This is a genomic window from Burkholderia oklahomensis C6786, from assembly GCF_000959365.1.
Classification (GTDB): Bacteria; Pseudomonadota; Gammaproteobacteria; order Burkholderiales; family Burkholderiaceae; genus Burkholderia; species Burkholderia oklahomensis.
This window is the reverse complement of sequence record NZ_CP009556.1, coordinates 57,672-115,342: the sequence shown is the minus strand read 5'-3', so window position 1 is coordinate 115,342 and position 57,671 is coordinate 57,672. Positions and strand designations below refer to the sequence as shown.

At 68.0% G+C, this 57,671-nt stretch carries 38 protein-coding genes (1 of these 38 only partly in view); 13 read left to right on the top strand and 25 right to left on the bottom strand.

The genetic code is table 11. The features are described 5' to 3' along the window. The first annotated feature begins 195 nt into the window (after positions 1–195). The 3 genes from pcaF to BG90_RS18700 all read left to right on the top strand — a co-directional run bounded on the left by pcaF (position 196) and on the right by BG90_RS18700 (position 3,599). Positions 196–1,398 carry a 3-oxoadipyl-CoA thiolase gene (pcaF, locus tag BG90_RS18705; RefSeq protein WP_045568350.1) on the top strand — a complete coding sequence of 401 codons (1,203 nt, stop codon included), beginning with the start codon at positions 196–198 and terminating at the stop codon, positions 1,396–1,398. A 36-nt stretch (positions 1,399–1,434) separates the two neighbouring features. Then, positions 1,435–1,737 carry a hypothetical protein gene (locus tag BG90_RS35315; RefSeq protein WP_124072378.1) on the top strand — a complete coding sequence of 101 codons (303 nt, stop codon included), beginning with the start codon at positions 1,435–1,437 and terminating at the stop codon, positions 1,735–1,737. A 317-nt stretch (positions 1,738–2,054) separates the two neighbouring features. Beyond that, positions 2,055–3,599, top strand: a complete 1,545-nt coding sequence (locus BG90_RS18700; protein WP_045568349.1) for a methyl-accepting chemotaxis protein — start codon at positions 2,055–2,057, stop codon at positions 3,597–3,599. Between the two features lie 269 nt (positions 3,600–3,868). Here the strand turns inward: BG90_RS18700 and BG90_RS18695 are convergent, their stop codons facing one another. From BG90_RS18695 to BG90_RS18660, 8 genes are all read right to left on the bottom strand, one after another. Next, complete coding sequence (locus BG90_RS18695) at positions 3,869–4,885, bottom strand: methyltransferase (RefSeq protein ID WP_025990123.1); 1,017 nt, start codon at positions 4,883–4,885, stop codon at positions 3,869–3,871. Positions 4,886–5,303: 418 nt separating this feature from the next. After that, the gene (locus BG90_RS18690; RefSeq protein WP_025990124.1) at positions 5,304–6,341 is read right to left on the bottom strand and encodes an aromatic ring-hydroxylating oxygenase subunit alpha; all 1,038 of its coding nucleotides are present in this window, start codon (positions 6,339–6,341) and stop codon (positions 5,304–5,306) included. Next, complete coding sequence (locus BG90_RS18685) at positions 6,341–7,333, bottom strand: Rieske 2Fe-2S domain-containing protein (protein WP_010117904.1); 993 nt, start codon at positions 7,331–7,333, stop codon at positions 6,341–6,343. The genes BG90_RS18690 and BG90_RS18685 overlap by 1 nt, the downstream gene beginning before the upstream one ends. 6 nt (positions 7,334–7,339) lie before the next feature. Continuing rightward, positions 7,340–8,674, bottom strand: a complete 1,335-nt coding sequence (locus tag BG90_RS18680; protein ID WP_045568348.1) for a cation:proton antiporter — start codon at positions 8,672–8,674, stop codon at positions 7,340–7,342. An 83-nt stretch (positions 8,675–8,757) separates the two neighbouring features. Then, positions 8,758–10,200 (bottom strand): NAD(P)/FAD-dependent oxidoreductase, encoded by a 1,443-nt coding sequence (locus BG90_RS18675; RefSeq protein ID WP_045568231.1) that lies wholly within the window; start codon positions 10,198–10,200, stop codon positions 8,758–8,760. A gap of 142 nt (positions 10,201–10,342) precedes the next feature. Further along, positions 10,343–11,041 carry a hypothetical protein gene (locus BG90_RS18670; RefSeq protein WP_010111491.1) on the bottom strand — a complete coding sequence of 233 codons (699 nt, stop codon included), beginning with the start codon at positions 11,039–11,041 and terminating at the stop codon, positions 10,343–10,345. A gap of 1,167 nt (positions 11,042–12,208) precedes the next feature. Beyond that, positions 12,209–13,678, bottom strand: coding sequence for an NADP-dependent succinate-semialdehyde dehydrogenase (gene gabD / locus BG90_RS18665; RefSeq protein ID WP_010117907.1), 1,470 nt, complete (start codon positions 13,676–13,678; stop codon positions 12,209–12,211). 90 nt (positions 13,679–13,768) lie between these two features. After that, entirely contained in the window at positions 13,769–15,052 is a 1,284-nt protein-coding gene (locus tag BG90_RS18660) for a 4-aminobutyrate--2-oxoglutarate transaminase (RefSeq protein ID WP_010117908.1), read from the bottom strand. A 142-nt stretch (positions 15,053–15,194) separates the two neighbouring features. Here BG90_RS18660 and pdxR point away from each other — a divergent pair, with 142 nt between their 5' ends. Further along, complete coding sequence (gene pdxR / locus BG90_RS18655) at positions 15,195–16,763, top strand: MocR-like pyridoxine biosynthesis transcription factor PdxR (RefSeq protein ID WP_045568347.1); 1,569 nt, start codon at positions 15,195–15,197, stop codon at positions 16,761–16,763. A gap of 13 nt (positions 16,764–16,776) precedes the next feature. On the opposite strand, the gene BG90_RS18650 is transcribed toward pdxR, so the two are convergent. From BG90_RS18650 to BG90_RS18640, 3 genes are read right to left on the bottom strand one after another with little or no spacing between them, the layout of a single operon-like run. Then, positions 16,777–18,282, bottom strand: a complete 1,506-nt coding sequence (locus tag BG90_RS18650; RefSeq protein WP_025990125.1) for a YfcC family protein — start codon at positions 18,280–18,282, stop codon at positions 16,777–16,779. Positions 18,283–18,302: 20 nt separating this feature from the next. Then, positions 18,303–19,070, bottom strand: coding sequence for an IclR family transcriptional regulator (locus BG90_RS18645; RefSeq protein WP_010117914.1), 768 nt, complete (start codon positions 19,068–19,070; stop codon positions 18,303–18,305). Further along, positions 19,067–19,975, bottom strand: a complete 909-nt coding sequence (locus BG90_RS18640; protein WP_010117915.1) for an N-formylglutamate amidohydrolase — start codon at positions 19,973–19,975, stop codon at positions 19,067–19,069. Before BG90_RS18640 ends, BG90_RS18645 begins: the two co-directional genes overlap by 4 nt. 342 nt (positions 19,976–20,317) lie before the next feature. Between BG90_RS18640 and BG90_RS18635 the strand changes: the two genes are divergently transcribed. Continuing rightward, positions 20,318–21,421 carry a porin gene (locus tag BG90_RS18635; RefSeq protein WP_010117916.1) on the top strand — a complete coding sequence of 368 codons (1,104 nt, stop codon included), beginning with the start codon at positions 20,318–20,320 and terminating at the stop codon, positions 21,419–21,421. A 28-nt stretch (positions 21,422–21,449) separates the two neighbouring features. Here BG90_RS18635 and BG90_RS18630 read toward each other — a convergent pair whose 3' ends face one another. Continuing rightward, complete coding sequence (locus BG90_RS18630; RefSeq protein ID WP_010117917.1) at positions 21,450–22,286, bottom strand: DMT family transporter; 837 nt, start codon at positions 22,284–22,286, stop codon at positions 21,450–21,452. A gap of 217 nt (positions 22,287–22,503) precedes the next feature. On the opposite strand from BG90_RS18630, the gene selD reads away from it, so the two are divergent. The 3 genes from selD to BG90_RS18615 all read left to right on the top strand — a co-directional run bounded on the left by selD (position 22,504) and on the right by BG90_RS18615 (position 25,135). Then, entirely contained in the window at positions 22,504–23,568 is a 1,065-nt protein-coding gene (gene selD, locus BG90_RS18625) for a selenide, water dikinase SelD (RefSeq protein WP_010107675.1), read from the top strand. Between the two features lie 148 nt (positions 23,569–23,716). Next, positions 23,717–23,998 carry a hypothetical protein gene (locus BG90_RS18620; protein ID WP_232288916.1) on the top strand — a complete coding sequence of 94 codons (282 nt, stop codon included), beginning with the start codon at positions 23,717–23,719 and terminating at the stop codon, positions 23,996–23,998. A 75-nt stretch (positions 23,999–24,073) separates the two neighbouring features. Continuing rightward, entirely contained in the window at positions 24,074–25,135 is a 1,062-nt protein-coding gene (locus BG90_RS18615; protein WP_010117920.1) for a purine-nucleoside phosphorylase, read from the top strand. Between the two features lie 196 nt (positions 25,136–25,331). Here the strand turns inward: BG90_RS18615 and BG90_RS18610 are convergent, their stop codons facing one another. Together BG90_RS18610 and BG90_RS18600 are read right to left on the bottom strand one after the other, a co-directional pair. Continuing rightward, a complete protein-coding gene (locus tag BG90_RS18610) occupies positions 25,332–25,625 on the bottom strand; it encodes a DUF4148 domain-containing protein (protein ID WP_010107682.1) in 294 nt (97 codons plus the stop codon). Positions 25,626–26,769: 1,144 nt separating this feature from the next. Then, positions 26,770–27,774: a LysR family transcriptional regulator gene (locus tag BG90_RS18600; protein WP_010107686.1), complete on the bottom strand. Its 1,005-nt coding sequence runs from the start codon at positions 27,772–27,774 to the stop codon at positions 26,770–26,772. A 189-nt stretch (positions 27,775–27,963) separates the two neighbouring features. Between BG90_RS18600 and BG90_RS18595 the strand changes: the two genes are divergently transcribed. The 4 genes from BG90_RS18595 to BG90_RS18580 all read left to right on the top strand — a co-directional run bounded on the left by BG90_RS18595 (position 27,964) and on the right by BG90_RS18580 (position 34,887). Further along, positions 27,964–28,818 carry an alpha/beta hydrolase gene (locus BG90_RS18595; protein WP_010117922.1) on the top strand — a complete coding sequence of 285 codons (855 nt, stop codon included), beginning with the start codon at positions 27,964–27,966 and terminating at the stop codon, positions 28,816–28,818. Between the two features lie 49 nt (positions 28,819–28,867). After that, on the top strand, positions 28,868–30,097 hold the full coding sequence (locus BG90_RS18590; protein WP_010117923.1) for an efflux RND transporter periplasmic adaptor subunit: 1,230 nt from the start codon (positions 28,868–28,870) through the stop codon (positions 30,095–30,097). A gap of 61 nt (positions 30,098–30,158) precedes the next feature. Then, the gene (ceoB, locus tag BG90_RS18585) at positions 30,159–33,344 is read left to right on the top strand and encodes a multidrug efflux RND transporter permease subunit CeoB (protein WP_010107694.1); all 3,186 of its coding nucleotides are present in this window, start codon (positions 30,159–30,161) and stop codon (positions 33,342–33,344) included. A 10-nt stretch (positions 33,345–33,354) separates the two neighbouring features. Next, on the top strand, positions 33,355–34,887 hold the full coding sequence (locus BG90_RS18580; RefSeq protein ID WP_010117924.1) for an efflux transporter outer membrane subunit: 1,533 nt from the start codon (positions 33,355–33,357) through the stop codon (positions 34,885–34,887). 732 nt (positions 34,888–35,619) lie between these two features. Here BG90_RS18580 and BG90_RS18575 read toward each other — a convergent pair. Next, positions 35,620–36,858, bottom strand: coding sequence for a dicarboxylate/amino acid:cation symporter (locus BG90_RS18575; protein ID WP_025990127.1), 1,239 nt, complete (start codon positions 36,856–36,858; stop codon positions 35,620–35,622). Further along, the gene (locus tag BG90_RS18570) at positions 36,842–37,501 is read right to left on the bottom strand and encodes a GntR family transcriptional regulator (RefSeq protein ID WP_010107697.1); all 660 of its coding nucleotides are present in this window, start codon (positions 37,499–37,501) and stop codon (positions 36,842–36,844) included. The genes BG90_RS18575 and BG90_RS18570 overlap by 17 nt, the downstream gene beginning before the upstream one ends. Before the next feature lie 154 nt (positions 37,502–37,655). Between BG90_RS18570 and BG90_RS18565 the strand changes: the two genes are divergently transcribed. Next, entirely contained in the window at positions 37,656–38,126 is a 471-nt protein-coding gene (locus BG90_RS18565) for a GNAT family N-acetyltransferase (RefSeq protein ID WP_010107698.1), read from the top strand. A gap of 198 nt (positions 38,127–38,324) precedes the next feature. Here BG90_RS18565 and BG90_RS18560 read toward each other — a convergent pair whose 3' ends face one another. The 9 genes from BG90_RS18560 to BG90_RS18520 form a co-directional block, all read right to left on the bottom strand. After that, complete coding sequence (locus BG90_RS18560) at positions 38,325–39,224, bottom strand: AEC family transporter (protein ID WP_010117926.1); 900 nt, start codon at positions 39,222–39,224, stop codon at positions 38,325–38,327. Positions 39,225–39,523: 299 nt separating this feature from the next. Beyond that, positions 39,524–41,383, bottom strand: coding sequence for a fatty acyl-AMP ligase (locus tag BG90_RS18555; protein ID WP_010117928.1), 1,860 nt, complete (start codon positions 41,381–41,383; stop codon positions 39,524–39,526). A 16-nt stretch (positions 41,384–41,399) separates the two neighbouring features. After that, entirely contained in the window at positions 41,400–42,281 is an 882-nt protein-coding gene (gene fabD / locus BG90_RS18550) for an ACP S-malonyltransferase (protein ID WP_010117930.1), read from the bottom strand. Continuing rightward, a complete protein-coding gene (locus tag BG90_RS18545; RefSeq protein WP_010107705.1) occupies positions 42,282–42,713 on the bottom strand; it encodes a hypothetical protein in 432 nt (143 codons plus the stop codon). A 64-nt stretch (positions 42,714–42,777) separates the two neighbouring features. Beyond that, complete coding sequence (locus tag BG90_RS18540; RefSeq protein WP_010117932.1) at positions 42,778–44,643, bottom strand: AMP-binding protein; 1,866 nt, start codon at positions 44,641–44,643, stop codon at positions 42,778–42,780. Between the two features lie 28 nt (positions 44,644–44,671). Beyond that, positions 44,672–45,928, bottom strand: coding sequence for a diaminopimelate decarboxylase (locus BG90_RS18535; RefSeq protein ID WP_010117933.1), 1,257 nt, complete (start codon positions 45,926–45,928; stop codon positions 44,672–44,674). Then, positions 45,925–47,406 carry a hypothetical protein gene (locus BG90_RS18530; protein WP_010117934.1) on the bottom strand — a complete coding sequence of 494 codons (1,482 nt, stop codon included), beginning with the start codon at positions 47,404–47,406 and terminating at the stop codon, positions 45,925–45,927. Before BG90_RS18530 ends, BG90_RS18535 begins: the two co-directional genes overlap by 4 nt. After that, positions 47,403–48,464 (bottom strand): NAD(P)-binding domain-containing protein, encoded by a 1,062-nt coding sequence (locus BG90_RS18525; RefSeq protein ID WP_010117935.1) that lies wholly within the window; start codon positions 48,462–48,464, stop codon positions 47,403–47,405. Before BG90_RS18525 ends, BG90_RS18530 begins: the two co-directional genes overlap by 4 nt. Before the next feature lie 5 nt (positions 48,465–48,469). Beyond that, a protein-coding gene (locus BG90_RS18520; protein WP_045568346.1) for a thioester reductase domain-containing protein crosses the window boundary here: on the bottom strand, positions 48,470–57,671 show its 3' portion. 3,245 nt of this gene lie beyond the right edge of the window; only the last 9,202 of its 12,447 coding nucleotides appear in the window; its start codon lies off the right edge, out of view — the gene reads right to left on this strand; its stop codon occupies positions 48,470–48,472.

Sequence of the window (57,671 nt, the reverse complement as noted above, 5' to 3'; positions counted from 1 at the left end):
GCGCATGGGGTCGGGTTGCGCCAACCCGCGTCCCGCATGGGCCCGGCGCTTGACGGGAGCCGGTGCGCTCCCTATGATCGCACGGAAACGTTCGATTAACGATCTTAAGTTCTTATATCGAACAAATTTCGAGGCGAGCGGCGACGGCGGTTTCCGTCGTGTCGGCTCGCGGGATCAGATTGACCGGAGACGACGATGACCGAAGCTTTCCTGTGCGACGCAATCCGCACGCCCATCGGCCGCTATGGCGGCGCCCTGGCCCCGGTACGGGCCGACGACCTCGGCGCGGTGCCGCTCAAGGCGCTCGTCGAGCGCAACCGCGACGTCGACTGGGCCGCCGTCGACGACGTGATCTATGGCTGCGCGAACCAGGCGGGCGAAGACAACCGCAACGTCGCGCGGATGTCGCTGCTGCTCGCCGGCCTGCCGCTCGGCCTGCCCGGCGCGACGATCAACCGCCTCTGCGGCTCCGGGATGGATGCGATCGGCGTCGCCGCGCGCGCGATCAAGGCGGGCGAGGCCGGCCTCATGATCGCGGGCGGCATCGAGAGCATGAGCCGCGCGCCGTTCGTGACGGGCAAGGCGACGAGCGCGTTTTCGCGTCAGGCCGAGATCTTCGACACGACGATCGGCTGGCGCTTCGTCAATCCGCTGATGAAACAGCAATACGGCGTCGATTCGATGCCGGAGACGGCCGAGAACGTCGCGACCGACTACCGCGTGAGCCGCGCCGACCAGGACGCGTTCGCACTGCGCAGCCAGCAGAAGGCGGCGCGCGCGCAGCAGGACGGCACGCTCGCGCAAGAGATCGTGCCGGTGACGATTGCGCAAAGGAAAGGCGAGCCGGTCGTCGTTTCGCGCGACGAGCATCCGCGCGAGACGTCGCTCGACGCGCTCGCGAAGCTGAAGGGCGTCGTGCGGCCGGACGGCACGGTGACGGCGGGCAACGCGTCGGGCGTGAACGACGGCGCGTGCGCACTGCTGCTCGCGAGCGAGGCGGATGCGCAGCGTCACGGGCTGGTGCCGCGGGCGCGCGTGCTCGGGATCGCGACGGCGGGCGTCGAGCCGCGGGTGATGGGGATCGGCCCGGCGCCGGCGACGCAGAAGCTGCTCGCGCGGCTCGGGATGACGATCGGCCAGTTCGACGTGATCGAGCTGAACGAGGCGTTCGCGTCGCAGGGGCTCGCGGTGCTGCGCCTGCTGGGCGTCGCGGACGACGATCCGCGCGTGAACCCGAACGGCGGCGCGATCGCGCTCGGGCACCCGCTCGGCGCGTCGGGCGCGCGGCTCGTGACGACCGCGATGTATCAGTTGCATCGCACGAACGGCCGCTATGCGCTGTGCACGATGTGCATCGGCGTCGGACAGGGCATCGCGATCGCGATCGAACGCGTCTGATCCGCGCCGCGCATCGTGCGGCAATCCATACGGCCCGTGCCCGCAGGCGCACGGGCCGTTTTTTCTTGCGCGCGCGGCGGCGCGCATCGCGAACGCCGCCGCATCGGATGCGCGGCGGCCCGCCATGCAGCCGGGGAGAATCGCGCCGCGCGCGTCCCGCTCACGATATCTTCCGCGTTTCCCGGCGAATTCCTCATTATTCGCATGGCGCCTTGCTTGAAAAAGGCAATTCCCATCGCCGGAGAAATTCTGACGAGCCTGCATTGGCGCACGCCATGTGCTTATCTCCGCATTCGAATCAAGCTCCGAATGTCGATCGATCTTATTTCCAATTCCTGAATATTCGATCGATAAAACTCTGAAATAATTCTTGTCGGATTATTTGATGTCGATCAGTGGAATCGGCATGGTTCGAGTAAACATTCAAGTGTTGCGGGACCGGCAACGTCGGCGAAAAGCAATGAAGAAAGCCCGTCCGAGAGGCTCCGATTTGAGATGTGTCAAGGCGAAATTCATCATCTCGTGCTTTCCCCGGCGCGCCGGTTTGACCGAACGGATGCCGACAACGAGGTGCGGGCCGATCGAACGCCATTCGATCGAATTTGCCCGGCCGATGAAATCAATTAAAGGACACAGATCCAGCAATCGGAGCGCTCATGCGTAACAACCAACCTGTCACCCAACGCGAATTCGATTTTCCCGACGATGCGACCTTGATGTCGACGACCGATCCGCATGGCCGCATCACGTATGCGAATGCGACGTTCGTGCACGTCAGCGGCTTTTCGAGCGACGAGATCGTCGGCGACGCGCACAACGTCGTCCGCCATCCCGACATGCCGCGCGAGGCGTTCGCCGACATGTGGGCGACGTTGAAGCGCGGCGAGCCGTGGACCGCGCTCGTCAAGAATCGCCGCAAGAACGGCGATCACTACTGGGTGCGCGCGAACGCGGTGCCCGTGATCCGCGGCGGGCAGACGCAAGGCTACATGTCGGTGCGCACGAAGGCCGCGCGCGGCGAGATCGCCGCCGCCGAAGCGCTCTATCGCGACTTCCGCGAAGGCCGCGCGGGTGGCCGGCGGTTCCACAAGGGCGTGATCGTGCGCAACGGGCTGCTGCGCGCCGCGTCGCTGCTGCAGACGATGTCGGTGCGCGCGCGCGTCCATTTGCCGATCGTCGCGCTGACGCCGGCGATCGTCGGCGCCGCGTGGGCGGCCGGCGTGACGGGCGCGCCGCTCGCGCAGCTCGCGGGCGCGACGCTCGGCGGCGCGGCGCTCGCCGCCTGGTGGCTCGACGCGCAGATCGCGCGGCCGCTGCGCACGCTGCGCCGGCAGGCGCTCGACGTCGCGACCGGATCGAGCCGCCAGGGCGTCAACATGAACCGCGTCGACGAGATCGGCATGACGCTGCGCACGATCAATCAGCTCGGGCTGATGTTCCGCTGGCTGATCGACGACGTCAGCGAGCAGGTGTTGACCGTGCAGCGCGCGATCAACGAGATCGCGCAGGGCAACAACGACCTGAGCGCGCGCACCGAGCAGGCGGCGACGAGTGTCCAGCAGACGGCCGCGTCGATGGCGCAGATGACGGCGACCGTGTCGAGCAATGCGGAGACGGCGACGCAGGCGAACCGGCTGTCGGAATCGGCGAGCCATGCGGCGGAGCGCGGCGGCCAGGCGGTGCGCGAGGTCGTCAGCACGATGGGCGAGATCACCGAGAGCTCGCGGCGGATCTCGGAGATCATCGGCGTGATCGACGGAATCGCGTTCCAGACGAACATCCTCGCGCTGAACGCGGCCGTCGAGGCCGCGCGCGCCGGCGAGCAGGGGCGGGGCTTCGCGGTCGTCGCGGGCGAGGTGCGCGCGCTCGCGCAGCGCAGCGCGAACGCGGCGAAGGAGATCAAGGCGCTGATCGGCGCGAGCGTCGAGCGGGTCGAGTCCGGCGCGCAGACCGTCGACTACGCGGGCAGGACGATGGGCGAGATCGTGTCGCAGGTGAAGCGCGTGTCCGATCTGATCGCCGAAATCAGCGCGTCGACGACCGAGCAGAGCGCGGGCGTCTCGCAGGTCGATCAAGCGGTCGTGCATCTCGACAACATCACGCAGCAGAACGCCGCGCTCGTCGAAGAGAGCGCGGCGGCGTCGGAGAGCCTGCGACAGCAGGCGACGATGCTCGTCAAGGCGGTGGGGGTGTTTCGCTGACGCGGTGGGGGCGCGTGCGAACATGTCCGGCTCGACAGGGCTGCGTCGCGCGGCGAACGCGCGACGCAACGGGGACGAAGCGGATACGGCGGGCAGGAACCCTGTCCGCACATCGGACCGTCCGGACGAGAAGACGCGCGCGGACGTTGGAATTCATCGGCCCGCGTCGATCGGCCCTACATCGTCCGGCTTGACACGAAACATCTTGCCGGGCTCGGCTCGTTTGCAAACACGGCGGGTACGTTCCTCGTTCATCGCCTCGCACGAGATCAATGCTTCACGCCCGTGACAAGGCTGTAATAGCCGGAGCTCGGGATGGTTTCGATCGACGAAAATCCCGCATCCGTCAATATCGCGGACAATTCATGGGACGAATATTGCTCGCCCTCGGTCCAGCTAATCATCATCAAGCTGGATGCAGCTGCCGCAAGCGGACCGCTCTTGTCGTCGCGATACAGAACCTCATGTAGCACGATGCGGCCGCCGGGCGGAAGCGCCTCGAAACTCTTGCGTGCGAGAAGGGCATCCTCTTCCCGAGGCCAGGCATGGAAGACGTTCGAATAGAAATGCAGATCCGCGTCAGGAAACGGATCATGCAACATATCTCCAGGATGAAGCGCGACACGTTCCCGCACCGACGATTTTTCGAAATACGGACGGCTCAATTCGCATACGTTCGGCAGCTCGAACAGTATCCCATGCAGCGCAGGCCACGCCGAAAGCGCACCTCTCGTGTGCACGCCGGAACCCCCGCCGATGTCGAGCATCACGCGATGCATCGAGAGATCAAGTTTCGTTGGCCACACGGGCGCATGTACGGCGCTCGCACTTTCCATCGCACGCGTGAAGCGCTTTGCAAGCTCGTCCTGTTGCTCGTGTGACTGGAAGACGTCGGGACTGCCGTAAGGGTGCGCTGCATCGTCGCGTATTGCAGTCTCGAGCGACTTGAGCGAGAACGTGTCGCTGGCTTCGTACATCAGATCAAAAAATGCCCCGAAATACGTCGGGCTGCGCTCGACCAGCAAATCTTCGCCGAGCGTGGTCAGAGCGTAACGATCCGCGTCGCGCCGGACAAAACCCAGCGCCACTGCGATATTGACCAGCGCTTCGGCAGGGCGGCGTGCAAGCCCAAGAGCCGCGCAGAGCTCCCCGAGCGTGGATGGCCTTCCGTCAAGCTGGCGAAAAAGTCCAGCGCGATGCGCGATCAGCATTGCCGGACTCACGAAGAGACCAAGCGTTATGTCGTATATGGCAATGTCGTCGCGACGGGGTAACGTGAGAGTCATGGTGTGGTACCGGATGAGGTTGAGTTCGTGGCGTTGTCGAAGAAGTGGAGCGAACACGGCAACGCCGACATTAATTGACTGATTTGCTGAACGACTTCATGGGACCATGCAGTGAACGTGTCGAAAACAGTGTCGCACCTGGTGCCACCATGTTTTCTTCAGGTGAAGAAACCGCGAGAACGACGGAAAGACCGAACGCATTTGCTGCTCTCGCTTCATACGTGTCGATATGGTTTTCATCGGATACCTCATCTTGACAAGAGACGGTTGCAAACGAATGATCGCCATGTCGGTTCCGTCGAAAAGCAATTCAATACCATGCGCAAATGATGATGTCGTCTGCGAGATTTCATGGCCGATATAGCCGACATACTCCAGGAAAGCAGATCCGCCCGATTGCCGATGGCGTACATGCGCGCTATCGGTTCGGCATCCCGAGAATATCGCACGCGTCCTGGCTCGGAAGTGCGTCATCCGCGTAAGTGAAATCCCCTTCGCGTTGCCGTTTCGCGAGTTGCTGCCACAGAATCCGATAGCGCAATCCGGCACGGTCGAAACGCGAAAACAGATCGCGGCGCTCGCCCGGGTCCAGATAGCGGCCGTTTTGCGATCTGACCATGCGATTGTCCTGAGGTCCGACGACATAGGGCACGAACGGCAATAGCAGGCGTAGCGGCCACGGCGCCGCCGTCGCGTTCAACGCAAAGTTGAGTCGACAATAGTTGCGCGATTCGGGCACGCATGGATGGAACAAAGGCAGATCGCTGCCCGGTGTGTGACGGCCATAGGCCAGCGCGACTGAGCTGCGCACGTGTACGTGGATCACCGCGTGAAGGTCTTGATATTTCGCACGCACGCCACCGAACCAGCGCATGATCGGCAGGACCGATTTGTTCTTGCAGCGGCGGATCATCGTCACCGTTTCGGATGTATAACGGACGTCGATTCGATCCTCATCGGACTGCTGATCACCAAACACGTTCGCATGCAGAAAGTCCGAGTGCGTCAAATCGAGCAGATTTTCGATGAGTAGCGGTGCGCAGCAATCGATTCGGATGTTGCCCTGCATATACTTCGGCAGGCCGCCATCGTGCGGCAGGAATGGCACGTCGGGCATGAAGGTGTCGCTCGCAGCTTCGGGGTCGCCGTACCAGACCCATACGTAACCGTATCGTTCGATTACCGGATAACATTCTGCGCCCTGGTCTCGCGGGTGCGATGCAGGACGCTTTGAAACCGGCTGGTCGGGATGCCATTGAGACGCATTGATGCGGCCGCCCGCACGCCATAGATAGCACGGCTCCGAATGAATATGCCAGCGCGACGCGCGCTCGCCGACTTCAAACGTGTGAGCGAGCGGAAGCCACGCGTTGCGCAGGCGAGTCCGGTTAGGTAACCAATCTTCCTCGTTGCGACGGCTCGTCAAGTCGACGTCCTCGTTGTCATCGGATAGCATCATTGACTCCTTGTGCGGTTATCGGTCGACATCACCTGCGTCGATACGCGCTGTCCCGAGATCGTGCAATGCCAAGCCCGCGAGTAGAGCGCATCGAGCGTCGACAGTGCGCGACCGTCGACGTGTGCGAGCATCGCGAACGGTGAGCGGTGCAGGCGGGCCCATATGCGAAACAGTTTCGCGCCGACACCTCTCGCGTCGGCGGCCACGCCACCGCGCCAAAGTACGTTCGTCGTGCCGCGGGCTGCCGGCGCGATCGCGATCGACGCCCACAGCATCGGCGCGCCGTCACTTGTCTCGAGCTCGACCGACGCGAGCGCGTCGTCTTGTGACGATGTAACGCGAAGCGTCCATGGATAGCGCACGCCGAAGTGCTGGTCGATGAAGCGCGTCGCCCACGTGACGCCGCGTTCTATCGAGATTTTGCCGTCACGTGGTGCCGTGTCTGCGATCACGTAGTCCGTGATATGCAAGCCGGCAATGCGCATCGTCAGATGCGGCCCATCCGCCAATGCCGCCACGTATTCGTCGCGCGTGATCGCGACTGTCACCGAGCTTGAGAACCGTTGCGCATCGCGGACGTCTTGAGTGATCGCTCCGACGGACTGTCGCGCATCGGTTGCGCATGCCCATACGAATCCGTCGCGCTCGAGCGTCTTGTACGCACGCGCGGCGAAGTGCGAAGGCACATGCTCGTTCGCCGACAAATTCGGAATCGCCACGCATGCGCCCGTCGCGCCTTCGTAGGTCCAGCCGTGATAGGCACACTGCAGCCGGCCGTCGGGCGTCATGCGTCCGAGCGATAGCGGCGCGCGGCGATGCGCGCAACGATCCTCCATCGCGCGCACGGCACCCGACGCGTCACGAAACAGTACGAGCGGCTGCTCCATGCAGACGACGCCGAGTGGCGTCTCGCTGCTCACCTGCTCGGACAGCGCGACCGGCATCCAGCGTGATGCGGAATTAAAAAGCAGTGGAGAGACCGCATTCATATGTGTTCATCGCGACGATCGCGATGCCTCCGGCAATCCAGGTACGCGCGCGTCGTGGCCCGCTTCGCGTGTCTGCGTCGATCGAATGCCCGCCGGCGAATCGTCGGCGGCCCTGTGCGATGGCTCCTGAGTTCGCCGTTTCGCGAGCCGGTGGGTTGCCATCGCGCTCAACCACGTCATCGTCAGCGTCGCGATCAGCAATACGGTATACAGCGACGCCGGGATGATCCGCAGTTGCAGTCCGATCGCGAGCACCATCAGCTCGACGGTCCCGCGGCAGTTCATCAGCACGCCGATCAAGGTCGCCTCCGCGCGATCGATGCCGCATAGTCGCGCGCCGGCGTAGCAGCCGCCGAACTTCGCCGCGACGCCGCCGATCAGGAAGACGACGAGCCAGCCCCACGCCGCGCCCGTATCGAGCGCCGAAAACGACGCCTGAAGCCCCATGCTGACGAAGAACAGCGGAATCAGGACGAGGTCTGCGAGTCCCGCGAAGCGCGCGTTCCACAACTGCCGCAGGTCGTCCCGGCCCGACAGGCAGGCGGCCGCGACGAGCGCGCCGAACGCGCTGTGAAAGCCGAGCCGCGATGCGGCCCACGACGACAGCAGCACGTAGCACAGCGCGCAGATCAACGTCGCGGAATCGCTGCCGGCCCGGCGCGCACGATCGAGCAGCCAGAAGACGATCTTGCGCACGAGCGTGATCGACACGACGAAGAACACGATGAGCAGACACACCGCGCGCACCGTCGACGCCGGCGACAGGCCCGATGTCGCGATCGCGCCGACGGCAGCGAGAATCAGCCAGCTGAGCGCGTCGGTCAAGGTCGCCGCGAGTATCGACAGCGTCGCCGCCGGGCGGCTGGCGATACGCGCGTCCGAGACGATGCGCATCATGACCGGCAACGCCGAAACGGAGAGTGCGATCCCGCAGAACAGCACGTAGGCGAGAGGCGATGCCTGCGGCTGGAACGCGCCGGACGACGCGACCGCGATCGCGCAGCCGGTCGCGAACGGCAACATCATTCCGAATCCCGCGACGACGCTCGCGACGAGCGCGGCCGAGCGCTTTTGCGGAATCTTCCAGGTAATGTGCATGCCCGTCTGGAACATCAGGAACACGAGCCCGAGTTCGCCGAGCCGCGTGAGAATCGCGGCCGAATCCTGGCCGAGCTGCATACCGAGTCCGCCCATGGTGAGCGCACCGAACGCGGACGGGCCGAGCAGCAGCCCGGCGAGCAGCTCGCCGACGACGCGGCCTTGCCCCAGCCGCTGCGCGAGCGCGCCGAGCACGGATGCCATGACGATCACGATGCACAGTTGCAGTATCCAGTCAGCCATCTTTCGTCGCTTCCTCGGCCTTGCCTTCTTGCGTTCGATGAGTGCCGGCCGCTCGACGCGAGCGCGGCGGCCGCGCTCGCGGGCTATGCCGCGGCGACCCGCTGCAGGCCGAGCCGCGGCCGGGTCGACACGTAAAGCCCGTCGAGCGCCATGTTCTGCGACAGGCAGGGCAGGCCCTCGATCGCATCGAAGAATCGCGCGTTGTCCTCGATTTCCGAGCTGCCGATCGCCGCGGCGAGCGCGCCCTTGTCCTTGCGAAGCGCGAGATTCTGATCGATGCGGCGGGACATTTCGCCCATCAGGTGCGACGTGGCCTGCTCGACGTCGGCGATGTCTTCGAGGCCGGACACGAGATTCAGGAACGCGCGCCGGATGTCGCCCGCCTCGATCATGTAGTGGCTCAGCTCGTCGGCCTTGCTGTAGTAGCCGAGCTTGCCGTGCGCTTCGTAGAACGTCTGCACGAACACGAGAAAGCGCAGGTAGGCCTGTTGATAGCTGTCGCGATAGTACGCGGCGGCCTCCCGCTCGGACACTTCGTCGCGCAGGATGCTGGCGAGCGATGCGGCGGCGAGCATCCCGCTGTACATCGCGAGGTGAACGCCCGTGGACAGCAGCGGGTCGAGAAAGCACGCGGCGTCGCCGGACAGGAAGTAGCCGTCGCCCGCGAAGGAATCGCAGGTGTACGAATAGTCCTGCTCGGTCTTGAGCGGCGTGACGAGGCGCGCGTGCTGCGTCAGCTTCGTCATCACCGGGCTCAGCGCGATCGCCCGCTCGTAGACCTGCTCGAGCGAGCCGGACCGCTTCGCCGCGACGAATGCGTCGCGGTGCATGACGACGCCGACGCTCGTCGGACGATCGGCGAGCGGTATCGCCCACCACCAGCCGTCCGGAATCGAGCTGACGAGAATCGAGCCCGGCGCGCAATCGTCGGGCCATGCGAGACCTTCCCAGTAGCCCCAGGCCGCGACATTGCGGAAGATCTCGTGGAATTTGCGGTTGTCCAGGTATCGGGTCGACATCAGCCCGTTGCGTCCCGACGCGTCGACGAGATAGTCGAATTCGACGACGGTCGTCTCGTCGGAGCCTTGCGCGACGCACAAGGCGGCGCACGGACGGCCGTCGTCGAACCGGATTTCGCGCACGCTCACGCCTTCGTGCACCTTCGCACCGACCGCTCGCGCATGCTGCAGGAGCAGGTGGTCGAATTCCTCGCGACGCACTTGGTAGCTGTAGTGATAGGTGCCGCCGAGCTCGCCGAAATCGAGTTTCCAGGTCTCGCCTTTCCAGTTGAAGTAGGCGCCCGGCTTGCGTTGGAAGCCGTGACGGTCGAACGTGTCGCGCGCGCCCATCAGCGTGAGGATTTCGAGGCACGACGGCAGCAGCGATTCGCCGATGTGATAGCGGGGGAACACCTCTTTGTCGACCAGCATGACATCGATGCCTTCTCGGGCGAGAAACGCCGCGCCGGTTGCCCCGGCCGGACCGCCGCCGATCACGAGGACTTTGGTGCGATTCGGAAGACGCATGCTTGCTTCTCCTTGTATTGGGGAACGTCAAGTTCGCGAGCGGATCCCGCCGCCCGGCGCGGCAATTCGGTTGGAATCACTTAATGATTGAGCCGGACTTCGGTCTCGCGAGAGTCATGCCCGGGCGGTGCCCGGATTCTTGTCAATTGGCGAGCGCGAGCTTGTTGACCTCGTACTTGTAGTCGAGGAAGGCAAGGAAGCTGCGGAAGTGATCGTCGACGATCGACAGCGCATCCGCTTGCTTGTCGGCGGACAGGCGCTGGTCGAAGAAGATCGATTCGTTGATCGCATGATCGAGCTCGCTGTCGATGTGCTCCGCGCCCAGATAGCGAAGCGTATGGCCCGTGTCCGCCTCGTAGGCCGCCGCGAGCTTGCGCGATGTGGTGAAGAAGACCTTCGACGTCGCTTCGCCGGCTTCCATCGACGCCATTTTGAGCAGCGGGCAGTCGCCGCACCGCCGCGCGCGCGACACGAGCGAATACATGTACTTCCGCACGGGCGCGCCGAGATCGTCCCAGATCACGTCGATTGCGCTTTCGCAATCGACGGCTCTACCGTTGACGCCGAGCGTCTTGATGTCCGAAACCATCATGCGCCAGTGCTCGCTGTCGACGTCGACATGATCGTTGATCGCGTTCTGCAAGTCGTTTTCCGGCTTTTCGTAGTGGTAATACATTCGATTGATATCGCGGAACGTCATCGCCAAATGAATCAGCAACGGCGACCAGACGCGCATCATTTCCTTGATTTGGGGGAGAGTGACTGCTTCGAGTTGCGGAAAGACCGGGTGGTCGAGGAGCGCTGCCTTTTTCTTACGAATTGTCGCGAGAATGTCCCTCATGACGAAAACTCCTGTTATGAATGAGTTGTATCGCTGCGGGTTTTTGATCGAGGCCGGGATTATGACCGAATTGTCGTGCCTCACGAGGAGTCTAGGTATATATCCGGAGATGTCAATAAGAATGGCGGCTAATTTTAAAGTTAGCTTATTGTTTTTCAATCAAAGTTTATTTTTACAAGGATGAAATTAATAATTTGTTTATATTGAAAATGCCTGATTGGTTCGAAAATTTAAAATGGATGTGATAAACGTCAGATGGATGCGGTGGCTGGTGAATGACTGATCGTTTTTCTCGATAAGATAAAGCAGGTGAGTTGTGTTTGGCGAAATCTCGTTTATTCGGAAATGGAGAGGCAATCAATCGGGCCGTTAATGGTAACGATTCGTTTGGATATGAGCTGCGCGGTGCTGGCTCGCGTGTCCACATCGTTTGCCCAGCGAGCCGTTCATATTCTTCAATTTGGGAGGCTGAAACTTCATAGCGCAAGATGCGCCAGGGGATGCGAGACGCGCTGCGCTATATTCGACGATAAAAGGTTCGGAGCAGTGAATGTCCGGCATGTAGTATCGCATTTGGCATTACTGTAAAATGCAAACCAAGTCTGGGTGCATGGCCAAATGCGCTGCGAGCAGGTTAATATATAAATCAATTGTTCGATTCTATATCATGAATGCAATCGAGCGTGCTAATCAGACTAGATATTACGATCTGGTCAATATCACGGGGCGGTCTCGAAAAAGTGCGCCGCGATATGTTTGAACTTTCGGCGGATTTTTGGAATTTTGAAGAAAGATGGAATTGAAGGGAGCTGTTTTTTCGCTAAAGCGACCACAACCTTATTGCGATGCGCCTGACCTTCATGATTGTCTGGCCATAGGTCAGGCCGATCTCGGGAACGGTCCCGGGCGCGACGGGTCGATTCGCCTTGATTGGCGATGGAGCGTACTCCGCGCCTTTCGGGTTTCCGGGGGCGAGTTTGGCCGTCAATATTGAACTGCACACGCGTTACGTGAGGAACTGGATCGACAGTTGTGCGCAAACCAATTGCGAACGCAATTGGACCCAAGAGGGATTGTGGAGGCGGATTGGTCGGTCTGTTCGGACGGGATGTCCGACCGCGTTTCGCGTGCGCGCGCCGCACAAGCGGCGCGCGCACGCGTCGGACGTCACACGGCGACGCACATGTACTTGATCACGACGTAGTCGTCGATCCCGTAGTGCGATCCTTCGCGGCCGAGGCCCGACTGCTTGACGCCGCCGAACGGCGCGACCTCGTTCGAAATGATCCCGGTGTTGATGCCGACCATCCCGTATTCGAGCGATTCCGCGACGCGCCACACGCGGCCGATGTCGCGGCTGTAGAAATACGCGGCGAGGCCGAACTCGGTGTCGTTTGCATGGCGGATCGCTTCGTCGTCGGTCGAGAACCTGAAGAGCGGCGCGAGCGGCCCGAACGTCTCTTCCTTCGCGACCTTCATGTCGGGCGTGACGCCCGTCAGCACGGTCGGCTCGAAGAAGCCGTGGCCGAGCGCGTGGCGCTTGCCGCCCGTCGTCACGCGCGCGCCCTTGTCGAGCGCGTCCGCGATGTGCGATTCGACCTTCGTCACGGCTGCTTCGTTGATGAGCGGCCCCTGCACGACGCCCGCCTCGGTGCCGAGCCCGACCTTCAGCTTCGCGACGGCCGCGGACAGCTTCTCGGCGAACGCGTCGTAGACCTTCTCGTGCACGTAGAAGCGGTTCGTGCATACGCACGTCTGCCCGCTGTTGCGGTACTTCGACGCGATCGCGCCGTCGACCGCCGCATCGAGATCCGCATCGTCGAACACGATGAACGGCGCATTGCCGCCGAGCTCGAGCGACACCTTCTTCACGGTCGGCGCGCATTGCGCCATCAGCAGGCGCCCGACGGGCGTCGAGCCGGTGAACGACAGCTTGCGCACGATCGGGTTCGACGTCAGCTCGCCGCCGATCGCCTTCGGGTCGCCGGTGACGACGCTGAACACGCCGGCCGGCACGCCCGCGCGCTCGGCGAGCACCGCCATCGCGAGCGCCGAGAACGGCGTCGCCTCGGCCGGCTTCACGACGATCGGGCAGCCCGCCGCGAGCGCCGGGCCGACCTTGCGCGTGATCATCGCCGCCGGAAAGTTCCAAGGCGTGATCGCCGCGCACACGCCGACCGGCTCCTTCGTCACGACGATCCGCTTGTCGGCGGCGTGCGTCGGGATCGTGTCGCCGTACACGCGCTTGCCTTCTTCCGCGAACCATTCGAGGAACGACGCCGCATAGCCGATCTCGCCCTTCGCTTCCGCGAGCGGCTTGCCCTGCTCGGTCGTGAGGATCAGCGCGAGGTCGTCCGCGTGCGCGATCATCAGATCGTGCCACTTGCGCAGGATCGCCGCGCGCTCCTTCGCGGTGCGCTTGCGCCACGCGGGCCACGCGGCGTTCGCCGCGTCGATCGCGCGGCGCGTCTCGGCCGCGCCCATCGCGGGCACCGTGCCGACCAGCGCGCCCGTCGCCGGATTGCGGACTTCGAACGTCGCGCCGCCGTCGGCGGCCTGCCATTCGCCCGCGACGAACGCGCGCCCGCGCAGCAGCGCGGGATCTTTCAGTGCAAGGGTTTCGTGATCTGTATTCATCGTGTGTCGACCGTATGCGGAAACGATTGATGCCGCCGGGCGCGACGCGGCGATGCCGTGACGCGCGCGCGGCGGCGAAGACTCAGGCGCTCAGGCGGGCACGCCCACCGCCTCCTTCAGCACGCTCTCGAGCATGCCGAGCGCTTCGTCGAACACGGCATCCGGAATGGTGAGCGGAAACAGGAAACGTATCACGTTCGCGTCGACGCCGCAGATGAGCAGCAGCAGGCCGCGCTCGAGCGCGAGCGCCTGCACGCGCTTCGTGAACGCGGCGTCGGATGCGCGCGTGTCCGGATCGACGAACTCGGCGGCGACCATCGCGCCCGGCCCGCGCACGTCGACGATCTGCGGCACGTCGGCGCGCAAGGCGGCGAGCTTCGCCTTCAGCCTGTCGCCGAGCACGGTCGCGCGGTCGGCGAGCTTTTCTTCGTCGATCACGTCGAGCACCGCATGCGCGGCGGCGACGGCGAGCGGATTGCCCGCGTACGTGCCGCCGAGGCCGCCCGGCGCGGCGGCGTCCATCACGTCCGCGCGGCCGACGACGCCCGACAGCGGCATCCCGCCCGCGAGGCTCTTCGCGATCGTCATCAGATCGGCGGACACGTCGTAGTGCTCCATCGCGAACAGCTTGCCCGTGCGCGCGAAGCCCGTCTGCACTTCATCGGCGATCAGCAGGATGCCGTGCGCGTCGCACAGCTTGCGCAGCGCGCGCACGAAGTCGGCGGGCGCCGGGTTGAAGCCGCCTTCGCCCTGCACCGGCTCGAAGATGATCGCGGCGACGCGCTTGGGATCGATGTCGGCCTTGAACAGCGTCTCGACGGCGGCGATCGAATCGGCGGTCGTCACGCCGCGCAGCGCGTTCGGGTACGGCGCGTGGAACACGTCGCCCGGGAACGGGCCGAAGCCGAGCTTGTACGGCGCGACCTTGCCCGTCAGCGCCATGCCCATCATCGTGCGGCCGTGGAAGCCGCCCGCGAACGCGATCACGCCCGGCCGGCCGGTGTACGCGCGCGCGATCTTCACGGCGTTCTCGACCGCTTCCGCGCCCGTCGTGAAGAACGCGGTCTTCTTCGGCTGCGCGATCGGCGCGCGCGCGTTGATCTTCTCGGCGAGCTCGACGTACGACGCGTACGGCACGATCTGGTACGCGGTGTGCGTGAAGTGCTCGAGCTGCTCGGCGATCGCCTTCACGATCTTCGGATGGCGGTGGCCCGTGTTCAGGACCGCGATGCCGGCCGCGAAATCGATGAAGCGGCGGCCCTCGACGTCCCACAGCTCGGCGTTCTCGGCGCGCGCGGCGTAGAAGTCGCACATCACGCCGACGCCACGCGGCGTCGCCGCGTTCTTGCGGGCGTGCAGATCGGCATTTTTCACAATCGTCTCTCCTCGTGGTTCGAATGCGCCGGCGGCGACGGCCGTCGGCGGGCACGTCGTCCCGGCGTGCGCGTTGAAACGACTATAATCAAACTTGGCTCTGAAAATCAGAGCCATTTTAATAAATATGTAGGAGCCAATTATGCGGGTGAGCGTGCTGTCGGACTGGCTGGCGCAGCGGATCGTGCGCGGCGGCGGCGCGCAGCCGATCTATCGGCAACTGCACCGCCTGCTGCAGCAGGCGATCCTGACCCGCGAGCTGCCGGCGGGCGCGCGCGTGCCGTCGTCGCGGCTCCTCGCGGCGGAGCTCGGGATCGCGCGCAACACCGTCACGCAGGTCTACGAGCAGCTCGCGCTCGAAGGCTACGTGACGTCGGCGACCGGGCGCGGCACGTTCGTCGCGGACAGCGCGCCCGACGAGATCGTCGGCGCGCCGGCCGAGCCGCAGCCGCGGGCCTCGGTTCCGGCGATCGACGCCGATTCCGGCCCCGCGGCGCCCCGCGCGCTGTCCGCGCGCGGCGCGCGCCTCGTCGGCGGCGCGGGCGTGTCGAAGCGGCAGGGCGGCGCGTTCATGCCGGGCGTGCCGGACGTGTCGCGCTTCCCGGCGCGCGTGTGGACGCGGCTGCACAACAAGTATTGGCGGCGCTTGCGCCCCGAATTGCTGACCTACGCGCCGGGCGGCGGGCTCGCGCTGCTGCGCGAGGCGCTCGCCGACTATCTGCGCACGTCGCGCTCGGTGCGCTGCGCGCCCGGGCAGATCATCGTGACGACGGGGATCCACCAGTCGATCGATCTCGCGGTGCGCCTGCTGACCGATCCGGGCGACGTGATCTGGACCGAGGACCCGTGCTACTGGGGCGTGCGCAGCGTGATGCACGTGTCGGGCCTGACGACGCGGCCGATTTCCGTCGACGAAGAGGGGATCGCGCCGACCGCCGCCGACTTCGCGGCGCCGCCGAAGCTGATGCTCGTCACGCCGTCGCACCAGTATCCGCTCGGGATGGTGATGAGCCTCGCGCGGCGGCGGATGCTGCTCGAATACGCGCGCCAGCACGGCGCATGGATCATCGAAGACGACTACGACAGCGAATTCCGCTACGGCAGCCGGCCGCTCGCGTCGCTGCAGGGGCTCGACACGGCGGAGCAGGTGATCTACGTCGGCAGCTTCAGCAAGACGCTGTTTCCGGGCTTGCGGGTCGGCTATCTGGTCGTGCCGGAGCCGCTCGCCGAGCGCTTCGCGACCGCGAGCGCCGAGCTGTACCGCGAAGGGCAATTGCTGCAGCAGGCGGTGCTCGCCGAGTTCATCGCCGAAGGGCACTTCGTGTCGCACATCCGCAAGATGCGCACGCTGTACGGGCAGCGCCGGCAGACGCTGCTCGACGCGCTCGCGCGCCGCTACGGCGACGCGTTGCCCGCGGTCGGCGGCGACGCCGGGCTGCATCTCGTGATGCGGCTGCCGGACGGCGCCGACGATCGGGCGGTCGCGTGCGCGGCGCTCGAGCGCGACATCGTGGTGCGCGCGCTGTCCGGGTATTACGCGGATGCGCGGCGCGCGTCGCCGGGGCTGCTGCTGGGATACGCTTGCGTGCCGGAGGACGAGATCGCGCGCGCGTTCGACACGCTGTCGCACGCGATCGACGACGTGGTGTTCGGGCACGCGGCGCCGACGGCGGCCGCGGTTCGGACGAGGGCCGCGGCGACCGCGCGCTGAGCGGCGCGCGCCGTCAGTAGCCGATCCACACGGCGAACGCGAGCACGCCGCACGACAGCGCGAGCAGCAAGCCGAAGAGCGGCAGCGCGAAGCGCAGCCACGCGCCGAAATCGACGCGCGCGGTCGCGAGATAAGCGAGCAGCATCCCGGACGTCGGCGTGACGAGGTTCGTGAGCCCGCCGCCCAGCACGAACGCGAGCACCGACGTCTGGCCGCTCACGCCCGAGAGCTGCGCGATCGGCCCGATGATCGGCATGCTGACGGCCGCCTTGCCCGATACCGACGGAATGAACACGTCGAGCACCATCTGCACGGCCATCAGGCCGTTTGCAACCCACACCGGCGACTGGCCGTTCGCGAGCCGCGTGAACAGATGGATCAGCGTGTCGAGCACGAGGCTGTTCTGCAGCAGCAGCTCGACCGATGCGGCGAGCCCCATCAGCAGCGACGCGAGCATCATGCTCTTCATTCCGTCGACGAACGCGTCGGCGGCGCTGCGCGTGTCGAGCCCGCCCACCACGGCGGTTGCGATCGCGACGAACGCGTAGAACGCCGACAGCTCGACGTTGCCCCACTTCAGCTCGCGCGTGCCGACGATGAGCATCGCGACCGCCGCCGCGAAGACCGCGAGCGTCGCCTTGTGGCGCACCGACAGCCGCGCGGCCGGATGCGCGTGCGCGAGCGCCTTCGCGGGCTCGCGCCGGTAGCCGCTCTTCTTCACGTGGCGCAGCAGATAGAGGATGCCGACCGTCAGATAGACGACGAACACCGCGGCGCGCAGCGCGACGCCGCTGAAGAGCGGCACGCCGACGAGCGGCTGCGCGACGGCGAGCGCGAGCGGATTGGTGACGGACGCGACGTAGCCGATCTTCGCGGCGATCGCGACGAGCGCGACCGCGAACAGGTTCGACAGCCCGAGCCGCCGCGCGATCACCATCACCATCGGAATGATCACGAGATATTCGGAGATGAAGCCGAGCAGCGTGCTGCCGAGCCCGATCAGGATCATCAGCAGCGGCGTGAGCAGATAGACGTCGTTGCCGGTGAGCTGCAGCAGCCGGTCGATGCCCGCGTCGACGACGCCCGTCCTGCGCATCACGCCGAACATCCCGCCGACGAACATCACCATGAAGATGAGCGGCGCGTTCTTGACGAGCCCGTTCGGCACCGCGACGAAAGCGGACACGAGGCTCGCGGGCATCGCGCGCTCCGGCGTGCTCTTGCTGACGACGGGCGCGACGAGCGTCGCGAGCGGCGTCGCCTTCGGCACGACCTGATAGGTGCCGGGCACGACGAGCTTGCCGCTGCGCGCGTAGCGGCCGGAATCGACGAACCAGGTCAGCGCGATCGCCGCCGCGAGCACCCAGATCATCATCACGACCGGATGCAGCATCTTGCCGTGCGGCTTGTGCCCGGGGCGCGGCGACGCGTCGTGCGCGGGCGTGTCGCGCGTGTCGCGCGTGTCGGGCATATCGGACGCTTGAGGCGTTTCGGCGGGAGGCGTGGACGAGGCGAGCATGGTCGTGGTCGGGCTGGCGTTCATGCGGGTTGCAGCGCGGCGCGCGCGGGGACGTAGCCGAGTTCGGCCGAGATTGCGTGGCTGCAGGCCTGCAGCCGTTCGAGATAGTCGGGGATCTCGGCGCGGCTCACCCGCATCTCCGGCCCCGTCACGCTGACGGAGGCGACCGCCGCGCCCGTCAGGTCGCGCACCGGCACCGCGATCGCGACGGCGCCCGCCGTCACTTCGCCGACGCTCACCGCATAGCCCTTGCGCGCGATCGCGTCGAGCTCCTCGACGAGCCTGAGCGGATCGCCCTGCGCGGTCTTGCGCACGCGTATGAAAAATTCGTCGCGCACCGCGTCGGGCGCGAACGCGAGCAGCACTTTGCCGGACGCGCCGAGGCTGATCGGCCGCCGGTTGCCGACCGAGCCGATCGTGCGGATCTCGTGCGTCGTCTCGCAACGCGCGACGCAGACCGTCTCGAGCCCTTCGCGCACGCGCAGCACGACGGTCTCGTTGATCGCCTGGCTGAGCGCGAGCATGTGCCGCTGCGCGGCGCGCACGAGCGCGTTCTGCTGCGACGCCGCGACGCCGATCACGAACGCCTGCGGCCCGAGTGCGTAGGTCGACGTGCGCTCGTCCTGCACGACGAAGCGATGCAGCTCGAGCGTGCACAGCATCCGGTACGTGCGCGACTTGTTGATGCCGAGCTTCGACGCGAGCTCGGTCACGCCGAGATGCGGATGCTCGGCCACGTAGCTCAGCAGCTTCAGCGCGCTGTCGACCGCGTCGACGATGTAGTTCATTGCGATTCCCCTTCGCCGGAGCACGCCGGCAGTTGCGCGCGCACATGGCCGGCGAGCGCGTCCAGGTAGGCGTCGACGGCGCGCTTGAGCGCGCCGAAGCCCGCGTGCTTGTCGAACGCGGCTTCGTCCATGTACAGCGCGCGGTTGAATTCGATCTGGATGCTGTGACGGCGCCGCGCGGGCGCGGCGAGCGCGGTCAGCAAATCGCCGCCCTGGTATGGCGTGTTGACCTGCACGCGGTAGCCCTCGCGCGCGAACCAGTCGGCCGTCCATCGCGTGAACGCCGGATCGGCCGTCGTGCCGAGCCGGTCGCTGACGACGACGTCGGGGCGCGCGGCGTTCGCGTCGACGTTCATCGCGTTGCCGCGCGACTTCATCGAATGGCAGTCGACGTGCCACAGCGCGCCGTGCTTCGCATAGAGCGGCTCGGCCGCGTCCGCGAGCGCGCGCCGGTACGGCAGGTAGTACGTGTCGATCCGGTGGCGCACCTCGGCGAGCGACAGCTTGCGGTCGTAGAGCGGCACGCCCGGCAGCGCGTAGCGGCGGATGAGGCCCATCCCGCGCTGCGTGTACGACTGCGGCGCGAGCGGCTCGGGCCACGGCTCGGCGAGGAGCGCGGCGTCGATGTCGGTGACGGCGCGGTTCGGATCGATGTACGCGCGCGGAAAGCGCGCGCCGATCAGCGCGCCGCCGCGCTCGGGGGCGCCTGCCCACAGCTCGTCGACGAAAGCGTCCCATGACGTGAGGATCGCGTCGCGCGGCGCGACGGCGCCGAAGTCGGGCGGATACGCGATCCCGCTGTGCGGCGAATCGACGACGATCGGCAGCGTGGCGGCGAGCGGTTGCGCGACGAAGCAGGCGAAGCGCTCGTCCAGCGCGACGGTGTTGCGATTAAACGTCACCATTTTTATCGGGTAATTCACCTAAGGTTCAGGGCGTATGTTTTATTGATCGAAACAGCGTATTGATATTGAATAATGACCAAAATCGCCGGTCAAGTCCTTTCGATCGTCTCGTCGAATCGTCTGGAATGTGGTCTAAGTATTTGACTGTATTGAAGTTGTTTTGCTTGTCGAAACGGCTCTCGATCGATCCTTCGTCGATGAAATATTCAGACGTTTCATGTCGATTGACGGCTGAATTTTGCGTTTTCAATAATAAATAAGACGATGTTTTATTCATTAAAACACGTCGCGGATGGAGCGAATCCGTCCGATCGACCAACGAAACGACGCAAGAGGTTTGAGATGAAGCGAAAGAGTCTGGCGACGGCAGTGGCGGGGATCGGGATCGGCGCGGCGGCGCTGCCGGCGGGCGCGCAATCGAGCGTGACGCTGTACGGCATCGTCGATTCCGGCATCACGTACACGAACAACCAGAAGGGGCACGCCGCGTGGCAGGCGACGGGCGGCAACGAGCAGGGCGCGCGCTGGGGGCTCGTCGGCCGGGAGGATCTCGGCGGCGGCACGAGCGCCGTGTTCCGCCTCGAGAACGGCTTCAACATCGAAAACGGCACCGCGGGCCAGGGCGGCCGGCTGTTCGGGCGCCGCGCGTACGTCGGGCTGTCGAACGATCGTTGGGGGGCCTTCACGATGGGGCGTCAGTACAACGCGGTGCAGGAAACCCTCGCGCCGCTGCAGATCGGCGCGAGCACCGCGCTCACGCAGTACGCGCTGCATCCGTTCGACACCGACGACCTGAACAACACGTTCCGCACGAACAATTCGGTGCAGTATCAGACGCCGGATTGGGGCGGCGTGCGCGCAATCGGCACGTACGGCTTCTCGAACTCGACGTCGTTCGCGCAGAACCGCACGTGGAGCATCGGCGCGAGCTACACGCACGGCCCGCTGCAACTGGGCGCCGCCTACGTGCGCGTCGATCATCCGGCGATCGACGCGACGGGCGCGATCGCGTCGGACAACTATTACACGTTCGTCAAGGGCGTCGCGCGCCAGCAGATCTGGGGCGCGGGCGGCGCGTACACATGGGGCGGCGCGACGTTCGGGCTGCTGTACACGAGTTCGCTGTTCAGCCTGCAGACGGGCGGCGCCGAGCGCTTCAACAACTTCGAGGGCAGCGTCCGCTACCGCGTGACGCCCGCCGTGCAGATCGCGTTCGGCGAGACGTACACGCAGGTGCTCGCGTCGCATGCGGCCACGCACGACGCGCACTATCTGCAGACGAACGCGGGGATCCAGTATTTCCTGTCGAAGCGGACCGACGTGTATCTGAACGCGTTCTACCAGCGCGCGTCGTCGAGCACGATGGCCGCGATCGAGGGGATCTCGAATCCGTCGAGCACGCGAACGCAGATCGTCGCGGTGACGGGCGTCCGGCACAAGTTCTGACGCGCCGCCCGCTCGCCGCCGCGCCGCGTCACAGCCGGATCAGCATCGCGCCCGCGACGACCATCGCGCATGCGGCGAGCCGCCGCGCGTTGGGACGCTCGCGCAGCGCGAACCAGCCGATCGCGACCGCGAAGATCGAGCTCGTCTCGCGCAGCGCGGACACGGTCGCGACGGGCAGATGCCGGTACGCGACGATCGCGATCGCATACGCGGCGAGCGACAGCGTGCCGGCGACGAGCCCGCGCGACACGGCGGCGCGCGTGCCGACGACCGCGCGCAAGCCGCCGCGCAGCCGGCAGATCAGCGCGAACTGCGGCGCGTTCCACAACAGGTACACCCATGCGACGTACGCGAGCGGGTCGCCGCCGAGCCGCACGCCGCGGCCGTCGACGACCGAGTATGCGGCGATGAAGAGGCCGGTCAGGATCGCGTACGGGACGCTGTCGCCGGAAAACCGGAAGCCGCGCTTGAACGCGAGCGACACGATCCCGAGCGACACGAGCGCGATGCCGGCGAGCGCGTACGGCGTCGGCTGCTCGCCGAGCACGACGAGCGCGAGCGCGCAGACGGCGAGCGGCGACAGCCCGCGCGCGATCGGGTAGATCTGGCTGAACTCGCCGCTGCGATACGCGCGCAGCAGCGCGACGCAATAGCCGAGCTCGAGGAGCGCCGACGCCGCGACGTACGGCCACGCGGGCGCGGGCGGCAGCGGTAGCGCGAGCGCGAGCGCCGCGCCGAACAGCAGATACGGCACCGACATCGTGCCGAGCTGCGCGACGCGGTCTTCGCTGACGTGCAGGAATGCGTTCCACACCGCGTGCAGCAGCGCGGAGAACAACACGAGCAGGACGAACAGTTGATCCATCGACGCGGGAACGTGCGGCCGACAGCGGCTGGCCGGGATGGCGAAGCGCACGATTATCGCCGTGTTTCCAATTTCGCGTCGGCTCGCGGGCGGGTGCGGGCATGCGCGGGCGCGCGCCGCGTGTAGCGGGAGCACAGTGCGGCGCACGGCGGGCTTGCGCGCAATCGCGCGCCGGATTGTCGATAATAGAGCGTTCTGTCTTTTACCGGATTCCGCGATGACCGAGACCAAGCAAACCGACGCGGCGCCGCCGCGCCTCACGAGCCTGTCGCACGGCGGCGGCTGCGGCTGCAAGATCGCGCCCGGCGTGCTGTCGGAGCTGCTCAAGCGCAATGCGCCGCCCGCGCTCTTTCCCGACCTGCTCGTCGGCACCGAGACGTCCGACGACGCCGCCGTCTATCGTCTGAACGACGAGCAGGCGATCGTCGCGACCACCGATTTCTTCATGCCGATCGTCGACGACCCGTTCGACTTCGGCCGGATCGCCGCGACGAACGCGCTGTCCGACGTCTACGCGATGGGCGGCAAGCCGATTCTCGCGCTCGCGCTCGTCGGCATGCCGATCAACGTGCTGCCGCACGAGACGATCGCCGCGGTGCTGCGCGGCGGCGAGGCGGTGTGCGCGGACGCGGGCATTCCGGTCGCGGGCGGCCATTCGATCGATTCGGTCGAGCCGATCTACGGGCTCGCGGCGCTCGGCATCGTCCATCCGGCGCGCGTGAAGCGCAATGCGGCCGCGCGCGCGGGCGACGTGCTCGTGCTCGGCAAGCCGCTCGGCGTCGGCGTGCTGTCCGCCGCGCTGAAGAAGGACCGGCTCGATGCCGGCGGCTACGCGCAGATGATCGCGACGACGACGAAGCTCAACCGGCCGGGCACGGCGCTCGCCGCGCTGCCGGGCGTCCATGCGCTGACCGACGTGACGGGCTTCGGCCTGCTCGGTCACACGCTCGAGCTCGCGCGCGGCGCGGGGCTGACCGCGCGCGTGCGCTACGGCGCGCTGCCTTGGCTCGCGGGCGTCGAGGCGTTCGCGGCCGACGGCGTGTTCACGGGCGCGTCCGGCCGCAATTGGGCGGCGTACGGCCACGACGTGCGTCTGCGCGACGGCCTGCCCGCCGTCGCGCAGACGCTGCTCACCGATCCGCAGACGTCGGGCGGGCTGCTCGTCGCGTGCGCGCCCGACGCGGTCGACGACGTGCTCGCATGCTTCCGCGACGACAGCTTCGATCGCGCCACGGTGATCGGCGAGATGGTCGACGGGCCGGCGCGCGTCGACGTGAGCTGACGCGCGCTTGCGTTCGCGACGCCGGACGATCGGCGTCGCGGCCTTCACATTTTTCATTTCGTATCGCGCGCGCAGTCGCATGCGTCGCGCGCTGCGCCGCGCATCCGGCCGCGCATGGCCTTCATCGTGCGAGCGCCCGTTCATATCGATGTTCTTCGTCACGCGCGCGAACCCGCTGACGATCCTGCTGTTCCATGGCGATGCGTCATCGTCATCATCGCCGGTCGCGTTCGCTCATGCGCATCGGCTGCCGCGCGCAATCGCGATGCTCATCGGCCGTCTCGCCGGACAGCGCCTGCTCGCGCTCGGCGGCAGCGCACGCGGGCGTTTCGTCCAATCTCCCCGCCGGCTCGCGGCCACCGCAGGCCGCGCGGCCGCCGCCGCCGCCGTCGTGCTCGCATACGGCGTCCCAAGTTTCGCTCACGTCTGAATATTGACCCTTTATACTTCACGCGCAGTCTCCGAACGCCGTTCTCATCGAACTCACTTTTAATAAGGAACGCTAATGCTGACTCGCTCGATACTTTCCGCCGCCGTGTTTTCGCTCGCCGCATGCGCGATGGCGCCGTCCGTCGCGCAGAACAACGGCGACGCATTCGCCGAAGCCGGTGCCCAGGGCCGCCCGGTCAAGGTGATGATCATTACGATGTTCGGCCCCGAAGGCCAGGCATGGCTCGATCGTCTCGGTCCGTGGAAGAACATCGCGGTGCCCGGCCTGTCGCCCGACTATCCGGACGTGCATTGCAACAAGCAGGACGTGTGCGTCGTCACGACCGGCATGGGCTACGCGAACGCCGCGTCGACGATGATGGCGCTCACGTTCTCGCGCCGCTTCGATCTGCGGCAGACGTATTTCCTGATCTCGGGCATCGCGGGCGTCGATCCGGCGAGCGGCACGCTCGGCACCGCCGCGTGGTCGAAGTACCTCGTCGACTTCGGCATTCAGTGGGAGCTCGACGCGCGCGAAATTCCGCCCGGCTGGAACGGCGGCTATCTCGGCATCAACACGAAGAGCCCGAACGACAAGCCGCCGCTCGACTATCGCACCGAAGTGTTCCAACTGAACGGCAAGCTCGCGGACGCCGCTTACGCCCTGTCGCGCCACGTGCAGCTCGCGGACAGCGCGCAAGCGCAGACGGCGCGCGCGAAGTTCAACTACGCGCCCGCGAACCAGCCGCCTGTCGTGACCCGCTGCGACACGTCGTCGGGCAACACGTGGTTCTCCGGCACGCTGCTCGGCGAGCGTGCGCGCCAGTGGACGAAGATCCTCACCGACAACAAGGGCACCTACTGCATGACCGCGCAGGAGGACAACGCGACGTTCGAGGCGCTCAAGCGCGCGTCGAGCGTGAATCGCGTGGATCTGAATCGCGTCGCGGTGCTGCGCACCGGCTCGGATTTCGATCGCCCGTATCAAGGCCAGACGAGCGTCGACAATCTGCTCAACTACGCGGAGCAGGGCGGCTTCCCGCTCGCGACCGAGAACCTGTATCGCGCGGGCAATCCGCTCGTGCAGGACATCGTCACGCACTGGGGCGAATGGAAGGACGGCGTGCCGCGCCGTTGATGCGCGCGATGCGCGTTGCCCGTCAGCGCGCGGGCGCGGTCGAGCGAAACGGCGTCCAGACAGGCGTGCTGTCGTCCCAGTGATCGAGCTGCGACGGAATCGGGCTGTTCATGATCGTGATCTCACGCTGACGAAAGACGTGGCTGCATGATGGATAGGGCGCCGCGCATCGGCTTCGATGCGCGGCGCGTTGCGTTTACCGGCCGGCGCCCGCGAGCTGGTTCGCGTCCGGGTCCGGGCGATACGGACGTTGCGCGACGAGCTCGGCGCCGGGCGGCGCGTACGACATCGACTTGCGCAATGCCGCGAGCGTGCCGTCGCGCTGCGCTTGTTCGAGTTCCGCGCGGACCTCGGCGCGCGTGCGGGTGCCGTTGCCGTGCCGCGACGCGTCGCCGTAGCTGCCCGCAGGGCCGATCCCGCCGTCCGCGAATGCCGGCGCGGAAACGGCGAGCGCGACGGCGGCGAGGGCGAGAAGACTGCTGCGTTTCATGATGTGACTCCTGTCGATTCGATGCGCATGCCGAAAGCGGTGCGCGACAGGCTGTACTGTAGGTGCGTGGGTGGCGGCGATAAATGGCGATGTCGCGAATTGAATTGTCGCGAGGATGGAACAATCGGAGTCCGTGACGTCGACAGGGCTTTGCTTCGGCGCTGGCGACGCGTGTCGTGGACAAGCGCGGCAACGTGCGGCCGCGGGGCGCGCGGCCGGGTGGATGCGTCGATTGCGTATGTGAATGCGTCGCGCGCTGGACGCGGCGCGTGGCGCGATGCGGATCGGCATGTCGCACGACGCTTCGCACGGACGTCTCGACATCGACGAGATGCGAAAACGGCGCGATGCAGGATGCGCTGCGTCGAATGGCGAGCGGCGCGAGCCGCGGCGGCCACGTCGAACGCGAAAATCGAATGCACATATGTCGATCGAACTCGACGCATCGCGTTCACGACGGATCGCGTCGCGTAACGCATGCGCATCAGCCGAGCGACCGCGCACGGGGTCTCATGCGCAGACCGCATCGACTAGCGGATATCGGATGCAACCGACGAGATGACGCAAGTCGTCGAGGCCGAGCGATTCGCGCGAAGCCGGACGACATGGCGCGGCAAACGGCATGCGGCTGCCGCGCATCGACGCCTGTCGTCGGCGCGCTCGCCGAACACGCTCATGCGGCGGCACGATCAAGTGCTGCGCAAGCGCGCAATCCGCCATGCGTTGGCCGTGAGCGCGCCGATGCGCGGCCGGCCGTGGCGCGCACGAACGTCGCGGCATCGGCGCATCGAACGCGATGACAGGAAGGCGCGATGCCCCGGCTCGCCGACAGGCGGGCAGACGATACGCGTCGTGCCGTGAGCGCGCCTGAAGATCGGCAGCGAACGCCGAAGAGCCGATTGAAGCAGCCGGTCGGGCCGCTTTTAATTGAACGCCTTCTTAAAACAGAAGACGGAGAAGCGAGTCGCGCACGCCACGATTTCGCGGCGCGCGCGTTCTTGAGCCGTACGCGCGCGGCGGCCGGGAAGCAAGCGCCGCGAACAGCCGGTGTGCGGCGCGCCCGCTCGTCCTCGAAACGCCAGGCATGCGACGACTGCGCGCCGCGCGCCGCGCCCGCGTGCGCCCGGAGCAAGTGACTAACCGATCAAGCCACCCACTCGTTCAACACCGGCGTGTCGAGCGAAGGCGCGCGCTCGGCATCCTCGAACGTGCGCTTGCTGCAGGTCGCGTCGAGCCCCTTGCGGCCGCTCAGCAGCGGGCAGCGCTCGAAGATCTCGGCGATCCAGTCGACGAATACGCGCACTTTCGGCGACAGATGCCGGCTGTGCGGATAGACGACCGAAATCGGCATCGGCAGCGGCTTGTAGCCCGGCAGCACTTCCTTCAGCGTTCCGTCGCGCAGTTGCGGCAGCACCATGAAGAGCGGCGGCTGGATCAGCCCGAAGCCTTCGATCCCGCAGGTCACGTACGCGTCCGCGTCGTTGACCGACACGAGGCCGTTCATCTTCACCTCGACTTCCTTGCCGTCGATCAGGAACGCCCAGTCGATCGTGCGCCCGGTGCGGCTCGAGAAGTAGTTGACCGCCTTGTGCTGCGCGAGCGCCTCGATCGTCTGCGGCTCGCCGTACTTGTCGAGATACGCGGGCGACGCGACCGTCGTGCCCTCGAACAGCCCGACCCGCCGCGCGACGAGCGACGAATCCTGCAGCGCGCCGACGCGGATCACGCAGTCGATGCCTTCCTGCAGCAGATCGACCGGCCGGTCCGACAGGCCGAGCTGCAGGTCGATGTCCGGGAAGCGCGAATGGAATTCGCACAGAGAAGGGATCACGATCAGGCGTCCGATCGAGCCCGGCATGTCGACCCGCAGCTTGCCGTGCGGCTTTCGGTTGTTGGTCTGGAAGCTCGCCTCGGTTTCCTCGACGTCCGCGAGGATCCGCACGCAGCGCTCGTAATACGCGGCGCCGTCGGGCGTGAGCGACAGGCGGCGAGTCGTCCGGTGCATCAGCCGCACGCCGAGGAATGCTTCGAGATTCTGGATGATCGTCGTCACCGACGCGCGCGGCAGGCCGAGCGTCTCGGCCGCTTTGGTAAAGCTGTTCGTATCGACGACGCGCGTAAACACCTGCATGGCCTGCAGTCGGTCCATTACTTTACCTCCGCGATATTTGAACGCTGAACAGATGCAGGCCGCGACACCGATGAAGGCGACGCAGCCGACGATTGTTCAGGGGGCGTGAATTGTGTTGCCGGATTATAGGCATTTATCCCGATGTCTGCCGGACCCAGAATGCGATCCATCTTGCAATGGATCGCGCGACGCCGCGCACGACACGCCATGGACGCATTCGATTTCCGCAGCCAAATTCCCCGCACGAGCGCAGACGCTGCTCGCGCGCGGCCGGCGCTCGCGGTGTCGGACGTCGTGATCGGCGGCTACGCGCAGGACATCGTGCTGCGCCTCTATCGGCGCCCCGACAAATCCGCGTTGCCTGTAGTGCTTTATTTCCACGGCGGCGGCTTCGTGCGCGGCTCGCTCGACGACGCCGACCGCGCCGCGCGCCATCTCGCCGAGCACGTGCCGGCGCTCGTCGTGTCGGTCGATTATTCGCTCGCGCCGCGGCATCCGTTTCCGGCCGCGCCGGAAGACGCGTACTGCGCGGCGCGCTGGGCCGAAGCCCGCGCGCGCGCGTTCGGCGGCAATCCGCGCAAGATCGGCGTCGCGGGGCACGACGCGGGCGGCCAGCTCGCGAACTGTCTCGCGTTCATCGCGCGCGACCGCGGCGAGATCCGTATCGCCGCGCAGGCGCTGATCGGCCCGATGCTCGACCCGAGCCTCACGCGTCTCGCCGACGCGGCGCGCCTTTCGTCGTCCGACATTACCGCGCAGGAGTGCGCCGCGTGCTATCGCGCGTACCTGCCGCAGCCGTCGCAGCGGATGCATCCGTACGCGGCGCCGCTCGAATCGGTGCGCCTCGCGGGGCTGCCGCCGACGCTCGTCGCGACCGCGCAGAACGACGTGCTGCACGTCGAGGCGGAAAAGTACGCGAGCTGCCTGATCGAGGCGGGCGTGCCGACGCAGGTGGTCCGCTATCGAGACATATCGCACGCGGCGCTCGCCGATCACGCGCCCGCGCTCGATGAGGCGACGCGGTTCTTTCAATGCCGCTTCAGCGCGGTTTCGCCGGGCTGACGCCGTTTCATCCGAATCCAGAACAACCGACAACTTGGGGGTTTTTTTCATGGCTATCTTGCGTACTTCCCGTTCGCGGATCGCGGCCGCGACGCTTGCGGTCGTCGTCATCGCGGGCCTCGGCGCGTTCGGCGCGATCCGCGTGAACGCGAGCGCTCCGGACAAGTCGGCGGCGCCGCTGCCGGAGGTCGACGTCGCGAACGTGCTGTCGAAGACGATCACCGACTGGCAGTCCTACTCGGGACGCCTCGAGGCGGTCGAGAAGGTCGACGTGCGTCCGCTCGTGTCGGGCACGATCGTGTCGGTGAACTTCAAGGACGGCGCGCTCGTGAAGAAGGGCGACGTGCTGTTCGTGATCGATCCGCGTCCGTATCAAGCCGAAGTCGATCGCGCGGCCGCGCAGCTCGCCGCCGCGCAGGCGCGCAACGGCTATGCGCAGAGCGACTGGCAGCGCGCGCAGCGCCTGATCGGCGACAACGCGATCGCGAAGCGCGACTACGACGAGAAGCAGAACGCCGCGCGCGAGGCGTTTGCGAACCTGAAGGCGGCCGATGCCGCGCTCGAGACCGCGCGGATCAACCTCGGCTATACGCGGATCACGGCGCCCGTGTCGGGCCGCGTGTCGCGCGCGGAGATCACGCTCGGCAACGTCGTGTCGGCGGGCGCGTCGGCCGCGCCGTTGACGACGCTGGTTTCGGTGTCGCCGATCTACGCGTCGTTCGACGCGGACGAGCAGACCTACCTGCAATACATCGGCGGCGCGAAGGACGGCCGCAAGGTGCCCGTCGAGCTCGGCCTCGCGAACGAGAGCGGCTATTCGCGGCAGGGCGTGATCGACTCGGTCGACAACCGGCTCGACACGTCGTCCGGCACGATCCGCGTGCGCGCGCGCTTCGACAATCAGGACGGCGCGCTCGTCCCCGGCCTCTACGCGCGCGTGAAGGTGGGCGGCAGCGCGCCGCATCCGGCGCTCCTCATCGACGACGCGGCGGTCAACACCGACCAGGACAAGAAGTTCGTGTTCGTCGTCGACCAGCAGGGCCGCGTGTCGTATCGCGAAGTGCAGCTCGGCTCGCAGCACGGCAATCAGCGCGTGATCGTCGGCGGCTTGTCGGCGGGCGACCGGATCGTCGTGAACGGCACGCAGCGCGTGCGTCCGGGCGAGCAGGTGAAGCCGCATCTCGTGCCGATGACGGGCGGCGACGACGCCGCCGCCGCGACGCCGGTCGCGGGCGGCGTGCAGCGTCCGCAGACCACGCAAGGCAACGCGCGCGCGTGACGGGCGGCCGCTTCCTGGGTCAGCCCGCCGCGCCAGCGCGCTCAATCAGACAGAGCCTTCCATGAACATATCGAAATTCTTCATCGATCGACCGATCTTTGCAGGGGTGCTGTCGGTCATCATCCTGCTCGCCGGGATGATCGCGATGTTCCTGCTGCCGATTTCCGAGTATCCGGAAGTCGTGCCGCCGTCCGTGATCGTCAAGGCGCAATACCCGGGCGCGAACCCGAAGGTGATCGCCGAGGCGGTCGCGTCGCCGCTCGAAGAGCAGATCAACGGCGTCGAGGACATGCTGTACATGCAGTCGCAGGCGAACAGCGACGGCAACATGACGATCACCGTCACGTTCAAGCTCGGCACCGATCCGGACAAGGCGACGCAGCTCGTGCAGAACCGCGTGAACCAGGCGCTGCCGCGCCTGCCGGAAGACGTGCAGCGGCTCGGGATCACGACGGTCAAGAGCTCGCCGACGCTGACGATGGTCGTGCACCTGATCTCGCCCGACAACCGCTACGACATGACGTATCTGCGCAACTACGCGCTCATCAACGTGAAGGACCGGCTGTCGCGCATTCAGGGCGTGGGCCAGGTCCAGCTGTGGGGCTCGGGCGACTACGCGATGCGCGTGTGGCTCGATCCGCAGAAGGTCGCGCAGCGCAATCTGACGGCCGACGACGTCGTGCGCGCGATCCGCGAGCAGAACGTGCAGGTCGCGGCGGGCGTGATCGGCGCGTCGCCGACGCTGCCCGGCACGCCGCTGCAGCTGTCGGTGAATGCGCGCGGCCGTCTGCAGAGCGAAGACGAGTTCGGCGACATCGTCGTGAAGACCGCGCCGGACGGCGGCGTCACGCATCTGCGCGACATCGCGCGGATCGAACTCGACGCGTCCGAGTACGGGCTGCGCTCGCTGCTCGACAACAAGCCGGCCGTCGCGATGGCGATCAACCAGTCGCCCGGCGCGAACTCGCTCGCGATTTCCGACGAAGTGCGCAAGACGATGGCCGAGCTGAAGCAGGACTTCCCGGCGGGCGTCGACTACAAGATCGTCTATGACCCGACGCAGTTCGTGCGCTCGTCGATCAAGGCGGTCGTCCATACGCTGCTCGAAGCGATCGCGCTCGTCGTGATCGTCGTGATCGTGTTTCTGCAGACCTGGCGCGCGTCGATCATTCCGCTGATCGCGGTGCCGGTGTCGATCGTCGGCACGTTCTCGCTCCTGCTGCTGTTCGGGTATTCGATCAACGCGCTGTCGCTGTTCGGGATGGTGCTCGCGATCGGGATCGTCGTCGACGATGCGATCGTCGTCGTCGAGAACGTCGAGCGGAACATCGAGAACGGGCTCACCGCGCGTGCGGCCACCTACAAGGCGATGCAGGAAGTGAGCGGGCCGATCATCGCGATCGCGCTGACGCTCGTCGCGGTGTTCGTGCCGCTCGCGTTCATGTCGGGTCTCACTGGCCAGTTCTACAAGCAGTTCGCGATGACGATCGCGATCTCGACGGTGATCTCGGCGTTCAACTCGCTGACGCTGTCGCCCGCGCTGTCGGCGATCCTGCTGAAGGGGCACGGCGAGAAGGAAGACTGGTTGACGCGCCTGATGAATCGCGTGCTCGGCGGCTTCTTCAGGGGCTTCAACAAGGTGTTCCATCGCGGCGCGGAGCGCTACGGACGCGGCGTGCGCGGCGTGCTGTCGAGAAAGGCGGTGATGCTCGGCGTGTATCTCGCGCTCGTCGGCGCGACCGTGATGATCTCGAAGATCGTGCCGGGCGGCTTCGTGCCCGCGCAGGACAAGGAGTATCTGATCGCGTTCGCGCAACTGCCGAACGGCGCGTCGCTCGACCGCACCGAGAAGGTGATCCGCGACATGGGCGCGATCGCGCTGAAGCAGCCGGGCGTCGAGAGCGCGGTCGCGTTTCCGGGGCTGTCGGTGAACGGCTTCACGAACAGCTCGAGCGCGGGCATCGTGTTCGTCACGCTCAAGCCGTTCGATCAGCGTCACGGCAAGGCATTGTCGGCGGGCGCGATCGCGGGTGCGCTGAACCAGCAGTATTCGGCGATGAAGGATTCGTTCGTCGCGGTGTTCCCGCCGCCGCCCGTGCTCGGCCTCGGCACGCTCGGCGGCTTCAAGATGCAGATCGAGGATCGCGGCGCGGTCGGCTACGCGCGGCTCTCCGATGCGACGAACGATTTCATCAAGCGCGCGCAGCAGGCGCCGGAACTGGGTCCGCTCTTCACGAGCTACCAGATCAACGTGCCGCAGCTGAACGTCGATCTCGACCGCGTGAAGGCGAAGCAGCTGGGCGTGAACGTGACCGACGTGTTCGACACGATGCAGATCTATCTCGGCTCGCTGTACGTGAACGACTTCAACCGTTTCGGCCGCGTCTATCAGGTGCGCGTGCAGGCCGATGCGCCGTTCCGCCAGCGCGCGGACGACATCCTGCAACTGAAGACGCGCAACGCGGCGGGCGAGATGGTGCCGTTGTCGTCGCTGGTGACGGTGTCGCCGACGTTCGGTCCGGAGATGGTGGTGCGCTACAACGCGTACACGGCGGCCGACGTGAACGGCGGGCCTGCGCCCGGCTACTCGTCGGGGCAGGCGCAGGCGGCGATCGAGCGGATCGCGGCGCAGACGCTGCCGCGCGGCGTGAAGTTCGAGTGGACGGACCTGACGTATCAGCAGATTCTGGCCGGCGACTCGGCGATCTGGGTGTTCCCGATCAGCGTGCTGCTCGTGTTCCTCGTGCTCGCCGCGCTGTACGAGAGCCTGACGCTGCCGCTCGCGGTGATCCTGATCGTGCCGATGAGCATTCTGTCGGCGCTGACGGGCGTGTGGCTCACGCAGGGCGACAACAACATCTTCACGCAGATCGGCCTGATGGTGCTGGTGGGGCTGTCCGCGAAGAACGCGATCCTGATCGTGGAGTTCGCACGCGAGCTCGAGCATGACGGCAAGACGCCGTTCGAGGCGGCGGTGCAGGCGAGCCGGCTGCGGCTGCGGCCGATCCTGATGACGTCGATCGCGTTCATCATGGGCGTGGTGCCGCTCGTGCTGTCGACGGGCGCGGGCGCGGAGATGCGGCATGCGATGGGCGTCGCGGTGTTCTTCGGGATGCTCGGCGTGACGCTGTTCGGCCTGATGCTGACGCCGGTGTTCTACGTGGTGCTGCGCACGCTCGCGGGCGGCAAGATTCACGTCGCGCAGAAGGACTCGGCGGGCTATGGTCTGCCGGCTCCGGACGCTTGAGGATAGAAAGATGAACAAGACCAAGATCAACGACGGCTTCACGCGTCTCGCGAAGATCGCGGCGGCGAGCGGCCTGCTCGTCACGCTGCTCGCCGCGTGCGCGGTCGGGCCCGACTACAAGCGGCCGGACGTCGCGACGCCCGCCGCGTTCAAGGAGGCGCCGGCGCTGTCGCCGGGCGAGCAGGCCGGCACGTGGAAGACGGCCGAGCCCGCCGACGCCGCGCATCGCGGCGAATGGTGGAGGGCGTTCGGCGACCCGGTGCTCGACGCGCTCGAAGAACAGGCGCTCGCCGCGAACCAGAACCTGAAGGCCGCGGCGGCGCGCGTCGAGCAGGCGCGTGCGGCGACCCGCGCCGCGCGCTCGCAGTGGTTCCCGCAAGTGGGCGTTGGTTTCGGGCCGACGCGCGAGGGGCTGTCGTCCGCGTCGCAGTTCCAGCCGCAGGGCGCGGGACCGACGAACGCGACGCTCTGGCGCGCGCAAGGCACGGTGTCGTACGAGGCGGACCTGTTCGGCCGCGTGAGCCGCAACGTCGAGGCGTCGCGCGCGGACGCCGCGCAGAGCGAGGCGCTGTTCCGCTCGGTGCAGCTCGCGCTGCAGGCGGACGTCGCGCAGAACTACTTCGAGCTGCGCCGGCTCGATTCCGATCAGGATCTGTACCGCCGCACGGTCGAGCTGCGCGAGCAAGCGCTGAAGCTCGTGCAGCGGCGCTTCAGCGAAGGCGACATCAGCGAGCTCGACGTGTCGCGCGCGAAGAACGAACTCGCGACCGCGCAGGCGGACGCGGTCGGCGTCGCGCGGCGGCGCGCGGTGTCCGAGCATGCGCTCGCGATCCTGCTCGGCAAGGCGCCCGCGGATTTCTCGTTCAAGGAAACGCCGATCGCGCCGGTCGCGGTGCGGGTGCCGGCGGGGCTGCCGTCGGCGCTGCTCGAGCGGCGGCCGGACATCGCGGCCGCCGAGCGCGCGATGATGGCCGCGAACGCGCGCGTCGGCCTCGCGAAGTCCGCGTACTTCCCGAAGCTCGACATCACGGGCGCGTTCGGCTTTGAAGCGGCGACGCTCGGCAACCTGTTCCTGTGGTCGAGCCGCACGTTCCTGCTCGGGCCGTTCGCGGGCACCGCGCTCACGCTGCCGATCTTCGACGGCGGGCGGCGCAGCGCGGGCGTCGCGCAGGCGCGCGCGAAGTACGACGAAGAAGTCGCGAACTACCGGCAGCAGGTGCTCGTCGCGTTCCGCGAAGTCGAGGACAACCTCGCCGATCTGCGTCTGCTCGACGATCAGATCCGCGCGCAGAACGATGCGGTCAACGCGTCGCGGCGCGCGGCGACGCTGTCGCGCACGCAGTATCAGGAAGGCGCGGTCAGCTATCTCGACGTGATCGACAGCGAGCGCTCGGTGCTCGAGTCGCAGTTGCAATCGAATCAGCTGACGGGCACGCAGGCGGCATCGACGGTCAACCTGATTCGCGCGCTCGGCGGCGGTTGGGGAGCGGACGTGGCCGCCGGCGCGCGCGAGCCGGCGCAGCAGGACGTGGCGGCGCGTTGATGGCGGCGGCGGCGCCGAGTCGCGAGCCGCCGTCGCGCTGATGCGCGAGCGTTGCGCGTTGCGGTGCGTGCGTTGCCTGAAAACCCGAGAGGTCGAGCGTCTGAACGTCGGGAATGCTGATGACGCTCGCGAATCCGAGCGTCCAAAAGCTCGAATGCCCGAGCGCCGGAACGTTTGAGAGCCGAAGAGCCTGAGAGCCGCGCGAACGCGACGGGCGTGCAATTCCGGCGCCCGTCGCGTGACGGGCGGCATTTGGAATGAACATCGGGAAGGGTGGCCGTCGCCATGCGCCGACGGCGCATGAAAGACGATCCGTGCCGAATCGATCCGGCCGCGTGCGGCATCGCGATTTCTGTTTCGTGCCGTGCAGTCTCGACTTACACTTGGCAGCGGCGCACGAAACACGTTGTCATCGTTTCGTTGCGCCGCCGGTCCGACAATAAAAAGCGCAGTCCCGGCGTGGGGCGACAGGGACTGCGTAACCGCCTGCATCCGAGGGCCAGAAATACTCGCAGACGGCACTACAATCGCGCGAGCGATGTCATGCGAGGCGGCTGCCGTGCGTGCCCATGCACGCACGGCGTGCTGCGCCCACCGAACCGCCGAGCATCACGCTCGCCAATACTTTCCTGCATCGGGCCGGCGTCTCGCGCCGACCGTCGAACCTCCGGCGGCCTTCGCCGTACCGATCCCATTCGGCGCGCCGGCGGATGCCGGCGCGCACGACAACCATCAGACGCGCGACACGTGCGCCGCAGTGTCCGCAAGCTCGGGCGCGACGCCGGACACGCGGCTCGCGAGCGTCGTCGCGACGGTGCTCGCGTAGACGTTCAGCGCGGTGCGGCCCATGTCGAAGAACGCATCGACGCCGAGAATCAGCAGGACGGCGTCGGCGGGCAGCCCGATCGCGGCGAGGATCACCGTGATCGCGACGACCGCGCCCGATGGCACGTTCGCGGCGCCGTCGATCGTGATGATCGTCAGGATCGCGATCGTGATCATCAGCGGCCAGCTCCATGCGAGCTGGTACGCGTCCGCGAGATAGCAGACCGCGAGCACCGTGTAGAGCACCGCGCCTTCGCGATTGAAGATGTACGACAGCGGCAGCACGGTCGACGCGACCGACGACGGCACGCCCATCTCCGTCAGCTTCTTCAGATGCACGGGGAACGTGATTTCGGACGAGCGCGTCGTGAAGCCGAGGATCAGCGGCTCGCTGACCTTGCGGACGACCGCGCGCGGCGAGTGGCCGGCGAGCTTGACGATCAGCGTGAGCCACACGGCGAGGATCGCCATGCCGAGATACGCGATGCCGAGCAGCTTCGCGAGCGGCGCCATCGCGGCGAGCCCTTTCGACGACAGCAGCACAGCGATCGCAGCAAAGATCGCAATCGGAGACAGCGACACCACCCATTCCGTCATCTTGAAGAACGCGGCGAGCATCGATTCGCAGACAGCGACGAACGGCGCCGCGCGATCCTGGACGGCCGCGAGCGCGCAGCCGAGCAGCACGCCGAACACGAGCACCGGCAGCGAATTGCCGGCCGCGAGCGCGCCGACGATGTTCGACGGGATCATGTCGGTCAGGAACTTCATCCAGTCGATGCCGCTCGCGAGGTTCGACGGCATCGACGCCGTCTGCGCATGGCTCGCGCCGATGCCGGGCCGGAACAGCCAGTTGAGCGCGAGGCCGAGCGACGCGGCGATCACCGTCATCAGCGCGAAGAACACGAGGCTGAACGCGGCCGTCTTGCCGAGCCGGCCGCGCTGCGTGCCCGCGCGGAACGCGCCGAGCGTCACCGACAGCAGGATCAGCGGCAGCACGACCATCTTGATCGCGTGACCGAACAGCGTCGAAATGAACGCCAGGTCGCGGCTCGCGGCGGGTGCGAACAGCCCGAAGACCACGCCGAGCGCGAGGCCCAGAATCATCTGCAGCGGTAAAGGGATTTTCTTATTGACCAGTGTCATATTGAGCTCGAATTAATCGAATTCTGTCCGGAGTGCCGTCGATCACGTGATTCCACATCAGGCGCCGCGCCGATTCCGCGTCCCGCGCATCGATGGCCGCGTAAATCTTCAAATGTTCGAGCGTGCCGCGCCTGACCGTCGCGAAATCGTTTCGCGGCAGTTCGTTCAGCGCATGGGTTTGCGCGCGCAGCAGCTTGTATGTCGTAAATAGCCGATCGTTGCGTGCGGCCCTGAATATTTCGTCATGAAAGACCCAGCCGACTTTCTGCTCGGTCATGATGTCGGCGCCGTTTTCGTCGACGAGCCTGCGCATCTGCGCATGCGAGCGCGACAGGCCGTCCGTCGCGCCGCCGCGCGCCGCGAGGTACGCGGCGGTGCTCTCGAGCGCGAGGCGCAATTCGTAGATTTCGCGCAGATCGTCGCGCGTCGGCTCGTTGACGAAGGTGCCGCTCTTGTCGACGATATTCACGAGCCCTTCGGACGCGAGCAGTTGCAGTGCGCTGCGCACCGGCATTTGCCCGACGCCGAGCTCGTGGGCGAGGCCCCGGTGAGAGATTTTCTGCCCGGGCGACAATCGGCCGTCGAAGATCCGCGAACGGATTTCGTCATAGGCGCTTCCCGTATCGGACGAGATTTTCTCCATTATCTGTGATCGCAGTTTGTTTGCTTGAATTTAATGACGCGAGCAACATTTATTTAGATTAACCGTATTGGCTGATGCGAACAACAAATATTTTTTGCGAACGAAATCTTTCACGGATTTAGAATGAGCCAATCAATTTTTTCATAAACAGCCGATGTTCGTCGATCAACAGTCGTACTCCATCGTGACCGTGCCGGTTGCGTCCGTGTTGCCGCTCAGGGCCAGAATCCTGTTGGACGGAGACGAGAACGCGAGCCGCTTTCCGTGCGACGACCACGACGTGACGCTCCATTTGGCGGCTCGGACATCGGACGGGATCGTCGCGGTCGCGACGATATGCCGGCAGGCGTTCCGCGATTTCCCCGCGGGTAGCGCGTGGCGGCTGCGGGGCGTGGCCGTCGAGCCGTTCATGCAGGGGCAGGGCGTCGGCACGCGGCTGATGCATGCGTGCATCGAGTATGCGCAGCGGCAGAACGGAAAAGTCGTGTGGTGCACCGCGCGCGATTCGGCGCGCGGCTTCTACGAATCGCTCGGTTTTGTCGCGACGGGCGCGCCGTTTGCGATCGCCGGTCGCGCCGACATGGTGTTCCACGAAATGCACCGGCTGCTGCCGGACGGCACGTGACGGTTGCGCGAGCGCCGTCGCGTCGCGTGTTCCGTGCCCGATGGGCGGGCCGCCGGCGTGCTTGCCGTTTCGGACGCGGCGCCGGCGGCGGGATGGGCGCGGCGTCCGCGCCGCGCATTCGACGAAGCCAATGCATCGTCCATCGCGCGCCGGACGATTCGCGTTCCGAAACACATCGACCCGGCCGTCCCGGCCTCGTCAATACGGCAGCGCGCCGCGCCACAGCCATGCGGCGACGATCGACGCGGGCACGCCCAGCGTCATCAGCGCGCCCGCGAGCGGCGGATCGAGTTTCTTGTCGATCGCGATGAGCCCCGCGATGATCATCGGCGGCATCGTGGCCTGCAAGAGCGCGACGGCGAGCGGCACCCCCTGCTGAGCGAAGACGTAGAGCCCGCAAGCGAGCACGATCGCCGGCACGACGAGCAGCTTGAAGCCGATGCCCACCGCGAAATTCCGGGCGGCGCCGCGCGCGCTGCGCAGGCTGAAGCTCGCGCCCACCGAGATCATCGCGATCGGCGTGAGCGTTGCGCCGAGCGCGGTCAGCACGTCTTCGACGACGGGCGGAAACGGCGCTGGCCGCAGCAACAGCGCGAGCACCATCGCCTGAATCGGCCGGTAGCCGGCGAGCTGCCGCGCGACGCCGCGCCAGCTGGTCGCGCTGCCCGCATACAGGTCGGCGGCGACGAGGCCCGCCGTGCACATCACGATGAAGTTCGCCTGGTCGACGACGAGCGCGTGGCCGACCGCCGCGCTTCCGATGAGCGCCTGCACGACCGGCACGCCGACGATCGACGTGTTGCTCGTGCCGCAGACGAGCGTGAGGCAGCCGACCGTCGCCTTGTCGAGGCCGAGCAGCGCGCCCGCGGCGAGCGCGAGCGCCGCGGTCGCCGCGAATACGATGGCGGGCGTCGCGAAGAGCCACGCCACGTCCGCGCTGAATGCGATCTTGTGCAGATGCTGCAGTACGAGCGCGGGCAATGAAATCTGGATGACGAAGAAGTTGAGGCTGGCCGGGAAGTTGTCCGGCAGGCGCTTGCTTCGCGCGAGCGCGGCGCCCGCGAACAGGCAGGCGAGAACGAGAATCAACGAAGCCATCGATCGGCGCTTGTACGAATTGGATGCCGGCCGGCTCGGTGGGCCGTCCGTGCGGGTTGTGGATGTCGAAAGCCGGCGCGGGACCGGGACGGATGCGGCGGCGCGGCGCGCGCGTTGCGTCGTGTGCCTTCGCGCGGCGCGCCCGCCGGACTATAACCCGGCGGGCGCCTCGATGCGAGAGCGTGCGAGAGACGGACGCGATATTTGCGCGGCATGTGCTCGCGATGCAAGCGACGCGCCTGCGGCGCCGCACCGCGATCGGCTGCCGTGCGCCGTGCGCAGCCAGCCGCGGCGCGGCGTCAGGCAGCGGCTTGCGCGTCGCCGGACGGCTCGCCGCAGACGCTCGCGCACCGTTCGATCATGGGCGCAAGCCATGCCTGCGCGGCGTCGGGCAGATACGCGTCCTCGATCGTGAACGCGCCGTCCGCGAGCATCCGCGCGCAGGTCGAGCGCTGGATCTTGCCGCTCGACGTCGTATGGATCTCGCCCTTCTTCACGCGGATCACGCCGCTCAGCGTCAACTGGCACGCGTCCCACACTTCGCGGCCGATCGCCGGCGCGAGCGCCGCGAGATCGAACCGGCCGATCGCCTCCAGCACGACGACGACCCCCGCCTGCTCGCCGCGCTCGACCATGATCGCGGCGAGCCGGTTCGCGCGGATCTGGTCGGACACGTTCAGCACCGCGCCTTCGATGTCCTGCGGATAGTAGTTGACGCCGTTCAGGATGATCAGATCCTTGATGCGCCCCGAGATGAACAGGTGGCCCTGGTCGTCGACGAAGCCGAGGTCGCCCGTGCGCAGCATGCCGTGTGCAAACGCGTCGGAACGGTAAGCGCGGAACGTCGCGTCGGTCGCGTCCGGGCGGCCGAAGTAGCCATGGCAGACGCTGTCGCTCGCGACGCAGATCTCGCCGATCGCGCCCGCCGGCTGCGGTTCGCCCGTCGCCGGATCGACGATGCGGATCGCCTGATGCGCGTCCGCGAGCGTGCCGACCGACACGACGTCGATCGCGCGGCCGTCGCCGTGCAGCGGCTCGAAGCGTCCGTCGGCGAGCGCCGCGTAGCCGGCGCGCCGTATGACGACGGGCGCGCCGACCTGCTTCGACGTCGCGGCGAGCGTGAGCTCCGCGAGTCCGTAGCATGGCGCGAACGCGTCGTAGCGGAAGCCGGTGGACGCGAACGCGTCGGCGAATTCGCGCATCGTCCGCGGCCGCACCGGCTCCGCGCCGTTGAATGCCTGCTCCCACGTCGACAGATCGAGCCGCGTGAGATCCATCCGGCTCGCGCGGCGCCGGCACAGCTCGTAGCCGAAGTTCGGCGCGCCGCTGCAGGTCGCGCCGTAGTCGGACACCGCGTGGAGCCAGCGCGCCGGGTGTTGCAGGAAGTCCTGCGGCGACATGAATACGGCGGGCCGTCCCGCGTAGATCGGCTGCAGGATCCCGCCGATCAGCCCCATGTCGTGATAGTGCGGCAGCCACGACACGATCAGCCAGCGCGCGCGGTCGCTGCCCCAGTGCTGCCGCAGCAGCCGCTCGTTCGCGAGCAGGTTGTCGTGGCCGACCATCACGCCCTTCGGATCGGACGTCGAGCCGGACGTGTATTGCAGGAACGCGATGCTGTCGGGCGCGACGGCGGGCAGCTCGGGCGACGCGTCGCCGATGCCGTCGGGGATCGCGCCGACTTCGCGGCACGGCGGCGCGGCGATGCCCGCCGCGCACAGTTCGGCGAGCACGGCGTCCATTTCGCCGGTGCCGCAGATCGCGAGCGACGGCGCGCAGTCGCGTGTGATCGAGATCAGCCGGCGCCGCTCCTTCCCGGTGCGCGGCGGCAGCGCCGGCACGGCCATCCGGCCCGCGTACAGGCAGCCGAAGAACGCCTCGATGAAATCGGCGGCGGACGGGAAGATCAGCAGCACGGGGTCGCCCGGACGGCCGTGCGCGACGATCTCGCGCGCGATCGCGAGCGCGCGGCGATGAATGTCGCCGTAGCGCATCACGCGATCCGGCAGGCGGCCGAAGCCGAGATAGCCGTATGCGAACTCGTCGGGCGTCGTCTCTGCGCGGAATCGCAGCACGTCGGCGAAGTTGGCCGCCGGCGCGAGCGGCGGCGGCGCGGTCAGCGATCGGCAGGCGGCGAGGGCGGATTGGATGGATGACATGTCGGATCGGTCCTCTTCAAAGTGTTGCGGGTTGCAGCGTCGCGGGCTCCTCGTGCCGGATGGCGTCGACGAGTTTGGTCAGGATGCGGCGCCCGGGGCCGAGCTCGTCCCATTCGTCGACGCCCGAGCGCAGCATGAAGCGGATGCTGTCGCGCCAGCGCACCGGCTGGTCGAGCTGCTCGACGAGATAATCGGCCGGCGTGCCGGGCGCCTGATAGGGGCGCGCGGTCACGTTCGACACGACGGGCCGCGCCGGCTCGGCGAGCGCGAAGCGCGCGAGGAACGCGTCGAACTCGGGCTTGAGCGGCGTCATGCGGCGCGAGTGGAACGCGCCGCTCACCTTCAGCGGGTGGACGGTGACGTCGCCGCATGCGTCGAGCATGCGCGCCGCGTCGGCGACCGATGCGGCCGGGCCCGCGATCACGGTCTGCTCGGCGCTGTTGAAGTTCGCGAGATCGACGTCGTCGAAGCCGGACTCGCGCAGGCGGCGGCGGAGCTCGGCGGCGGCCGCGCCGACGACCGCCGCCATCCCGCCGCCGTCGACCGACGCGAACAGCTCGCCGCGCCGCTTGACGATCTCGAGTCCGGTGCGGAAGTCGAATACGCCGGCCGCGAGGAGCGCGCTGTATTCGCCGAGACTGTGCCCGGCGAGCCAGACGTTCGCGTCGTCGTGCGTCTCGCGCCACGCGGCAAGCTGCAGCGCGTTGACGACGAAGATCGCGGGCTGCGCATGGCGGGTGCCGGCGAGCAGGCCGTCCGGATCGTCGATGCAAAGACGCGCGACCGACAGGCCCATCACGTCGTCCGCCGCTTCGACGATCTCCGGATAGCGCTCGAAGAGGCCCGCGCCCATGCCCGCTGCCTGCGAGCCCTGCCCGGGAAAAATCAGTGCCTTCATTTATGCTCCTGCGAACATGTAGCCGCCGATGCCGAGCGCGGCGAGCATCGCGATCGCGACGATTCCGCCGAGCTTGTGCTGAACGCGGTCGATGCGCTCCCATGCGGCGTAGTCGTCGTGCGCCGCATGGTGCTTGCGCCGGATGACGATCCACACGCACACCGCGTTCAACGCGATCGCGAGCGTGCCGAACGCGACTTTCGTCAGCAGCAGCGGCGTCGGCGCGCGATGCGCGAGCAGGATCGCGCCCGTGACGAGCACGATCGTGAACGCGGGGATTTCGACGTACTTGTCGGTGGTCCAGTGCAGCTTCGAGATGAACGCGCGTTGCTCCGGACTCCGATCGATCGCGTGCTCGAAGATGCCTTCGACGATCACGCAGCTCATCCACGCGGCGACGAAAATCAGATGCAGGAACAGTACGAGCTTCATGGCGTCTCCCTCATGTTCGGTCGATGTCGTTCGACGAAAAAAGTGCGACGGGCGGCGCCGCGCGTCACGCTGACGCCCGCTCGCGCAGCGTCGCGAAATGCTCGAGCAGCCGGCGGCGGAGAATCTTGCGCGTCGGCCCCTTCGGCAGCTCGGGCAGATCGTCGAGCTCGTGGAGCAGCACGACGTGGCGCGGGCACTTGTAGTGCGCGATGCGGCCTTCGCACAGGCGGCGGACGTCGTCCTTGCCGAGCGTCGACGACGGCTTGAGCTTCACGTACACGCACACCTCCTGCCCGAGAATCGGATCGGGCACGCCGAGCGCCGCGCATTCGACGACGTCGTCGCAGCCGTGCAGCACGTTCTCGATCTCGGCCGGATAGATGTTCTCGCCGCCCTTGATGATGAGATCGTCGACGCGCGTCGCGAAGAAGAAGTTGCCTTCGTCGTCGCAATAGCCGTAGTCGCCGGTATGCAGCCAGCCGTCGCGAAAGCGCTCGGCGCTGAGCTCGGGGCGCGCGTGATAGCGCGTCGCGACGTTGTCGCCGCGGATCAGGATCTCGCCCGTGTCGCCGGCGGCGACGGAGCGGCCGTCGGCGTCGACGATCCGCAGCGCGTTGCACGGCAGCGCGACGCCGATCGATCCGAAGCGCCGGCGCTCGGCGGGATGGCGGTTCATCGTCGCGAACGACGTCGTCTCGGTGAGCCCGAAGCCCTCGAACACCGGCACGCGATATTCGCTCTCGAAGCGGTTGCGCACCTCGTCGAGCAGCACCTGGCCGCCGCAGACAATGCCGCGCAGCGTGTCGTCGGTGCGCTTCAGCCCGTATTCGAGGAACGCGGACAGGAACGCGGGCATCACGCTCGTCCAGTTCACGCGGTATTTGTCGATCAGTTTCCAGAACGACGGCAGCGCCGACTTGCCTTCGAGAATCACCGAGCTGCCGCCCGCGATCAGCGGCGACAGCAGCGTGATCACTTGGCCGTTGTTGTGGAAGAGCGGCAGGATGCACATCGTGCGCGTGCCGGGCTCGAATGCGAACCAGTCGACGAGCGCGCGCGCGTCGGACAGCAGGTTCCGGTGCGACAGCACGACGCCTTTCGGGTGGCCCGTCGTGCCGGACGTGTAGAGGATGCTCGCGTCGTCGTCGGCCGAGAGGGCCGGTTCCGGCGCGATCGATGCATGCTCGTGCTCGGCTGCCGCCGCCGCGAGCGCTTCGAGGCCGAAGCCGGACGCGGCGTCGGCGCACGCGACAGGCGTGCCGTCGTCGCCGAGCGCCGAGCGCACCGCGTCGCGCAGGTTCGCGAGCCGCCGGTCGAAGACGACGAGCTTCGCGCCGCTGTTGCGGACGATGAACGCGCATTCGGCCGCGCTGAGCGCCGGGTTGACCGGCACCGACACGACGCCGAGCCGATGCGCGCCGAAGTAGTACGCGAGGAACTCGGGGCCGTTCGGCAGCACGACCGACAGCCGGTCGCCGCGCCGCAGCCCGTGCGCGCGCAGCTTTTCGGCGGCCGCGCACGCGAGCCGGTCGAACGCGCGATACGTGTAGCTGCGGTCGTCGGCGGGGAAGAACAGGAATGGTTCGTCGGGCAGTGCGTCGGCGCGTGCGCGAAGCAGCGCGCCGATCGTGTCGGGCTCGGCGCCGGCCGCGTGCGCAGCCGCGCCGGGCGCCGCGCTCGCTTGCGGCGCGTCGCCGCCGGTTGCGCGCTGCCGCTCGACGTAATGCAGCAGACGCTCGAAGCTGTCCAGCCGGTAGGCCTCTTCGATGTCGATGTCGATGCCGAATTCGGCGGCGACCTTGCCGAGCAGCTGGACGTGCGCGAGCGACGACCATTCGGCGAGATTCTGCATCGATACGCCGGGACCGAACGGCGCGCTCGTGAAGATCCGGCTGCCGAGAGCGCTCAATTGTCGTGAAAGCGAAGACACGCTGTGGCTCCTTGTCATGTAGTGGGAATCAGCGGGAGGCCGCGTCGAACAGCGCGAGCTCGCGGAACTGCCCGCGCAGGCAGTGGTTCGAGCTCATCGACGAGGCATAGCCGCCCGCGTTCAGGAGCGCGACGAAGTCGCCCGGCTCGACGGGCGGCAGGCTCACGTCGCTGCCCCACAGGTCGAGCGCCTCGTTGATGTTGCCGGCGACGCACACCGATTGCGCGGCGCCCGGCCGGCGTATGCACGGCACGGGCTCGCACGGGAGGTCGTAGAACGCAGGCTCGATCGCGAGATTGAAGCCGCCGTTCAGCCCGACGAAGCGGCGGTTGCGCTTGAGCTCGACGTACGCGACGCGCAGCACGAGCATGCCGCCGTCCTTCGCGATGAAATCGCCGGGCTCGATCGCGATCGAAAGCGGTCGGCGGCCGAAGCGCGCGTGCACGGCCGCACGCCAGCGCTCGAGGTCGAGCGGCCGGTCGGTCGCGCGATGCGGCAGGCCGAGCCCGCCGCCGAGATTGATGCCGCGCAGGCCGGGCACGCGCGCGACGAACGTGTCGAGTGCGTCGAGCACGCGCTCGAACGACGCGAGCTGCGGGTCCAGATATCCGCAGCCCGCGTGGCAGTGCAGCCAGGTCACGGTCAGGCCGTGTCGCGCGGCGAGCTCGAGCGCCGCGCCGAACTGCTCCGCGTAGATGCCGAACTTCGTGACGGTCGCGCCCGCATAGCTGAGCCGCTCGCTGTCGCCGTAGCCGATGCCGACGCCGGGATTCACGCGGATGCCGATTTCACGCCCGGGCGAGCGGCTGCCGAGCAGCGCGATCGCGCTCAGCGTGTCGCAGTTCACGTGCACGTCCGGCAGCGCGGCGAGGAGCGCCGCCTCGTCCGGCATCATTCCGTGCGCGGTGTACGAGATGCGCTCGGGCGCGAAGCCGCAGGCGAGCGCTTCGCGCAATTCCTCGGGCGAGCACGCGTCGACGCCGAAGATCGGCGAGCGCCGCAGCTCGGACAGCAGCGGCCGGAAGCGATTCGCCTTCATCGCGTAATGGATGCGGAAGTCGCCGTCTTGCAGGCCGCCGAGCGCGCCGCGCAGGCGCTCGACGTTGTCGACCGCGCGCCGCGGGTCGTACAGGAAGAGCGGCTCGGCGAATGCGGCGGCGAGTTCCGCGACGTTGCGCCCGCAGAAATGCAGGACGCCGTCGCGGTAGTGCAGCCGGTCGCGCGCCCACCAGTCGGCGGGCGGCGCGGCGTGCTCGGGGGTGAAAGCGTCGAGGTTCGCGTTCATCGGTGGGTGGTCAGGTGAGCGGTTGAACGGGAGAAGAGCGGCGCGAGGTCGAGCGCCTGCGCGGTCGTCGCGAGCGCTTGCGGCGCTTTCGCGCACGCGAGCACCGCGTCGGCGAGCGCGGACGGCGCGATGCGCAGCCGCGCGCGCGAGCCGTCGCGCTCGATGGCGACGCCCGCCCGCGCGGCAAGCGTATCGACGAAGTCGACGGTCGGCTGGTTGCCGTCGGTGCGTGCGTAGTCGAGCGCGACGGCGGGCAGTCCGGCCCGCTGCGCAGCCTGCGCGAACGCGAGCGCCACGCCGTGCTCGACCTGCTTGCCGAGCACCGTGCAGCTCAGCACGAATTCGGCGAGAACCGGCAGATCGGCGTCGGCGCGCACGAGCGCGAAGCCGCTGCAGCCGTATTGGCCGAAGCGGTCGGCGACCGTCAGCGCGAGTCCGCTCGCGTTGCGCGCGGTCGCGTCGAGCAGGTCGGCTTCGTGATACGGACGGCCGCTCAGGTGGAACGTCGCGGCCGTGTGGCTGAGGCGCGCGCTTTTCGCGAGCGCCGTCTCGTCGTCGAGCGGGACGCTCGTGATGCGCAGTTGCAGGCGCTCGAAGAAACGGGCGAGCGACGGGGGGGACGTCGCGACGTTCGACGGTGCGCCCGCGTCCGGGGGCGCGGACGGCGAAGCCGCAACGCGCGCGGAGACGGAGCCGCTGCGAACGCCGGTTTCGGCAGGCTTTTGCGCGGTTTGCGCGGTCGTCGCGGGGGCTTGCGAATCGCGGTTCGCGTGCGCGCCGATCGATGCGTCGACCGTGCCGGCTTCAGCGTTGGGTTCCGCCGCGGCCTCCGAACGCGTGCTCGCTGCCGCCGCCGGACCGCGACGAGCGATCCCGTCCGCATTCGCGCCGGAGCGCGCCGTTTCGCCCGTTTTGTCCGTTTCGTCATGCAGACGATCCGCGAGCCATCGCGCGAACGCCGCGAAACCCTCGATCGTCAACGGCACGTGACCGAGCTTGTCCGCGACCGGATCGAACGGCTGCGCGATCGCGCTCGTCTCGACGAAGTCGGCCCAATCGAGCGCGCGCAAGCCGGGCACGTCGAGCAGCGTGCGTTCGAGTTGCCGGCACGCGTCGGCGAGTACCGCGCCGCGCGCGTCCAGCGCGGGCGACGGCAACACGACGATGCGAGTCGGCGTCGCGCGGCCCGCGACGAACGACGCGAGCGCATCGAGCCACGCGTCCGCGCGCTGCGAGAGCAACGCGGCGAGCGCGTCCGGCGATTGCGCGCGGTCGCTCGCTTCGTGCCGCACGAAGTCGGCGAGCCGCACGAGCAGCAGCGTTTCGTCGCGCGCATGCTGCGGATCGGGCGCGAGCAGCGCCTGCAGCAACTGGTTGTAGCGCGTGAACGCGACGTCGCCGAAGCCTTGCGCGCGCAGCAGCGGATCGAGCGGCGACGCGGTGAACGTCGCGCCGACGAGCAGTCGGCGGGCGCTCATCGCGTGACCTCCGGCTCGGCGTCGGCGGCGGCCGTCGTCGATTGATAGAGCCCGCCCGCGCTCTCGGCCGGGAACCGGAACGCCGCGCGAACCTGCGCATGCGTCACGTTGAGCGGCCGCTTCAGCACCGCGCGGCGCGCTTCGTCGAGCGACGCATAGTCGTTCGCCGCATGCTCCTTCAGATACGCGGAGAAGTCGCCGCTGTCGATCTGATCGAGCACGCGCGCGGCGAGTTCGCGCACGGCGGCGGGCAGCGTGCGGCCGCGCCAGCGGTGATAGCCGACCTGACAGGTCGGCGAGCCTTGCAGCGCGACGACTTCGTCGAGCCCGATGTCCGCGCCGTCGAGCACCATCTTGCCCATCTCGCCGGAGCCGTAGACTTCGAGCAGCGCGGCCTTCGGATTGAAGCCGCGCTCGACGAGCACCTGAAACCCCGTCTCGACGAGATCGACGAGCGCGGGCGCGAGGAACTGCTCCTGGAACAGATCGAGGAACGTCTCCTGCCGGTAGCCGAGCGCCATCACGCCCGCGCGCGTGAAGCCGACCGCGCGCGCGATCGCGAGCACCTTGTCGCGCGCGTGGCCGGTGTTGTCCGCGACGATGTCGAAGTAGGCGGGCGCGCCCTGCCCGGCGAGGTAGTAGCGGCGGATCGGATCGCCGTACATGCGCGGCGCGAGCATCGCGAGGTCGCGCCCCGCGAGCGGGCGGACGTCGCCCTGCACGAGCGAGTGCCCGTGCGCGACGCACAAGAGCGCGCCGTCGCGCAGGTTCAGCGCGATGTCGACGTCGAACACCGCGCCGTGCGCTTCGTCCGGAATCAGCAGCAGCACGACGTCCGCGTGCGCGACCGCTTCCGCGATGCCCGTCACGCGATGGCCCTCCGCTCGCGCGAGCTCGAAGTAGCGGTCGTCGATGTTGCCGACGCGCACCGAAACGCCGCTGTCGCGCAGATTCGCGGCGAATGCGCGGCCCTGGATGCCGTAGCCGATCACGCTCACGGTCAGGCCTTCGAGCGGTTGCAGCGACGCGTGTTCGTCTTGATAGATGAGATCGTCCATGGAAATCACGTGTGGGAGTGAAGGGGAGAAAGGCGCTCGCCGTCGTCCGGCTGGGCGGCGAGCGCGCGCAGGTCCGCGTCGTCGTCGAACATGCCGCGCAGGTAGCGGCGCAGCAGCGCGTCGTCGAACACGGGCACGACGATGCCGGCTTCGCCGAGCTCGCGATGCGTGGCCGTGCAGTCGTAGATGAACGTCGTTTCCTCGCGCTCGCGGGCGAGCTTCATGAGCTCCGCGTCGCTCATGTTCATCATCCATTGCACGACGGGCACGATCGGCTGCACGTCGCCGCGTCGGTAGCGCACGCGCAGCTCGTCGATCCATGCGCGGTGCGTGAGCATGCGCATCGGCGTCGGCAGTTGCGCGTTCATCATTTCGAACACCGTGCGCATCGGCGTGACCTGCATCGTCGACAGATGAAACACGCGGCCGCCGCGCGGGTGCTTCGAGCCGAGATGCGCGAGTGCGCGCGCGACGTAGTCGACCGGCGTGATCACGAGGTCGTAGCGGAAGTCGTCGAACGCGGCGCCCATCAGCATGCAGCTCTTCAGCAGCCGGTAGTACGCCTGCAGCTCGTCGTAGTGCCCGTGCCGCACGTCGCCCGTCACGAGGCCGAGACGGAACACGTTGCACGGCACGCCGCGCGCGGCCGCGAGATGCGTCAGCTGCTCGCCGACCCACTTGCTCGTCGTGTAGCCCTGGTCGGACGGGTGCTTTTCCTCGTCGATCGGCGCGGACTCGTCGAAGACGTGCGTGCCGGTGCGCTCGCGCATGCTGAACACGGCGAGCGTCGACACGTAGTTGAACGTCTTCGGCCGGCCTTCGGTCGCGATTCGCAGCAGCTCGATCACGCCGTCGACGTTTGCCGCGCGCGCCATCTCGAACGATTCGAGATGGTTCATGCTGGTGCCGTTGTGATAGATCGCGTCGACTTCGGCGGCGAGCCGCGCGCGGTCGGCGTCCGACAAGCCGATGCGCGGGCGGCCGAGATCGCCCGGCACGGCGATCACCCGCGCGTCGTCGCCGTCGCGCCACAGCGACCAGCGCTCGAGCGTCGCGCGGACCCGCGCGAGGCCCTGCGCGGCGTCGGGCGAGCGCACGAGACAGTAGATCGTCGCGTCCGTGCGGTCGATCAGCTCGCGCAGCAGATGGCGGCCGACGAAGCCCGTCGCGCCCGTCAGCAGCAGCGCGCGCGGCGTGTCGGCGACGGGGGCGGGCAATGGCGCGATGTCGCCGGGCAGCACGGCCGCGCTCGCGAGTTCGACGTATGCCGGGCCGTCCGGCGCGTCGCGCATCCGCTCGGCGAGCCGGCGCACCGTCGGCGCCATGAAGATGTCCGCGACCGACAGCGTGACGCCGAATGCTTCGTTGATCTGATAGACGACGCCGATCGCGAGGATCGAGTGGCCGCCGCAGTCGAAGAAGTTGTCGTCGATGCCGAGATCGTCGAGTTTCAGCGCCGTTGCGAAGATCGGCACGAGCGTCGCTTCGGCTTCGTTCGTCGGCGGCGCGTACGGCGCGCGGCGATCGCCCGCATCGGCCGACGGCGCGGCGACGAGCTGCTCGGCATCGTCGCGGATCTGCGCGGCGAGCCGGTTCCATGCGTCGTCGAGCGGCATCGCCGCGTGCTGGAACGCGGTGCGCGCGACATAGCTCGCGAGCGCCGCGTAGTACTCGCTCGTGAACGGCACGTGGCCGGCGGCGTCCGCGTGCGGATCGAACACGTCGGCGACCGGGTAGATCGCCGCGACGTCGCGCCAGTGCGCGACCGTCACGGTCGGCAGATCCGCGAGCGCCGCGGCGAGCGTGCGGTATGGTGCGAGCGACGCGCCGTCCGCGTTTGCGTCTTCACGTTCGCCGCCGGTCGCGAGCGACGCCGCATCGTCCGGCAGCATCAGCACGAGCACCGGCACCGCGAGCGACGGCGCCGCGTCGCGCAGCGCGTCGGCGAGCTCGTCGACGTAGAGCGCGATTCGTGCGGCGGAGCCTGCGCTGGCATCGGCATCGGCTTCGGCGTTCACGCTCGCTTCGTCGAAGCGCAGCCAGTCGCCGGGCCTGACGAGCACGACGTTCATCCCGTGCCGGTTCGCGTAGAACGGCGTCGACGGATCGTATAGCGTCTGGAACAGCTGACCGTACGGCGCGAAGTTCGGCTCGATCGGTTGGCCCGTCGCGGCGCCCCAGTAGCGCAGCGTGCCGGCGAGCGGCCTATCCGTGAACGTCGACGCGATTTCGAGGCGCAGCGGCGGCATCGCGTCGGCGATCGTCCGTTCGAGCGCAAGCTCGGCGGGCGGCGCGAGACCGGCGAGCGGCAGCGACGGATGCGCGAGCAGCGTGTGCAGCAGCTCGACGTAGTACGTGGCGATCGCTTCGGCGGTCCGGCGGTCGAACAGGTCGGCGCTGAATTGCAGCACGCCTTTGATCGCGCGGTCCGATGCGCGCAGCCGCACGAACAGGTCGTAGTCGAGCCAGCCGGAATCGACTTCGACGGGCGTGACGCCGTCGGGCAATGCCGGCATCGGAATCACGTTGAACATGATCTGGTAGAGCGGATTCGCGCCGCCGTGGCGCGCCGGATTCAGCGCTTCGACGAGCCGCGGATACGGCACGCCGAGATGATCGAACGCGCCGTGCACGGTGCGCCGCACGAGCGCGATCGCGTCCGCGAAGGTCTCGGCCGCGCCGAGCCGCGTGCGCAGCACGAGCGCGTACGCGAGGCTGCCGATCATGTCGGCCGCGTCGTCGTCGGCGCGATTCGCGTAAGGACTGCCGACGACCACGTCGTCGCGTCCCGACAGCACGCGCAGCGCGAGCTTGAATGCGGCGAGCATCACGACGAAGCGCGACAGTCCGTGCGTCTTGCAGTACGCGTCGAGCTGCGCGGTCAGTTCCGCCGGGAATGCGAGCGGCACGCTCTGCCCGCGATAGCTCGGCACGGGCGGTCGCGCGCGATCGCACGGCAGCGGCAGCGGCGGCGGCACGTCGCGCAGGCGATCGAGCCAGTACGGCAGCTCGCGTTCGACGACCTCGGGCAACTGCTCGTGCTCGCGCGCGGCCCACTCCGCGTATTGCGGGTGCTCGGCGCACGGCGCGGGCACGCGGCCTGTCAGCGCGGCGCGCGCGAGCGCGTCGAGCAGCACGACGACGGACACCGCGTCGCCGACGATGTGATGCAGGTTCAGCAGGATCACGTGGTCGTCATCGCGCAATTCGAGCACCGTCAGACGACTCGGCTCGCCCTGTTCGAGCGCGAAGCCTTCGCGGCTCGACTCCGTCAGGCATTCGGCGATGCGCGCGGCCTGGTGCTTCGGCAGCAGTGCGGACAGGTCGTGATGGCGGATCGCCGCCGTGCGGTGCGGCGCGACTTCGGCGCACGGCTCGCCGCCGCGCACGACGAAGCGGGTGCGCAGCACGTCGTGCGAATCGATGAGCGTCTGGTACGCGGCTTCGAGTGCATCCGCGTGCCATTCGCCGCGCACGCGCAGCGCGCCCGGCAGGTTGAACGCCGGATTCGCGGGATTCAGGCGATCGAGGAAGAAAAACTGCTGCTGGTTCGACGACAGCGTGTGCACGCGCGGGCTGGCGTCGCGCGGGATGGGGGCGGGGCGTGTCTGCGATGCCGATTCGTGCGCGGATGGCGTTTTCGGTTCGGATGCGCGCGCGCCGGATGCGGGCTTGCCGCTCGCGGACGTGCCGGTAGCGGACGTGCCGCTCGCGGACGTGCCGGTAGCGGACACGCCGGTCGCCGACGGCCGCTCGGCCGGAACCAGCGCGTCGATCGCGCGCGCGCATTCCGCGAGCGTCTTCGCTTCCAGCATCAGGCTGAGCGGAATCTTCACGCCGAGCGCCTGCTGCAGCGTCCGATGCACGCGCGCCGCGCGGATCGAATCGCCGCCGAGCGAGAAGAACGACTCGCCCATGTCGACGTCCGGATAGCCAAGCACTTGCGCGACCGTCCGGCGGACGAGCGCCGCGACGTCGGGCGTCGAGGCGGCCGGCGCGTCGACGCTCGCGCCGCTTGCCGCAACCGCGTCATCGCGCGTGGGCTCGATCGCGCGGCGATGCGCCGGCTCGGCGGCGAGCGCGTCGTCGTCGCGGAACCAGTAGCTCGGGCCGTCGAACGGGTAGGCCGGCAGATGAATGCGCCGGCGCGTGCGGCCGCGATGCAGCGCGGACCAGTCGACGCCGAGCCCCTGGCACCAGAGCGCCGCGAGCTTGTCGAGCTTGCCGCTCGCGATGCATTGGTCGACGAGCGACGCGCGCAACTCGGGATCGGCGTCGAGCTCGGCGAGGCCCTGCCGGTCGGCGGCGAGCCGATGCGCGTGCCAGCCGTGCGACGCGTCGCCTTCGACGAACGCCGCGAGCGTCGCCTGCAGCGCGGCGACGGAGCCGGCGACGCAGCCGAAGCGCGCGGCCATCGCCTCGCGGCCGGCTTGCAGCGTGTACGCGAGGTCGTGCAGACGATCCGCGCCGATTTCGCCGCCGGCGAGCGCCGCGTGAAGCTGCCGCGCGCGGCGGCGCAGCGCGTCGTCGGTCGCGGCGGACAGCACGATGATCGCGGGGCCGGAGGCGTCGACATCGGTTGCGACGCGCGCGTCGACGAACTCTTCGAGCACGACGTGCGCGTTCGCGCCGCCCGCGCCGAACGACGACACGCCCGCGATCCGCGGCCAACCGCCCGTGTCCGGCTTCGGCCACGGCGCGAGCCGGCGCTGCAGCACGAACGGCGATTGCGCGAAATCGATGTCGGGATTCGTCTCGTCCGCGTGCAGCGTCGGCACGAGCTCGCGATGCTTCATTTGCAGCAGCACTTTCGTCACGCCCGCGATGCCCGCCGCGCTCTCGCAATGGCCGATGTTCGACTTGACCGAGCCGAGCGCGCAGAAGCCGCGATCGGCGGTGGTTGCGGCGAACGCGCGCGTGAGGCCGGCGAGCTCGATCGGATCGCCGAGCGCGGTGCCGGTGCCGTGCGCCTCGATGTAGCCGACCGCGCGCGCGGGCACGCCGCTTCTCGCGAGCGCCGCGTCGACGACCGCCTGCTGCGCGCGCGGATTCGGCACGGTGAGGCCGTGCGTCTTGCCGCCCGCGTTGATCATGCTGCCGCGGATGATGCCGTGGATCGCGTCGCCGTCTGCGAGCGCGCGCGACAGCGGCTTCAGCACGAGCACGCCGACGCCTTCGCCGTCGACGAAGCCGTCCGCGCCCGCGCCGAACGCGCGGCACGCGTCGCCCGCCGACAGCATCGTCAGCGACGACAGGCCGACCAGATGCTTCGGACTCTGAATCAGGTTGACGCCGCCCGCGAGCGCGCAGTCGCAGGTGCCGCTGCGCAGGCTTTCGAGCGCGAGATGAATCGCGGTCAGCGACGACGAGCACGCGGTGTCGACGGCGAGGCTCGGCCCGTGCAGGTCGAGCGCGTGCGACACGCGGTTCGCGATGCTCCAGAACTGCGCGCCCGTCGGGTAGCCGCCGTTCATCACGCCGACGAACACGCCGACCTGGCGGTTCGCGCTGAGCGTCGCGGGCGTGTAGCCCGCGTCTTCGATCGCGGCCCACGATTCCTCGAGAAACAGGCGGCCTTGCGGATCGATGTTCTCCGCGTCGCTCGGCGCGATCCGGAAGAACGCGGCGTCGAAGCGGTCGATCTGCCTGAGGAAGCCGCCCCAGCGGCTGTACGTGCGGCCGGGCGTGCCTTTCTCCGCGTCGAAGTGCGTGCGCCAGTCCCAGCGCTCGGCGGGCACCTCGGTGATGCAGTGGCGGCCCGCGCGGAGGTTGTCCCAGAACTCGCGCAGGTTGTCCGCCTGTGCGTAGCGGCCCGACATGCCGATCACGGCGACCGCCGTGTCGTCGGCGCTCGCGGGCGCCGCGCGGAGTGCGTGCGGAAGCGTTGCCGGCGTCGCCGGGTGCGATGCGCGCTCGCTCGATGCGGCTCGATCCGGCATCGTCGATGCGGACGTGGGCGCGGGCGCTGGCGCGTCGCAGGATGCGCGGCCGGTCGCGCACGGCTGCGCGGCTGCGCGTTCAGCCGGCGACGTGTGCGCGGCGGCAGCCGCTTCGTTGCCGAGCACGCGCTCGCACGCGGCGCGATGCTCGGCGACGAAGAAATCGGCGAGCGCATCCAGCGTCGCGTGCTCGAACAGCGTCGCGTTCGACAGCGCGACGCCGAACGTTTCGCGCAGCGTCTTCGTCAGGCCGATCACGAGAATCGAGTCGACGCCGTAGCCGCCGAGCGGTTGATCCGGCGCGAGCTTGCCGGCCGGCGTTTTCAGCGTCCGCGCGACGAGTTGCGTCAGCCATTGCAGGCAGCGCTCGCGCAGGTTCGCGCCGGCTGCCGGCGCGGCCGGCGACGAGGTCGAAATCGTGCGCGGCGCTGCGCCGGGCGATGTCGCGGCGGCCGCGCGCGGCTGCGCATCGACTTGCGCCGGCTCGCGCGCATCGACGGGCGCGGGCTGCACGATCACGCCGTCGCTGATCGCGACGATCACGCCCTGGCCGGCGCTCGCGCCGTCGGCAGGGCCGCCGTCGAGCACCGTGAAGCCGGCCTCGCGCAATGCATGCGTCCAGCCTTCGCGCGACAGCAGCGGGCTGCCCGGCAGGCGGCGCTCGCTGTCGCGATGCCGCCACCAGCCCGGCAGCAGGCCGAACGTCGCATGCGCGAAGCCGTGCGTGTCGAGCAGTTCGTTGACGATCAGATGGCCGCCCGTCTTCAGCAGCGCCTTCGCGTTGCGCAGCGTGACGCCGATGTCCTGCGTCGCGTGCAGCACGTTGGTCGCGATCACGATGTCGTAGCCGCCGGCGTCGAGCGATTGTTCGCCGACGGGCCGCTCGACGTCGAACAGCCGGTAGCGCAGCATGTCGCGGCCGCGGCCGAACGATTGCTCGGCGTTCAGCAGGAACGCCTTCGAGATGTCGGTGAAGTCGTAGCGGCCGAGCCGCGCGCCGCGCGCGTCGAGCGCCGCGAGAAGCGGCGCGGTGGTGCCGCCCGTGCCCGCGCCGATCTCGGCGAGTGTCGCCGGCCGGCGGGCGCTCGTGCCGCCGACGAGGTGCAGCACCGCATCGGCGAGCGCGCGGTTGCAGCGGTCCGCCTGCTCGTTGCGCTGATAGACGGCTTCGACGCGGCTCAGGTCGCCGTCGGGGAACAGGATCGACGTTGCGGGCACGCGGCCTTGCAGGATCGCGGGCAGCGCGTCGAGCGCCGCGTCGGCGAGCGCGAGGTGGGCGTTCAGCAGCGCCGTGCGTGCGAGGCCGGCGCGGGCTTCCGTCCATTCCGCGCGCGCCGTGTCCAGCGACGGCGGCGGTTCGGCGACGCGGCCCGTGCGGCCGTCCCAGGAGAGGCAGCCGTGTCGCGCGATCAGCGTCAGCGCGTGCACGAGCCAGCGCCGGTACGCGGGCGCGATGCGGCCCGAGCGCAGCGCGGCGTCGATGTCGAACGATGCGCCGAGTTGCGCGGCATCGCGGGCCGACGCGCATTCGCGCGGATCCGCGTGTGCGTCGTCGTGTGCGTCGTCGCGATCGTCGCGATCGTTGCGATTGTCGCGATTGTCGCGATCGTCGGATGCGTCAACGCGTGTCGTCGTCTCATCGATCGACGCATCCGTGCGCGCGGCATCGGCATTCACCGTCGCCACGTCGTCGTCCTCGCCGTCGCCGAACACGCGCAGCGCCGCGAGCTCCGCGAACAGGCGGCGCGCGATCGCGCGATCGAGCGCGGCGAGCGCATGTTGCCATGGCGCACTGTCGCCCGTCGCGTCGACGCGCGGCAGCGGCGCATCGGCGAGCGCGTCGGTGGGCGGCGCGACGCGGGCCGCGAGCGCGGGCGCGAGCGTCGGCACCGCCGCGCTCGCGATCGTCTTCAGGTAGCCGACCTGATCGACGGGCGCGCCGAGCAGCGCGTCGACGACCGCCATCGCCGCCGCCGGCTCGATCGAGCCGATGCCGAGCGCGGCCATCCGCTGACGGTACGGCTCGGACGCGACGACGCCCGTCTGCCCCCAGTAGCCCCAGCTCACGACCTTGACCGCGCACCGGACCTGCGTGCGCAGCCAATCGGCGAACGCGTCGCGGAACGTGCAGCCCGCCGCGTAATTGCTCTGGCCCGCCGCGACGAACGCGCTTTGCAGCGACGAGAAGAACAGGATGAAGTCGAGCGCATCGTTGCCGAACGCGCTCGCGAGGTTCGCGGTCGTCGCGACCTGCGCGTTCAGCGCCGCGCTGAACTGCGCTTCGTCCTGCTGCGCGAGGCCGCCGTCCTGAAGGACGATCGCCGTGTGCACGACGCCGTCGATCCGGCCGAAGCGCTCGAGCACGGCGTCGCGCGCGGCGCGCAGACTGTCGATGTCGCTCGCGTCCGCGCTCAGATACGACGGGCGCGGGCCGAGCGCGGCGAGCGTGTCGCAGTGCGCATCGATCTGCGCGTCGAGCGGCCGCCGCCCGATCCACACGACTTGCGCGCCGCACGCGCGGATCGCATGCTCGGTCCAGACTCGGCCGATGCCGCCCGCGCCGCCGATCGCGACATAGACGCCGCCCGGCCGGTACGGCGGCTCGGCGCGCGCGGGCAGCGCCGCGAGCGGCACGAGCCGGCGCGCGAACCATTGGCCGTGCCGGTGCAGCAGCAGCGGGTGGCCGCCTTCGGCGTCCTGCGTCCGCCAGTCGGCGGGCAGCGCGTCGGCGTCGGACAGATCGAACAGCCGCACGCGCCAATGCGGATATTCGTTCGCGAGCGACCCGCACAGCCCGGCGAGGTCCGCGTGCGCGGGGAATGCGGGCGTGTCGCCCGGCATCGTCCACGAGCGCGCGGTCAGCACGGTCAGCTCGAATGCGCGGTCGCCCGCGCCGAGCGAGAGCAACCGCTTGACGAGCCGGAAGCCGTCGAGGCCCGCGCGTCGCGCGAGCGTATCCGTTGCCGCGGGCAGCAGCCAGACGAGATGCTCGACGTGCGCATCGAGTTCGGCCAAGTCGTCGATCGCGCGCAATGCCGGGTGCGTCGCCGCGAGCGCGGCGCGCTGGGCGGGCGTGCCGCCCAATACGGTCAGCCTGGCGGTGCGCGGCGCGTGCGTCGCCGCGTTCGCCGCGCACGGCAGCCACTGCGGCGCGAGCAGATGCTCGCCGGGCGTCGCGAGCCGCGGCGCGTCGCGTGACGCCGCGCGCCGTCCCGACGCAAGCGCGAGGCCGCGCAGCGACGCGCACCGCGCGCCGCGCGCGGTCACG

What these genes read in the sequence shown, in the direction of transcription:
- pcaF (WP_045568350.1), top strand. Translation starts at nt 196, where the DNA reads ATGACCGAAGCTTTCCTGTGCGACGCAATCCGCACGCCCATCGGCCGC.
- BG90_RS18700 (WP_045568349.1), top strand. Translation starts at nt 2,055, where the DNA reads ATGCGTAACAACCAACCTGTCACCCAACGCGAATTCGATTTTCCCGAC.
- BG90_RS18695 (WP_025990123.1), bottom strand. Translation starts at nt 4,885, where the DNA reads ATGACTCTCACGTTACCCCGTCGCGACGACATTGCCATATACGACATA.
- BG90_RS18690 (WP_025990124.1), bottom strand. Translation starts at nt 6,341, where the DNA reads ATGCTATCCGATGACAACGAGGACGTCGACTTGACGAGCCGTCGCAAC.
- BG90_RS18685 (WP_010117904.1), bottom strand. Translation starts at nt 7,333, where the DNA reads ATGAATGCGGTCTCTCCACTGCTTTTTAATTCCGCATCACGCTGGATG.
- BG90_RS18680 (WP_045568348.1), bottom strand. Translation starts at nt 8,674, where the DNA reads ATGGCTGACTGGATACTGCAACTGTGCATCGTGATCGTCATGGCATCC.
- BG90_RS18675 (WP_045568231.1), bottom strand. Translation starts at nt 10,200, where the DNA reads ATGCGTCTTCCGAATCGCACCAAAGTCCTCGTGATCGGCGGCGGTCCG.
- BG90_RS18670 (WP_010111491.1), bottom strand. Translation starts at nt 11,041, where the DNA reads ATGAGGGACATTCTCGCGACAATTCGTAAGAAAAAGGCAGCGCTCCTC.
- gabD (WP_010117907.1), bottom strand. Translation starts at nt 13,678, where the DNA reads ATGAATACAGATCACGAAACCCTTGCACTGAAAGATCCCGCGCTGCTG.
- pdxR (WP_045568347.1), top strand. Translation starts at nt 15,195, where the DNA reads ATGCGGGTGAGCGTGCTGTCGGACTGGCTGGCGCAGCGGATCGTGCGC.
- BG90_RS18650 (WP_025990125.1), bottom strand. Translation starts at nt 18,282, where the DNA reads ATGCTCGCCTCGTCCACGCCTCCCGCCGAAACGCCTCAAGCGTCCGAT.
- BG90_RS18645 (WP_010117914.1), bottom strand. Translation starts at nt 19,070, where the DNA reads ATGAACTACATCGTCGACGCGGTCGACAGCGCGCTGAAGCTGCTGAGC.
- BG90_RS18640 (WP_010117915.1), bottom strand. Translation starts at nt 19,975, where the DNA reads ATGGTGACGTTTAATCGCAACACCGTCGCGCTGGACGAGCGCTTCGCC.
- BG90_RS18635 (WP_010117916.1), top strand. Translation starts at nt 20,318, where the DNA reads ATGAAGCGAAAGAGTCTGGCGACGGCAGTGGCGGGGATCGGGATCGGC.
- BG90_RS18630 (WP_010117917.1), bottom strand. Translation starts at nt 22,286, where the DNA reads ATGGATCAACTGTTCGTCCTGCTCGTGTTGTTCTCCGCGCTGCTGCAC.
- selD (WP_010107675.1), top strand. Translation starts at nt 22,504, where the DNA reads ATGACCGAGACCAAGCAAACCGACGCGGCGCCGCCGCGCCTCACGAGC.
- BG90_RS18620 (WP_232288916.1), top strand. Translation starts at nt 23,717, where the DNA reads ATGTTCTTCGTCACGCGCGCGAACCCGCTGACGATCCTGCTGTTCCAT.
- BG90_RS18615 (WP_010117920.1), top strand. Translation starts at nt 24,074, where the DNA reads ATGCTGACTCGCTCGATACTTTCCGCCGCCGTGTTTTCGCTCGCCGCA.
- BG90_RS18610 (WP_010107682.1), bottom strand. Translation starts at nt 25,625, where the DNA reads ATGAAACGCAGCAGTCTTCTCGCCCTCGCCGCCGTCGCGCTCGCCGTT.
- BG90_RS18600 (WP_010107686.1), bottom strand. Translation starts at nt 27,774, where the DNA reads ATGGACCGACTGCAGGCCATGCAGGTGTTTACGCGCGTCGTCGATACG.
- BG90_RS18595 (WP_010117922.1), top strand. Translation starts at nt 27,964, where the DNA reads ATGGACGCATTCGATTTCCGCAGCCAAATTCCCCGCACGAGCGCAGAC.
- BG90_RS18590 (WP_010117923.1), top strand. Translation starts at nt 28,868, where the DNA reads ATGGCTATCTTGCGTACTTCCCGTTCGCGGATCGCGGCCGCGACGCTT.
- ceoB (WP_010107694.1), top strand. Translation starts at nt 30,159, where the DNA reads ATGAACATATCGAAATTCTTCATCGATCGACCGATCTTTGCAGGGGTG.
- BG90_RS18580 (WP_010117924.1), top strand. Translation starts at nt 33,355, where the DNA reads ATGAACAAGACCAAGATCAACGACGGCTTCACGCGTCTCGCGAAGATC.
- BG90_RS18575 (WP_025990127.1), bottom strand. Translation starts at nt 36,858, where the DNA reads ATGACACTGGTCAATAAGAAAATCCCTTTACCGCTGCAGATGATTCTG.
- BG90_RS18570 (WP_010107697.1), bottom strand. Translation starts at nt 37,501, where the DNA reads ATGGAGAAAATCTCGTCCGATACGGGAAGCGCCTATGACGAAATCCGT.
- BG90_RS18565 (WP_010107698.1), top strand. Translation starts at nt 37,656, where the DNA reads ATGTTCGTCGATCAACAGTCGTACTCCATCGTGACCGTGCCGGTTGCG.
- BG90_RS18560 (WP_010117926.1), bottom strand. Translation starts at nt 39,224, where the DNA reads ATGGCTTCGTTGATTCTCGTTCTCGCCTGCCTGTTCGCGGGCGCCGCG.
- BG90_RS18555 (WP_010117928.1), bottom strand. Translation starts at nt 41,383, where the DNA reads ATGTCATCCATCCAATCCGCCCTCGCCGCCTGCCGATCGCTGACCGCG.
- fabD (WP_010117930.1), bottom strand. Translation starts at nt 42,281, where the DNA reads ATGAAGGCACTGATTTTTCCCGGGCAGGGCTCGCAGGCAGCGGGCATG.
- BG90_RS18545 (WP_010107705.1), bottom strand. Translation starts at nt 42,713, where the DNA reads ATGAAGCTCGTACTGTTCCTGCATCTGATTTTCGTCGCCGCGTGGATG.
- BG90_RS18535 (WP_010117933.1), bottom strand. Translation starts at nt 45,928, where the DNA reads ATGAACGCGAACCTCGACGCTTTCACCCCCGAGCACGCCGCGCCGCCC.
- BG90_RS18530 (WP_010117934.1), bottom strand. Translation starts at nt 47,406, where the DNA reads ATGAGCGCCCGCCGACTGCTCGTCGGCGCGACGTTCACCGCGTCGCCG.
- BG90_RS18525 (WP_010117935.1), bottom strand. Translation starts at nt 48,464, where the DNA reads ATGGACGATCTCATCTATCAAGACGAACACGCGTCGCTGCAACCGCTC.